This is a genomic window from Roseovarius sp. CAU 1744, from assembly GCF_039839345.1.
GTDB lineage: Bacteria > Pseudomonadota > Alphaproteobacteria > Rhodobacterales > Rhodobacteraceae > Roseovarius.
Genome location: NZ_JBDOQV010000001.1, coordinates 450,291 through 506,973, shown reverse-complemented (window position 1 = coordinate 506,973; position 56,683 = coordinate 450,291). Strand labels below are relative to the sequence as shown.

The 56,683-nt window shown below is 61.9% G+C and carries 55 protein-coding genes (2 of these 55 only partly in view); 26 read left to right on the top strand and 29 right to left on the bottom strand.

Annotated elements, in window-relative coordinates:
• Nucleotides 1-312, bottom strand: partial view of a phenylacetate--CoA ligase family protein gene (locus AAFO92_RS02465; protein ID WP_347533037.1) — the 5' portion only. Its footprint begins 909 nt before the window's first position; 312 of the gene's 1,221 nt are visible here — the first part of the coding sequence; it begins with the start codon at nt 310-312; its stop codon lies off the left edge, out of view.
• 130 nt (nt 313-442) lie between these two features.
• Between AAFO92_RS02465 and AAFO92_RS02460 the strand changes: the two genes are divergently transcribed.
• Nucleotides 443-1,291 (top strand): hypothetical protein, encoded by an 849-nt coding sequence (locus AAFO92_RS02460; protein WP_347533035.1) that lies wholly within the window; start codon nt 443-445, stop codon nt 1,289-1,291.
• A gap of 4 nt (nt 1,292-1,295) precedes the next feature.
• Here AAFO92_RS02460 and AAFO92_RS02455 read toward each other — a convergent pair whose 3' ends face one another.
• The 6 genes from AAFO92_RS02455 to AAFO92_RS02430 all read right to left on the bottom strand — a co-directional run bounded on the left by AAFO92_RS02455 (nt 1,296) and on the right by AAFO92_RS02430 (nt 8,822).
• Nucleotides 1,296-2,123, bottom strand: a complete 828-nt coding sequence (locus AAFO92_RS02455; RefSeq protein WP_347533033.1) for an ABC transporter ATP-binding protein — start codon at nt 2,121-2,123, stop codon at nt 1,296-1,298.
• Between the two features lie 125 nt (nt 2,124-2,248).
• Nucleotides 2,249-3,529, bottom strand: a complete 1,281-nt coding sequence (locus AAFO92_RS02450) for an ABC transporter substrate-binding protein (RefSeq protein ID WP_347533032.1) — start codon at nt 3,527-3,529, stop codon at nt 2,249-2,251.
• Nucleotides 3,530-3,602: 73 nt separating this feature from the next.
• Nucleotides 3,603-4,679 carry a branched-chain amino acid ABC transporter permease gene (locus AAFO92_RS02445; RefSeq protein ID WP_347533030.1) on the bottom strand — a complete coding sequence of 359 codons (1,077 nt, stop codon included), beginning with the start codon at nt 4,677-4,679 and terminating at the stop codon, nt 3,603-3,605.
• A 187-nt stretch (nt 4,680-4,866) separates the two neighbouring features.
• Nucleotides 4,867-5,853: a branched-chain amino acid ABC transporter permease gene (locus AAFO92_RS02440; protein ID WP_347533028.1), complete on the bottom strand. Its 987-nt coding sequence runs from the start codon at nt 5,851-5,853 to the stop codon at nt 4,867-4,869.
• 95 nt (nt 5,854-5,948) lie between these two features.
• Entirely contained in the window at nt 5,949-6,767 is an 819-nt protein-coding gene (locus AAFO92_RS02435; RefSeq protein WP_347533027.1) for an ABC transporter ATP-binding protein, read from the bottom strand.
• Between the two features lie 81 nt (nt 6,768-6,848).
• On the bottom strand, nt 6,849-8,822 hold the full coding sequence (locus AAFO92_RS02430) for an AMP-binding protein (RefSeq protein WP_347533025.1): 1,974 nt from the start codon (nt 8,820-8,822) through the stop codon (nt 6,849-6,851).
• 187 nt (nt 8,823-9,009) lie between these two features.
• Here AAFO92_RS02430 and AAFO92_RS02425 point away from each other — a divergent pair, with 187 nt between their 5' ends.
• From AAFO92_RS02425 to AAFO92_RS02415, 3 genes are read left to right on the top strand one after another with little or no spacing between them, the layout of a single operon-like run.
• The gene (locus AAFO92_RS02425; protein ID WP_347533023.1) at nt 9,010-9,621 is read left to right on the top strand and encodes a 2-hydroxychromene-2-carboxylate isomerase; all 612 of its coding nucleotides are present in this window, start codon (nt 9,010-9,012) and stop codon (nt 9,619-9,621) included.
• Nucleotides 9,614-11,518, top strand: coding sequence for a PAS-domain containing protein (locus tag AAFO92_RS02420; RefSeq protein WP_347533021.1), 1,905 nt, complete (start codon nt 9,614-9,616; stop codon nt 11,516-11,518). The genes AAFO92_RS02425 and AAFO92_RS02420 overlap by 8 nt, the downstream gene beginning before the upstream one ends.
• Nucleotides 11,515-12,216, top strand: a complete 702-nt coding sequence (locus AAFO92_RS02415) for a response regulator transcription factor (protein WP_347533019.1) — start codon at nt 11,515-11,517, stop codon at nt 12,214-12,216. The genes AAFO92_RS02420 and AAFO92_RS02415 overlap by 4 nt, the downstream gene beginning before the upstream one ends.
• A gap of 229 nt (nt 12,217-12,445) precedes the next feature.
• Here AAFO92_RS02415 and fdhF read toward each other — a convergent pair whose 3' ends face one another.
• Nucleotides 12,446-15,211, bottom strand: coding sequence for a formate dehydrogenase subunit alpha (fdhF, locus tag AAFO92_RS02410; RefSeq protein WP_347533017.1), 2,766 nt, complete (start codon nt 15,209-15,211; stop codon nt 12,446-12,448).
• Nucleotides 15,212-15,468: 257 nt separating this feature from the next.
• Here fdhF and AAFO92_RS02405 point away from each other — a divergent pair, with 257 nt between their 5' ends.
• The 3 genes from AAFO92_RS02405 to AAFO92_RS02395 all read left to right on the top strand — a co-directional run bounded on the left by AAFO92_RS02405 (nt 15,469) and on the right by AAFO92_RS02395 (nt 17,327).
• Nucleotides 15,469-15,882 (top strand): hypothetical protein, encoded by a 414-nt coding sequence (locus AAFO92_RS02405; RefSeq protein WP_347533015.1) that lies wholly within the window; start codon nt 15,469-15,471, stop codon nt 15,880-15,882.
• A gap of 155 nt (nt 15,883-16,037) precedes the next feature.
• The gene (locus AAFO92_RS02400; protein ID WP_347533014.1) at nt 16,038-16,688 is read left to right on the top strand and encodes a histidine phosphatase family protein; all 651 of its coding nucleotides are present in this window, start codon (nt 16,038-16,040) and stop codon (nt 16,686-16,688) included.
• A 21-nt stretch (nt 16,689-16,709) separates the two neighbouring features.
• Nucleotides 16,710-17,327 carry a glutathione S-transferase family protein gene (locus tag AAFO92_RS02395; RefSeq protein ID WP_347533012.1) on the top strand — a complete coding sequence of 206 codons (618 nt, stop codon included), beginning with the start codon at nt 16,710-16,712 and terminating at the stop codon, nt 17,325-17,327.
• A gap of 6 nt (nt 17,328-17,333) precedes the next feature.
• Here the strand turns inward: AAFO92_RS02395 and AAFO92_RS02390 are convergent, their stop codons facing one another.
• The 4 genes from AAFO92_RS02390 to AAFO92_RS02375 form a co-directional block, all read right to left on the bottom strand.
• A complete protein-coding gene (locus AAFO92_RS02390; RefSeq protein WP_347533010.1) occupies nt 17,334-17,660 on the bottom strand; it encodes a DUF3775 domain-containing protein in 327 nt (108 codons plus the stop codon).
• A gap of 89 nt (nt 17,661-17,749) precedes the next feature.
• Nucleotides 17,750-19,384, bottom strand: coding sequence for a mucoidy inhibitor MuiA family protein (locus tag AAFO92_RS02385; RefSeq protein WP_347533008.1), 1,635 nt, complete (start codon nt 19,382-19,384; stop codon nt 17,750-17,752).
• Nucleotides 19,385-19,666: 282 nt separating this feature from the next.
• Nucleotides 19,667-20,443, bottom strand: coding sequence for an anti-sigma factor (locus tag AAFO92_RS02380; protein ID WP_347533006.1), 777 nt, complete (start codon nt 20,441-20,443; stop codon nt 19,667-19,669).
• Nucleotides 20,440-21,060, bottom strand: a complete 621-nt coding sequence (locus AAFO92_RS02375; protein ID WP_347533004.1) for an RNA polymerase sigma factor — start codon at nt 21,058-21,060, stop codon at nt 20,440-20,442. The genes AAFO92_RS02380 and AAFO92_RS02375 overlap by 4 nt, the downstream gene beginning before the upstream one ends.
• A gap of 169 nt (nt 21,061-21,229) precedes the next feature.
• Between AAFO92_RS02375 and AAFO92_RS02370 the strand changes: the two genes are divergently transcribed.
• Nucleotides 21,230-21,607 (top strand): hypothetical protein, encoded by a 378-nt coding sequence (locus AAFO92_RS02370; RefSeq protein ID WP_347533002.1) that lies wholly within the window; start codon nt 21,230-21,232, stop codon nt 21,605-21,607.
• A 230-nt stretch (nt 21,608-21,837) separates the two neighbouring features.
• On the opposite strand, the gene AAFO92_RS02365 is transcribed toward AAFO92_RS02370, so the two are convergent.
• The 7 genes from AAFO92_RS02365 to AAFO92_RS02335 all read right to left on the bottom strand — a co-directional run bounded on the left by AAFO92_RS02365 (nt 21,838) and on the right by AAFO92_RS02335 (nt 31,074).
• Nucleotides 21,838-22,860 (bottom strand): aspartate-semialdehyde dehydrogenase, encoded by a 1,023-nt coding sequence (locus AAFO92_RS02365; RefSeq protein ID WP_347533000.1) that lies wholly within the window; start codon nt 22,858-22,860, stop codon nt 21,838-21,840.
• A 75-nt stretch (nt 22,861-22,935) separates the two neighbouring features.
• Nucleotides 22,936-24,108, bottom strand: a complete 1,173-nt coding sequence (locus AAFO92_RS02360) for an MFS transporter (RefSeq protein ID WP_347532999.1) — start codon at nt 24,106-24,108, stop codon at nt 22,936-22,938.
• 67 nt (nt 24,109-24,175) lie between these two features.
• Nucleotides 24,176-26,581, bottom strand: coding sequence for a DUF1989 domain-containing protein (locus AAFO92_RS02355; protein ID WP_347532997.1), 2,406 nt, complete (start codon nt 26,579-26,581; stop codon nt 24,176-24,178).
• Entirely contained in the window at nt 26,578-26,964 is a 387-nt protein-coding gene (locus AAFO92_RS02350; protein WP_347532995.1) for a cupin domain-containing protein, read from the bottom strand. Before AAFO92_RS02350 ends, AAFO92_RS02355 begins: the two co-directional genes overlap by 4 nt.
• Nucleotides 26,961-28,937: an ABC transporter permease subunit gene (locus tag AAFO92_RS02345; protein WP_347532993.1), complete on the bottom strand. Its 1,977-nt coding sequence runs from the start codon at nt 28,935-28,937 to the stop codon at nt 26,961-26,963. Before AAFO92_RS02345 ends, AAFO92_RS02350 begins: the two co-directional genes overlap by 4 nt.
• A 1-nt stretch (nt 28,938) precedes the next feature.
• Entirely contained in the window at nt 28,939-29,967 is a 1,029-nt protein-coding gene (locus AAFO92_RS02340; protein WP_347532992.1) for a betaine/proline/choline family ABC transporter ATP-binding protein, read from the bottom strand.
• 156 nt (nt 29,968-30,123) lie between these two features.
• Nucleotides 30,124-31,074, bottom strand: a complete 951-nt coding sequence (locus AAFO92_RS02335) for an ABC transporter substrate-binding protein (RefSeq protein WP_347532990.1) — start codon at nt 31,072-31,074, stop codon at nt 30,124-30,126.
• Between the two features lie 195 nt (nt 31,075-31,269).
• On the opposite strand from AAFO92_RS02335, the gene AAFO92_RS02330 reads away from it, so the two are divergent.
• On the top strand, nt 31,270-32,199 hold the full coding sequence (locus AAFO92_RS02330) for a LysR substrate-binding domain-containing protein (RefSeq protein WP_347532988.1): 930 nt from the start codon (nt 31,270-31,272) through the stop codon (nt 32,197-32,199).
• A 4-nt stretch (nt 32,200-32,203) separates the two neighbouring features.
• Here the strand turns inward: AAFO92_RS02330 and AAFO92_RS02325 are convergent, their stop codons facing one another.
• Nucleotides 32,204-33,130: a histone deacetylase family protein gene (locus AAFO92_RS02325; RefSeq protein WP_347532986.1), complete on the bottom strand. Its 927-nt coding sequence runs from the start codon at nt 33,128-33,130 to the stop codon at nt 32,204-32,206.
• 95 nt (nt 33,131-33,225) lie between these two features.
• Between AAFO92_RS02325 and AAFO92_RS02320 the strand changes: the two genes are divergently transcribed.
• From AAFO92_RS02320 to AAFO92_RS02245, 16 genes are all read left to right on the top strand, one after another.
• Nucleotides 33,226-34,593: a mechanosensitive ion channel domain-containing protein gene (locus AAFO92_RS02320; RefSeq protein ID WP_347532984.1), complete on the top strand. Its 1,368-nt coding sequence runs from the start codon at nt 33,226-33,228 to the stop codon at nt 34,591-34,593.
• A gap of 218 nt (nt 34,594-34,811) precedes the next feature.
• A complete protein-coding gene (gene rsfS / locus AAFO92_RS02315) occupies nt 34,812-35,177 on the top strand; it encodes a ribosome silencing factor (protein WP_347532982.1) in 366 nt (121 codons plus the stop codon).
• A complete protein-coding gene (rlmH, locus tag AAFO92_RS02310; RefSeq protein ID WP_347532980.1) occupies nt 35,178-35,648 on the top strand; it encodes a 23S rRNA (pseudouridine(1915)-N(3))-methyltransferase RlmH in 471 nt (156 codons plus the stop codon).
• A 134-nt stretch (nt 35,649-35,782) separates the two neighbouring features.
• Entirely contained in the window at nt 35,783-36,340 is a 558-nt protein-coding gene (locus tag AAFO92_RS02305; RefSeq protein WP_347532978.1) for a YceI family protein, read from the top strand.
• A 72-nt stretch (nt 36,341-36,412) separates the two neighbouring features.
• The gene (locus AAFO92_RS02300; protein ID WP_347532977.1) at nt 36,413-37,636 is read left to right on the top strand and encodes an MFS transporter; all 1,224 of its coding nucleotides are present in this window, start codon (nt 36,413-36,415) and stop codon (nt 37,634-37,636) included.
• 57 nt (nt 37,637-37,693) lie between these two features.
• The gene (gene metG / locus AAFO92_RS02295) at nt 37,694-39,406 is read left to right on the top strand and encodes a methionine--tRNA ligase (RefSeq protein WP_347532975.1); all 1,713 of its coding nucleotides are present in this window, start codon (nt 37,694-37,696) and stop codon (nt 39,404-39,406) included.
• 268 nt (nt 39,407-39,674) lie between these two features.
• Complete coding sequence (gpmI, locus tag AAFO92_RS02290; RefSeq protein ID WP_347532973.1) at nt 39,675-41,198, top strand: 2,3-bisphosphoglycerate-independent phosphoglycerate mutase; 1,524 nt, start codon at nt 39,675-39,677, stop codon at nt 41,196-41,198.
• Nucleotides 41,189-42,319 carry a peptidase M23 gene (locus AAFO92_RS02285; RefSeq protein ID WP_347532971.1) on the top strand — a complete coding sequence of 377 codons (1,131 nt, stop codon included), beginning with the start codon at nt 41,189-41,191 and terminating at the stop codon, nt 42,317-42,319. Before gpmI ends, AAFO92_RS02285 begins: the two co-directional genes overlap by 10 nt.
• A 7-nt stretch (nt 42,320-42,326) precedes the next feature.
• Nucleotides 42,327-43,667: a S41 family peptidase gene (locus AAFO92_RS02280; protein WP_347532970.1), complete on the top strand. Its 1,341-nt coding sequence runs from the start codon at nt 42,327-42,329 to the stop codon at nt 43,665-43,667.
• Between the two features lie 158 nt (nt 43,668-43,825).
• The gene (locus tag AAFO92_RS02275; RefSeq protein ID WP_347532968.1) at nt 43,826-44,308 is read left to right on the top strand and encodes an RNA pyrophosphohydrolase; all 483 of its coding nucleotides are present in this window, start codon (nt 43,826-43,828) and stop codon (nt 44,306-44,308) included.
• Nucleotides 44,305-44,784 (top strand): hypothetical protein, encoded by a 480-nt coding sequence (locus AAFO92_RS02270; protein ID WP_347532967.1) that lies wholly within the window; start codon nt 44,305-44,307, stop codon nt 44,782-44,784. Before AAFO92_RS02275 ends, AAFO92_RS02270 begins: the two co-directional genes overlap by 4 nt.
• A 303-nt stretch (nt 44,785-45,087) precedes the next feature.
• Entirely contained in the window at nt 45,088-45,297 is a 210-nt protein-coding gene (locus AAFO92_RS02265) for a hypothetical protein (protein WP_347532965.1), read from the top strand.
• A complete protein-coding gene (locus tag AAFO92_RS02260) occupies nt 45,236-45,961 on the top strand; it encodes a LuxR family transcriptional regulator (protein ID WP_347532964.1) in 726 nt (241 codons plus the stop codon). The genes AAFO92_RS02265 and AAFO92_RS02260 overlap by 62 nt, the downstream gene beginning before the upstream one ends.
• Before the next feature lie 154 nt (nt 45,962-46,115).
• Entirely contained in the window at nt 46,116-46,802 is a 687-nt protein-coding gene (locus tag AAFO92_RS02255) for an acyl-homoserine-lactone synthase (protein WP_347532962.1), read from the top strand.
• Nucleotides 46,803-46,853: 51 nt separating this feature from the next.
• Complete coding sequence (locus AAFO92_RS02250; RefSeq protein WP_347532960.1) at nt 46,854-48,380, top strand: AAA family ATPase; 1,527 nt, start codon at nt 46,854-46,856, stop codon at nt 48,378-48,380.
• Nucleotides 48,377-49,111 carry an SDR family oxidoreductase gene (locus AAFO92_RS02245; RefSeq protein WP_347532958.1) on the top strand — a complete coding sequence of 245 codons (735 nt, stop codon included), beginning with the start codon at nt 48,377-48,379 and terminating at the stop codon, nt 49,109-49,111. The genes AAFO92_RS02250 and AAFO92_RS02245 overlap by 4 nt, the downstream gene beginning before the upstream one ends.
• Nucleotides 49,112-49,318: 207 nt before the next feature.
• Here the strand turns inward: AAFO92_RS02245 and AAFO92_RS02240 are convergent, their stop codons facing one another.
• From AAFO92_RS02240 to AAFO92_RS02200, 9 genes are all read right to left on the bottom strand, one after another.
• A complete protein-coding gene (locus AAFO92_RS02240) occupies nt 49,319-50,074 on the bottom strand; it encodes a TIGR02186 family protein (protein WP_347532956.1) in 756 nt (251 codons plus the stop codon).
• A complete protein-coding gene (locus tag AAFO92_RS02235) occupies nt 50,074-50,988 on the bottom strand; it encodes a sulfite exporter TauE/SafE family protein (protein WP_347532955.1) in 915 nt (304 codons plus the stop codon). Before AAFO92_RS02235 ends, AAFO92_RS02240 begins: the two co-directional genes overlap by 1 nt.
• Before the next feature lie 158 nt (nt 50,989-51,146).
• Nucleotides 51,147-51,779 carry a LysE family translocator gene (locus AAFO92_RS02230; RefSeq protein WP_347532954.1) on the bottom strand — a complete coding sequence of 211 codons (633 nt, stop codon included), beginning with the start codon at nt 51,777-51,779 and terminating at the stop codon, nt 51,147-51,149.
• Between the two features lie 102 nt (nt 51,780-51,881).
• Nucleotides 51,882-52,298 (bottom strand): GNAT family N-acetyltransferase, encoded by a 417-nt coding sequence (locus tag AAFO92_RS02225; protein WP_347532953.1) that lies wholly within the window; start codon nt 52,296-52,298, stop codon nt 51,882-51,884.
• Nucleotides 52,288-52,950 carry a tRNA (adenosine(37)-N6)-threonylcarbamoyltransferase complex dimerization subunit type 1 TsaB gene (tsaB, locus tag AAFO92_RS02220; protein ID WP_347532951.1) on the bottom strand — a complete coding sequence of 221 codons (663 nt, stop codon included), beginning with the start codon at nt 52,948-52,950 and terminating at the stop codon, nt 52,288-52,290. The genes AAFO92_RS02225 and tsaB overlap by 11 nt, the downstream gene beginning before the upstream one ends.
• A 3-nt stretch (nt 52,951-52,953) precedes the next feature.
• The gene (locus AAFO92_RS02215; protein WP_347532950.1) at nt 52,954-53,517 is read right to left on the bottom strand and encodes a NifU family protein; all 564 of its coding nucleotides are present in this window, start codon (nt 53,515-53,517) and stop codon (nt 52,954-52,956) included.
• A gap of 87 nt (nt 53,518-53,604) precedes the next feature.
• On the bottom strand, nt 53,605-54,060 hold the full coding sequence (locus tag AAFO92_RS02210) for a universal stress protein (protein ID WP_347532949.1): 456 nt from the start codon (nt 54,058-54,060) through the stop codon (nt 53,605-53,607).
• A gap of 62 nt (nt 54,061-54,122) precedes the next feature.
• Entirely contained in the window at nt 54,123-54,719 is a 597-nt protein-coding gene (pncA, locus tag AAFO92_RS02205; protein WP_347532948.1) for a bifunctional nicotinamidase/pyrazinamidase, read from the bottom strand.
• Nucleotides 54,720-54,803: 84 nt separating this feature from the next.
• Complete coding sequence (locus AAFO92_RS02200; RefSeq protein WP_347532946.1) at nt 54,804-55,730, bottom strand: DMT family transporter; 927 nt, start codon at nt 55,728-55,730, stop codon at nt 54,804-54,806.
• Nucleotides 55,731-55,816: 86 nt separating this feature from the next.
• On the opposite strand from AAFO92_RS02200, the gene AAFO92_RS02195 reads away from it, so the two are divergent.
• On the top strand, nt 55,817-56,683 hold the 5' portion of the coding sequence (locus AAFO92_RS02195; RefSeq protein WP_347532945.1) for a rhodanese-related sulfurtransferase. It continues 48 nt past the right edge of the window; only the first 867 of its 915 coding nucleotides appear in the window; it begins with the start codon at nt 55,817-55,819; its stop codon lies beyond the right edge, outside the window.

Sequence of the window (56,683 nt, the reverse complement as noted above, 5' to 3'; positions counted from 1 at the left end):
GCTGTTCCCGCCGGGCTCGTAAATTGGCCCGGGCGACTGGAACACATGCGCAAACCCGCTGGCCGGGTGCGTCGTCAGCCCGCCAAACGGGGCCGCAGCGCCCTGCGCCCCGACTAGATCTGATTTGCGCAGCACCGGCAGATCCGCCAGATCCCCGATAGCGCGGATAGTGCCGGCTTCGACGCCTTTCAGGGACTGGTTGTATCCCGGCAAGCTCTGCGCGCGGGCGATTTGCTGTGGCAATTCGCGGAACAGATCCTCGTCGCGGTCCTGCGGCGAGCGGGTTTCGAGATCGTCAAAATACTTGGACATCGGCCATCCTTCGCTGGTCGCGGGGGGCGCGACAGCTTGTCAAATTGATTGGAATCACCGGGCAGGGCAATAAACGGCATACATTTGTATACTGCACGGATAAATAAGCGACTTGATTGAGGAACAGCCCATGAAGGAACCGCACGGCACGACCCGTATCAGCGAAGCAGAGCTTGACCAGCGCATCAGCTTTCACGACGAACTTCAGGCTTTGGAGGCCAATTTCTCGGACTTTCATTTTGACACGACCGAGATCGTGAACCGCATGTATGACCGGCTTGAGGCGCGCATCGCAGCCACCGGAGAGGACAAGTGGTTTTTCCTGGTCAATCTCAACGGCACCCGCATCGACCCCGTCGCCTGGACCGCCTATTCGCGGCGCGGCAAGGCGCTCAACATGGCCCATTCGATGGGCTCGGTCCGGTTCGACGCCTCCGACATCACCCGGCGCCAGATCCAGCGCGCCGCGAATACCGAGGCGTTCGACCCGAACCTGTTTGCCGACCGCGACGCCGCCATCGCCCGGATCCGCGAAATCCCGTCGACACGGCGCAAGAAACTTGTGCTGGAACGCAATTACGAATTGTCGGATTTTGTCCGCCGGGTGAAATTCGACCAGGAGCGGGTGATCATGGATGTCGATTTTTCCCACTTCACCTTTCACCATTCGCGCGACGTGAACGATTTTTACGACTACCTCGAAGAGATGATAAAGGAAAGCGACCGGCGCTGGTTTTTCCTGGTCAACATGAATGGCTGCCAGATCCTGCCCGGTGCGTGGATTCAATACGCCCATCGCGGCAAGCGCCTGAACGAGGCCGGCTCGCTTGGCTCGGTGCGCTACGCGGCCGGGTCCGAAACCGAGGCCGACATCCGCCTGCGCGCCGAAACCGCCGGTTTCCGTCCCAACATCCGCAATACCCGCGAAGAGGCGCTGGAACTGATCGAGGAAATGCGGGCTGAACTGACGCAAGACTAATCCCTCAGCTCAGCCACCGCTTGCGACGGCGATAGGAACGCACGTCGCGAAAGCTCTTGCGCCCCTCGTCGGACATGCCCAGGTAGAACTCCTTCACATCCGGGTTCTCGCGCAGGTCGGCGGCGGGCCCGTCCATCACCACGCGGCCCGATTCCAGGATGTACCCGTAATGGGCAAAGCGCAGCGCCACGTTGGTGTTCTGCTCGGCCAGAAGGAAGGTATACCCCTCTTCCTCGTTCAGCGATTTGACGATGTTGAAGATCTGCTCAACCAGCTGCGGCGCCAGCCCCATGCTGGGCTCGTCCAGCAGGATCGTCTCGGGCCGGCTCATCAGCGCGCGGCCAATGGCCACCATCTGCTGTTCCCCGCCCGAGGTATAGCCGGCCTGGCTTTTGCGCCGCTCTTTCAGGCGCGGGAAATACTCATAGACCATGTTCAGATCGGCATCGATCTCACCACGGCTTGATCCGCGCGTATAGGCCCCGGTCAGCAGGTTTTCCTCAACCGTCAGATGCTCGAAACAATGCCGCCCCTCCATCACCTGGATAACGCCCTTCTTGACCAGATCCGACGGCACCAGATCCTGAACCCGCTCATTGCGATAGGTGATCGAGCCCTTGGTCACCTCGCCGCGCTCTGATCTCAGCAGGTTCGAGATCGCCTTGAGCGTCGTGGTCTTGCCCGCGCCATTGCCGCCCAGCAACGCGGTGATCCCGCCTTTGGGAACTTTCAGGCTCACGCCCTTCAGAACCAGGATCACGTGATTGTAGATCACCTCGATATTATTGACCTCCAGCAGGGCGTCTTCCGGTTCTTCGGTGATATCCAGCATCGTTCAACTCCGTTGCAATCCGCGCGCACCCGTCACGTCAGGGCGCGCACCCTGGCTTCATCTTGGCAAAAATACTCAATGTTCCCGGCCGCGGCCCGTGCCACGGCCGGGATCGTGTCACGAGTTCAGCACCCGCCTTCGATACCGTTCTCGGCAGCAAAGGCCGCGCTGTCTTCCTCGACCAAAGGCTGGATCACATCCTGGTCTGACTGGAAATACTCGGTGATCAGCTTGAACTCGCCCGCTGCCGCATCCCATTGCGATACCGCACCGAACCCGTTGCCACCGTGATTGTCGCAGCTCACCTTGAACTCCGGGCCGAAATTCGGAAGCCCGATATCCGTCATCTTGGCTTCGGTCATTTCAAGATTCTCCATGCCGTCGCGCATCTGGGCCGAGTTGATGGCTGCGGTACCGTGCATTTCCTGCGCGGTCTTGATCGCCTCGGCGGCCAGCATCGCCGCATACATGCCACGGTTATAGAGCACCGTCCCCACCTGATCGCCGGTGCCGGCCGCCTTGCCGGCGTCGACCACATGCGTCTGGATGTCGTCATAGACCGGGTAATCGGAGCCGAGGTTGTGGAAGGTCAGCGCCTTGTAGCCATTGGCGCCGTCGCCCGCCGCTTTCACGTCGTTCTCCGAACCCGACCACCAGATGCCGATGAAGTTTTCCATCGGGAAGCGGATGTTCACGGCTTCCTGGATGGCAACCTGGTTCATCACGCCCCAGCCCCACATCAGTACGTAATCGGGCTTCTCGCGGCGGATCTGCAACCATTGCGATTTCTGCTCCTGTCCGGGGTGGTCCACCGGCAGCAGGCTGAGGTTGAACCCGTGCTTCTTCGACAATTCCTCCAGCGTCCGGATGGGTTCCTTGCCATAGGCCGAGTTGTGATAGACCAGCGCAATCGTCTTGCCACTGATATCGTTCGCGTTCTGATCGAGGATATGCGTGACCGCCAGGCTGGCCCCGTCCCAGTAGTTTGCCGGGTAGTTGAACACCCATTTGAACACCGCCCCGTTCTTGGCCGATGTCCGGCCATAGCCCATCGTATGAAGCGGGATGCCATCGGCTGTGGCCTTGGGGATCAACTGATAGGTAATCCCGGTCGACAGCGGCTGATAGACCAGCGCACCCTCGCCCTTGGTCGCCTCATAGCATTCCACCCCTTTTTCGGTGTTATAGCCGGTCTCGCACTCGACGATGTTGATCTTTTCGCCGCCGATGCCGCCATCGCGCTCATTGAGCAGGGTGAAGTAATCCTGGTACCCGTCCGAGAACGGGATGCCGTTGGCCGCATAGGGCCCGGTACGATAGCTGGTATCGACGATGGTCAGATCGGCCAGCGCCGGCCCTGCGGCCATCACTGCCGCCACCGCAGCTGTCATCAGTTTCATCTTCATCGGTTTTATTCCTCCCTTGGTTTTTCCGATGTCACGTAGGGTGGGCGCCAGCCCACCACACCTTTCCGGCCCCTCAATGCGGGAAGGGCCAAAGCCTCAGTTTCTCCTTCGCCACGCGCCACAACTGCGCCAGCCCGTGCGGCTCGGCGATCAGGAAAATGACGATCAGCGCGCCGACGATCATGAATTCCAGATGCGCCGCCAGATCGGTGGGCCATCCCAGCGTGCCCACCAGCAGGTTCTTCAGAAGCACCGGCAACAGCACCAGGAACGCCGCCCCGGCAAAGCTGCCGAATATCGAGCCCAGCCCGCCGATGATGATCATGAACAGCACCAGGAACGACTTGGTGATGCCAAAGACCTCGCCCACCTCGACCGCGCCCAGATAAACCGCAAAGAACAGCGCCCCGGCGATGCCCACAAAAAAGCCCGACACCGCAAAGGCGCTCAGCTTGGCCTTCAGCGGGTTGACCCCGATGATCTCGGCGGCAATGTCCATGTCGCGGATCGCCATCCACTTGCGGCCCGTCATCCCGCGCGTCAGATTGCGCGCGATGATCGCGCTGGCGACGGTAAAGACCAGGCAGAACAGATAGGCCGCCCAGGGCGCTGTCTCGGCCCCGGTGACAGGGATGCCGAAAACGGTGCGCTCGGGCGCGTTGATCTGGCCCGAGGCCGAGTAGTTGTAGAACCACGCCACCTTGTTGAAGAGCCAGACCAGAAAGAACTGCGCCGCCAGCGTCGCCACCGCCAGGTAGAACCCCTTGATGCGCAAGCTGGGCAGGCCGAATACCACACAGACCGCCGCGGTGATCCCGCCCGACAGGATGATGTGGAAGAAGATGTTGACCTCCGGGAACCCGGTCATCAACTTGTAACAGGCATAGGCCCCCACCGCCATGAACCCGCCGGTCCCCAGCGAGACCTGTCCGCAATACCCGGTCAGGATGTTCAGCCCGATCGCCGCGATGGCGTAGATCAGAAACGGCAGGAAGACCGCGTTGACCCAGTAGTCGTTGATGATGAACGGCACCACCGCAAAGGCCGCCAGCAGCACCGCGTAATAGCGGTATCGGTCGAACTTGATCGGAAAGGTCTGGTTGTCATCCACATAGGACGTCTTGAAGTCACCGGCTTCACGATAAAACATGTTTGCTATCCTTCATCCTCTGGAAACCCGAGCCAGTGCTTCTTCCGGCGCCAAGCCCATTCCATTCCCACTGCTATGCCAAACCCTTGAAAGATAAGCGGCAATGATAAACCGATGAGACCGATGAGACCGCACACTGCAGCCAATACCTGACCTGTCCGCCAGATCAGTGGAAAGAGACTCATCGCTAGACCCTCTCAATGATCTTCTCCCCGAATAGACCCTGCGGCCGGAACACCAGGAACAGCAGCGCCAGCACATAGGCAAACCAGTTCTCGGTCGCGCCCCCCAGCATCGGGCCGAACCCGAACTCAAAGAGCTTTTCGCCCACCCCGATGATCAAACCGCCCACAATGGCGCCTGGGATTGAGGTAAACCCGCCCAGCATCAGCACCGGCAAGGCCTTCAAAGCGATCAGTGACAGCGAAAACTGCACCCCCGATTTCGTGCCCCACATGATCCCCGCGACCAGCGCCACGAAGCCTGCCACCGACCAGACCATCACCCAGATGAAGTTAAGCGAGATGCCTACCGACAGCGCCGCCTGGTGGTCATCGGCCACCGCCCGCATTGCCCGGCCCTGCTTGGTATACTGGGCAAAGATCACCAGCGCACAGACCAACAGCGCCGCCACAACCGTTGCCACGATATCGAGATTGTCGATGAAGAATCCGTAATCGAAGATGTTGAACGTGGTCTCGTCGATCCACAGGTTGATCCCCTGCGGCAGGCCCACATCCAGCTTCTTGATATCGGCCCCCCACATGATGTCACCGAACCCTTCCAGGAAATAGGCCAGGCCGATGGTGGCCATGAACAGGATGATCGGCTCCTGATTGACCAGGTGCCGGAAGATCAGCGTGTTCACAATCCAGGCCAGCCCGACCATCACCGCCATGGTGAAGAGGATCGCCAGAATCCCCGGCATATGCCAGCCGAAATGGTGGATCTCGGTGCCGAGTATCGCGTTGATGAGATGGGCAAAAGGCACCTGCCCCTCCATGATCCCCACCAGCGTCAGGGCGGCAAAGAGCGCCATCACCCCCTGCGCATAGTTGAAGATGCCCGACGCCTTGTAGATCAGAACGAAGCCAAGGGCCACGAGCGCATATAGCACCCCGGCCATCAGCCCGTTGAGGAACACCTCCATCGCGAAAACCAGTTGTTCAGGCATGGGTCATCCCTCCGGTCAGTAAGAATTTTCCCCGGTGCAACGGGGCGGGTGGGCGGGCGTTGCGCCGGGGAAAATTCCCGCGGCTCCGCGATAAATCAATCATGCGCTACCCCCAGATAGGCATCGATCACCGCCTGGTTGGTGCGCACCTCATCAGGCGTGCCATCACCGATCTTCTTGCCGTAATCCATCACCACGACCCGGTCGCTCAGGTCCATGACCACACCCATGTCGTGCTCGATCAGCGCAATCGTCGTGCCGAATTCGTCATTCACATCCAGGACAAAGCGGCTCATGTCCTCTTTTTCCTCAACATTCATGCCCGCCATCGGCTCGTCCAGCAGCAGGATGGACGGCTCTGCCGCCAGCGCGCGGGCCAGTTCCACCCGCTTCTTCAACCCGTAGGGAAGGCGGCCCACGGGGGTCTTGCGGATGTGCTGGATCTCCAGGAAATCAATGATCCGCTCGACGAATTCCCGGTTCTCCACCTCTTCGCGCTCGGCCTTGCCCTTCCAGATCGCCTGGGCAAACAACCCCGAATTCATCTGCCGGATGCGGCCGGTCATCACATTGTCCAGCACTGACATGCCCTCGAACAGCGCGATGTTCTGAAAGGTCCGTGCAATCCCCTGCCGCGCCACCTCGTAGGGTTTCATCGCCGGGCGTTTTGCGCCCTTGTACCAGACCTCACCCTCCTGCGGATGGTAAAAGCCCGAAATCACGTTCAGCATCGAGGACTTGCCCGCGCCATTGGGACCGATGATCGCCCGGATCTCGCCCTGGCGGATGTCGAAACTGATGTCCTGAATGGCCACCACCCCGCCAAAGCGCAGCGTGATGTTCTTCATCTCCATCACCACCCCGCCGATCTTGCGGCCATCCTCGGTGGTATATCCCTCTGACGCATCAAGCATGACACACTCCTCTTGGGCTCCCCATCACGGGACGGGGGGCGGGGCGATGCCCGGTACGGGCGAGCGGCGTTCCACCGGCCCTCATTCCGCCGCCACCTTCCGGTCCTGCATGTTTGTTACCTCGGCGCTGATGACCTTGAGCGTCGCACTGATCGAGCCCTTGCGGCCATCTTCATAGGTCACCTCGGTCGTGGTGTAGATCTCGTCCGACCCGTCATAAAGCGCACCCAGAAGATCCTCGAACTTCTCCGAGATCACCCCGCGCCGCACCTTGCGGGTCCGCGTCATCTCACCGTCGTCGGCATCCAGTTCCTTGTGCAGCACGATGAAGCGATGCACCTGGCAATGGGCCAGCATCGGGTCATCGGCCAGGGAACGGTTGACCTCTTCGACATGGGTCTTGATCGTATCCAGCACCTTCGGATGCCCGGCAAGCTCCTGATAGGACGCATAGCCGATATTGTTGCGCTCGGCCCAGTTGCCCACGGCATTCAGGTCGATATTGATGAAGGCGGTGCATTCCTCGCGCTGGTTGCCGAACACGACGGCCTCCAGGATATTCGGGAAAAACTTCAGCTTGTTCTCGACATATTTCGGCGCGAACATCGCCCCGTCGGCCATCTTGCCGACATCCTTGGCCCGGTCGATGATCCGCAAATGCCCGGTTTCCTCGTCAAAGAACCCGGCATCGCCGGTTGCCACCCAGCCTTCCTTGTCCTTGGTCGAGGCCGTGCTCTCGGGGTTCTTGTAATATTCCTCGAACGTGCCGGGGCTGCGATAGAACACCTCGCCATTTTCGGCGATGCGCAGTTCGACCCCCGGTGCGGCCACGCCCACCGTATCGCTGTGCACCTCGCCATCGGGCTGCAGCGTGATGAACACCGATGCCTCGGTCTGACCATATAGCTGCTTCAGATTAATCCCGAGGGATCGGTAAAAATCGAAGATTTCCGGCCCGATCGCTTCACCCGCCGTGTACCCCACGCGCACCCGGCCAAAGCCCAGCGTATCCTTGAGCGGCCCATAGATACACAGGTTGCCAAGCCAGTATTTCAACCGGTCCCAGCCGCCCACCGGCTTGCCGTCCAGGATGCTCGGGCCAACCTTGCGCGCATGGGCCATCGACTTGTGGAACAGCCATTGCTTGAACCGCCCGGCATCCTCCATGCGGATCATCACGTTGGTCAGCTGCGTCTCGAAAACCCGCGGCGGGGCGAAATAGTAGGTCGGCCCGATCTCGCGCAGGTCGGTCTGCATCGTGTCGGCGCTTTCGGGGCAATTCACGCAAAACCCGCACCAATAGGCCTGACCGATGGAAAAGATGAAGTCACCCACCCAGGCCATCGGCAGATAGGCCAGCACCTCCTCATTCAGGTCCAGCCTGTCAAACTCGGCCGATGATTTCGACGCCTCGATGATATTGCGGTTCGACAGGACCACGCCCTTGGGCTTGCCCGTCGTGCCGCTGGTATAGAGCATTACGCAGGTGCTGTCGTAGTCCAAACTCTCGCGGCGCGCCTTCAGCTCGCCAATGAGTTCATCATGGGCCGCACGGCCCTGGTCCTGCACGTGGGAAAACTCGTGCAGCTTGCGGTGGTCATACTTCCTCAGGCCGCGCGGATCGACATAGATCATGTGTTCGAACTGTTCGAGCTGGTCTTGTATCTCGATGATCTTGTCGACCTGTTCCTGATCTTCGACCACCGCGAACCGCGCACCGCAATGGTCCATCACATAGGCCATCTCTTCGGCGGCACTGTCCTGATAGACCGGCACCGGCACCGCGCCCACCGATTGCGCCGCAACCATCGACCAATAGAAATACGGCCGGTTGCGTCCGATGATGGCAACAAAATCTCCGGGGTTCACACCCAGGTTCAGCAATCCCAGTGCCAGGGCCTCGATTTCCTTCTCGGCCTCCGCCCAGCTCCAGCTTTGCCAGATGCCGTATTCCTTCTCGCGATACGCTGCCTTGTCGCCAAACTGGCTGGCGTTACGTTGCAGAAGCGCCGGAAAGGACGAAAGCCCTCCGGCCGCCTTGGGCGACTGTGCCAATTCTGTTTCCTCCCATGCCCGGTTGCCGGACAATAAACCACCTTGGGGCGATTCTCTTAGGCCACAAGGATGTTACATTATCCATCGAGGTCAACTTTTACCTGATCTTTTCCCAAACCTTACGAATTGTAACAGCCGCCTCCAAGCCTTGACTCCGGGCCATTGCGGCCAGAAACGTGATAGATCAATGACCTTTGAAAGGGGTCCGATGCAGGTTGATTTCTGGTTCGAGTTCGCCTCGACCTACTCCTATCTCAGCGCCATGCGTCTGCCGGCGCGGGCCGCGCAGGCGGGAATAACGCTGCGCTGGCGTCCCTTCCTGCTGGGGCCGATCTTTGCCGCGCAGGGCTGGGATACGTCGCCTTTCAACCTCTATGCAGCCAAGGGCAACTACATGTGGCGCGACATGGTGCGACAATGCGATCGTCTGGGCCTGCAGCTGCACCGCCCCGACCCCTTTCCGCAAAACAGCCTGCTGGCGGCGCGTGTCGCCACCGCTGCTGCGGAGGGCCCGCAGCGGATCGCCTTCATCCACAACATCTATCTGGCGGAATTCTCTGAACAGCTCGACATTTCCGACCCGGATGTGGTCGCCGCCTGCGCAAATGCCGCCGGCCTGCCGGGCGACATAATGGACCGCGCCGGAACGGATCCGGTCAAGCACGCGCTGCGCCAGACCACTGAAGAAGCCACAAGGCTGGGCATTTTCGGCGCGCCCAGCTTCACCGTGGGCCAAGAGCTGTTCTGGGGCGATGATCGTTTGCAGCAGGCGCTGGACTGGGCGGTGGCGCATGGCTGACAACGAACGCACCCACAGAATGATGACCGCCGGGCTGAACCTGATCCAGCAGGCGCTTTCGATCTATGACAGCAACCTGAAACTTGCCGTCTGCAACGACCGCTTTCAGGAGATGTTCGATCTGCCGGATCACCTGGTCACCCCGGGCGCGGGGTTCGAGGAAACCATCCGATACCTTGCCAAGCGCGGGGACTACGGCGCGGTGGACGACATCGACGTGTTCACCCAGGCCCGCGTCGATCAGGCCCGCGCGTTCGAGCCGCATTACATGGAACGGTCGCGCGCGAATGGCCGGATGATCAGCGTCGAGGGCTCGCCGCTGCCGCAGGGGGGATGGGTCACGGTATATACCGACATCACCCGCACCAAGCGGCAGGAAGCGCTGCTGCACGCACGCTCCGAAGAGCTGTCGGATCAGTTGACCGGCTACTCCGAGGAGTTGACAGCCACCAACCGCCAGCTTGAGGCCACGATCACCGCGCTCGAGGCGGCCAAGCGTCAACTGACCGCATCCGAGGCGCGGACACGGCTGACGACCGAGATGATGCCTGCCCATATCGCCCATGTCGGGCCGGACAGGCGCTATACCTATTCCAACCGGCGGCTCAGCTCGGTCATGCCGGGCAGTCAGTCGGATATCGTCGGCCTGACGGTTGAGGAAGCGATGGGAAAAAAGTCCTATCGACCAATCCATTCCCGGCTGGAGGCCGCCTTTGCCGGGACGCCCTCGGTGTTCGAGTTCACCCATCTACCCAGCACCCGCCGCATCCGTACCGCCTTTACCCCCGACGGGATCGAGGGCGGCGTCTATATCCTGTCGATGGACATCACCGAAGAGGCTCAGACCCGCGCCGCGCTGCAGCAGACACGCCGCCGCGAACTGGCGGCGCAAATGACCAACGGTCTTGCACATGATTTCGCAAATCTGCTGACGATCATCCTGGGAATGCAGTCGAAACTGCAACGGATGGACCTGGGTGGCGCCGCGGACGCGCTGATCACCGCCACGCTTGCGGCGGCCCGGCGCGGCGGTGGCTTGCTCAACCGGATCGCCGACATGACCGGCCCGCGCGAACATCACCCCACCCCGACAGACCTGCCCGCCTTTCTGACAGATCTTGAACCGATGGCACGATCGACCTTGCCGGATGGCGTGACGTTCGAAATCGACAATCAGGCCGGGCCCGGCCCGTGGTTGCTGGATGCGGGCATGTTGCAGGATTCGCTCCTGAACCTGATCCTGAACGCCCGCGATGCCTGCGGCCCCACCGGTACCATCACGCTGCGCGTGACAACCGTTCAGAACACGTGGCTGGAGTATTCCGTCTCGGATACCGGGCCGGGATTTTCCCGGCAGGCGCTGTCGCGCGCGCTGGAGCCGTTCTTCACCACCAAGGGCGGCGAAGGGTCCGGGCTGGGCCTGGGCATGGTCTATGACATGACCAAGCTGGCAGGCGGACGGATCGGCCTGTCGAACACGGAAACAGGGGCGCATGTGGCGCTACAACTACCGCTGCGCCCGGCAGGTTCCGCCCTGCCCCCCGGCATGGTCCTGCTGGTCGAAGACAGCGCGGACCTGCGCCTGACCATCCGCGACATGCTGCGCGAGGCCGGTCATGCGGTGGTCGAAGCGACCAGCGTGACCGAAGCCCTGACGCTTTTGCCGGAACTTCCGGAGATCTCGGCGCTGTTGTCAGACATTACACTCGAAGGCGACCAGACCGGGCTTGATTTGCTGACCGCCCTGCCGTCGGATCATTGCCCCGCCTTTCTGATGACCTCGCTGCCGCCCGATCACCGGCTGCACCAGCGCGCGCTCGCATTGGCGCCGGTGCTGCGCAAACCCTTTACCGCCGCTCAACTGACGGCCTTTCTGAGCCAGAGACCCGCATCATGACTGCGCCCCTTGTGACCATCCTTGACGATGAACCGGCCATTCGCACCATGCTGGCCGATGCGCTCGAAGAGGCCGGGTTTCGCACCATGGCTTTCGCGCGCGCGACCGAGTTCGAGGCCTCGCTCAAATCCGTCACGCCCGATGTCTGCCTGGTGGACCTGTCCCTGCCCGATCGCGACGGTCTGACATTGGTGCACAGGTTGGCGCTGGAACAGGGGGCAACGGTGATCATCATCTCGGGCCGCGCCCAGGTGCAGGACAGGGTGACCGGGCTGGAACTTGGCGCGGACGACTACATCATCAAACCCTTCGACCCCGCCGAGGTCGTCGCCCGCATCCGCGCCCGCCTGCGCCGCGACACGCCGGCCCGGCACACCGGCGACACGGCACGGTTCGAGGGCTGGACGGCGCATTTCGACCGCTATGTGCTGGAAGATGAAAGCGGCGCGGAAATCCCGTTCTCCCATGCCGAAGGCGAGGTCTTGCGGCTGTTTCTCGACCGCCCCAAACGCCTGATTTCCCGTCAGGCGATGCAGGAAAGCCTTGGCGGCGCCGCCGGCGAAAGCTTTGACCGGGCGATGGATGTACGCATCTCGCGCCTACGCACGAAACTCCGAGAAGATCCCAAAAATCCACGTCTTATCAAAACGATATACGGCGCCGGCTACATCTTCCTGGGTGACGTGGAATGGCGGTGACGCAACAGTTCCCGCGATCGGGACCAGATGCCAGCACCTCGGAACAGGCTGCCCTTACCGTTCAATGCGGCCACTTCCCCTTCATCTTGCCAAAAATACTCACGAATTCACGCTTGCTACAGCATTGATCCGCGCGGGAAAAGCGAAGGTGTGGCGCCCCGACCGGAGCGCGCGCGCAGCTTGGTGATATCCCTGTTGAGGACGGGTATCGGCCTCCCGGGCCGCGCGACTATTCCGCCGCCACCGCGCCCGGTTCTGCCGCTTCGACCTTCACCGCCGAGAACTTGAACTCCGGGATCTTGCCATAGGGGTCCACCGCCGGGTTGGTCAGGATGTTGGCCGCCGCCTCGACATAGGCAAAGGGCAGGAACACCATATCCGGTGAAATTGCCCGATCGGCGCGGGCCATGATGACGATGCTGCCGCGCTTGGTGGTCAGGCGCACATGATCGCCCGGCTCCACCCCCAGCTTGCGCAGGGTCGACGGGTGCATCGAACAGTTGGCCTCGGGCTCGACCGCGTCCAGTACCGTGGCACGCCGCGTCATCGAACCGGTATGCCAATGCTCCAGCTGTCGCCCGGTGGTCAGGATCATTGGATAATCCGCGTCCGGCGTATCGTCGGGGGCAATGACGCTGGCAGGAGTGAACCGCGCGCGGCCTTCGGGCCGCGGAAAGCCATCGCCGAATACAACCGCCTGACCCGGATCCTCGGGGCTGAGGCTGGGATAGGTCACGGCGGTGTTTTCCAACCGCTCCCAGGTGATATTGTCGAGCGAACGCATGTTGATCGCCATCTCGGCAAATACCTCGGACGGATGCGCATAGGTCCAGTCCAGACCGCAGCGCCGGGCCAGTTCGACCTCGATCTGCCAATCCTCCTTCGCCTCGCCCGGCGGCGCCACGGCAGGGCGCAGCATCTGCACCTGTCGGTTGGTGTTCGAAACGGTCCCGGATTTCTCATACAGCGCCGACGCCGGCAGGATCACGTCGGCATAGTTCGCCGTTTCGGTGATGAAGATGTCCTGCACCACCAGATGATCCAGTTTGGCCAATGCGTCGCGGGCATGTTCCACATCCGGATCGGACATGGCCGGGTTTTCGCCCAGGATATACATGGCCTTGATCTGGCCGTCATGAACCGCGTCCATGATTTCGGTCACGGTCAGGCCCTTTTCACTGGAGAAATCGCCCGAGCCCCAGACCTCGGTGAAAGCGGAGCGTACGCCATCATCAGTCACGGTCTGATAGTCGGGCAGGAACATCGGAATGAGACCGGCATCGGACGCGCCCTGCACGTTGTTCTGCCCCCTCAGCGGATGCAGCCCCGTGCCCGGGCGGCCCACATGGCCGCACATCAGCGCCAGCGAGATCAGGCAGCGCGAATTGTCCGTGCCGTGGATATGCTGGGAAACGCCCATGCCCCAGAAGATCATGCCGGATTTGGCGGTGGCGAAATCACGGGCCACGGCCCGAAGGGTTTCGGCCGGAATGCCGCAGATATCTGCCATCTTCTCAGGCGCAAAATCGGCCAGATGCGCCTTCTCGGCCTCCCAGTTCTCGGTATAGGCCTCGATATATTGCTGATCGTAGAGCTCTTCCTCGACAATCGTGTGCATGATCGCGTTGAGCATGCTGACATCCGCGCCGGGGCGGAATTGCAGCATATGGGTCGCGAACCGGCGCAGGCCCACGCCGCGCGGGTCCATCACGATGAGCTTGCCGCCACGCTTGGTGAATTGCTTGAAATAGGTCGCTGCCACGGGATGGTTCTCGATCGGGTTGGCGCCGATCACGATCGCCACATCGGCATTTTCGATCTCGTTGAACGTGGCCGTCACCGCGCCCGAACCGACGTTTTCGATCAGCGCCGCGACCGAGGAGGCGTGGCAGAGCCGCGTGCAGTGATCGACATTGTTGTGGCCGAATCCCTGGCGGATGAATTTCTGGAACAGGTACGCTTCTTCGTTGGTGCATTTGGCGCTGCCAAAGCCCGCCACTTCGCGTCCCCGGCCCTTGAGTCCGCCGGCGGCAAGATCCAACGCCTCGTCCCAGCTGGCCTCGCGGAAGTATTCCTGCCAGTTCGACGGATCGACGTTCAGCCCCTTCTCCGGCGCATCCTCGCGGCGAATGAGCGGCTTGGTCAGGCGGTGCTGGTGGTGGATATAGTCATAGCCAAACCGGCCCTTGACGCACAGCCGGCCTTCGTTCGCCGGACCGTTGATGCCCTCGACATATTTTACGCGGCCATCCTTGACCTTGATGCTGATCTGGCAGCCGACGCCACAGAAGGCACAGACGCTTTCGACCTCGCTGTCGTAATCCTTGCTGTCGCCCACCTGGGCATCGTCGACCACGCTTGACGGCATCAGCGCCCCGGTCGGGCAAGCCTGCACGCATTCACCGCAGGCGACGCAGGTACTGGCCCCCATCGGATCGGCGAAATCGAAGGTCGGATAGGCGTCATGGCCGCGGCCCGCCATTCCGATCACGTCGTTGACCTGGACCTCGCGGCAGGCGCGAACGCAAAGCCCGCATTGAATGCACGCATCCAGATTGACGCTCATTGCCACATGGCTGTCGTCCAGCAGCGGAATGCGCCCCTCTTCCAGCTTGGGAAAGCGGCTTTCGGAAACGCCATTGGCCTCGGCCATGTCCCACAGATGCGCCGATTTGTCATGCGCCGAGTCGCGCGAAGGCTGATCTGCCAACAGCATTTCGACAACCATCCTGCGGGCGTTTTCCGCGCGGTTGGAGTTGGTCGTCACCACCATGCCTTCGGCTGCTTCGCGGATGCACGAGGCGACCAATGTCCGCTCACCCTCGACTTCGACCATGCAGGCGCGGCAATTGCCGTCTGGCCGATACCCCGGCGCGGGCTTGTGGCAGAGATGCGGGATGACCAGACCCCGCCCATGTGCCACTTCCCAGATCGTCTGGCCCTTTTCAGCCTCGACTTCCTTGCCATCCAGGGTGATTTTGATCGTCTCGGACATGGGTTTAACTCCTAGTTCGAGCCACCTTAGAGCATGTGGCGGGAAATGGGAGTCTGCCAATCCCGACACCTCCCAAGTATTTTGCGCCACAACGGGTTGAGGGCCGAAAAAACCAACATCGTTCCCGCGCTTAGCGGGCCATCAGCGCAATCCAGCCAAAAATCGCCCGCGCTCCACCGCAGGCTGGATTTCATTGACAGATTCAACGCAGTCTGATGATTCAAAGAGATCACCTTAAAGTTGTATTCGGAACCCTTATGCGCAACAAAGCTGACGACGGCTGTCTGGGATCAGGCGATATGCACATTGAATGCCACAACGCGCAGATTCTGTATCAATGGAGCGCCAACGAGGACCGCCTGCTCAGCGGCGCAGTGCTGGTCGAATTTACCCTTCACGATGACACCGGACCCCGGCAACGCCTGCGCAGTAAACTGGTAGAATATGTGTGTTTTCAGACCGAGCCGGGCGATAGCGAAACGCACAAGATCCGGCGGCTTGAACGCCGCGCTTACGAACAGGTGATGCGCTATTTCGAGGGCGAAGGCGAACGTGAAAACCTGTTTGCCGACGGGCCCGACCCCGCCCAACACGTAGGCCTCTCGCCCGAGGATGAGGCGGATCTGGTGGCGGAGCTGCGCAAGATCGAACTGGAATTCGACTACGCGTAGCAATGCAGGCTCTGATCCCGCGCCAATCCAAGCGCCGCGGTCCAAAGGCAGGCCGGCACTTGCCGATGGCGGCCATTATTTGCCCCACACCTGCTTCCCCCTTCCTCTGTGCGACGTTAGGTTGCCGGTGATACAACGCAAGCAGGACCACCAACGTGACCGAAATCATCCTTGTCCGCCACGGTCAGGCCAATTCGCACGCCCGGGACGAGACCAGCTATGACCGCCTTTCTGAGCTGGGCCGTCAGCAGGCGACCTGGCTGGGCAACCATCTGCGCGCGACCAATCCGAATTTCGACCATGTCGTCACCGGCACACTGAACCGCCAGGCCGACACCGCCCGCGCCATGGGCTTTGACATCACCCGACAGGATGAACGCCTGAACGAGTTGCAATATTTTTCTATGGCCCAGGCCCTGGAACAGCAGCACGGCACGCCCTATCCGCAGAATGTCCGCGATTACGTGCATCACCTGCCCGTGCTGATGGATCACTGGCAGCGCGACCTGCTTGACGGCGTTCCCGAGCGGTTCGAGAATTTCGCCGCCCGCATCACCCAGCTGGTGGATGAGCTTTGCGGGGCGCATGGCCGGGTTCTGCTGGTCACCTCAGGCGGCGTGATCGGCATGGTCATGCGCCACATACTTGCGCTGGACAACACCGCCACATCCCGTGTCATGCTGCAGATCATGAACAGCTCGCTGCATCGACTGCACTATGTGCATGACCAGCTGATGCTGGGCACGTTCAACGCCACGCCGCATCTGGACGCGCCCGGCCGCGCCCATGCCCGCACCTATGTCTGACAGCCGCAAAGGATTGCGCCAATGAAACTTTATTACGCGCCCAACACGATTTCGATCGCCTCGGCGATAACCCTCGACGAGGCCGGCATCGAGTTCGAGCCGGTCCGCGTTGATTTCAGAACCGGTGAACAGACCAAGCCCGCCTATCACGCGATCAACCCCAAGGGCCGCGTGCCCGCCCTGGTCACGGATCACGGGATCCTGACGGAAACCGGCGCGATCCTCGATTACATCGCCGCGCTCCGCCCGGAGGCCGGGCTGGTGCCATCCGATCCGTGGGATGCCGCCCGGATGCGCGCCGCGATGTATTACCTGGCCTCGACCATGCATGTGAACCACGCCCACAAGATGCGCGGCCAGCGTTGGGCCGACAACCCGGCCTCGCACGCGGACATGACGGCCAAGGTACCCCAAACCATGACCGACAGCTGTACATTCATAGAGGAGAACATGCTGACCGGCCCGCTGGTACTTGGCGACACCCTCACGATTGCCGATCCATACCTCTATGCCGTCTGTTCCTGGCTGGAAGGGGACGGGGTCCGGGTTGAGGATTTCCCCAAGATCATGGCCTTTCGTACCGCCATGCGGGCGCGCGCCTCGGTCAGGCGGGCGCATGAAACCGGAATGCTGAAATAGGGGGTATCAGCCACCGCGCACCAGGTCGTCCTCATCGTCGACGACGGAAATTCCCAGTGCGTCCAGGCCGTTTTCCAGATGGTCCGACAGATGCGGCGTGCCCAGCAGGTAATCCGCGGTGGGTGTCGTCGCCTCCGCGCGCGCGGTTGCAATCGCCTCTTCCAGATCCTCGGCGGCAAAACTGTCGCGTCCGACCCACATAACCGCGACGAGTTCGGCCTGCTCATCCTCGCTCAACCGGTCGATAAAGGCTCTCAACTCACCCTCGGCGCGGTTCAGCTCGCGCGCCATCAGGATGACCTGAGCAATTTTATGTGTACTGATTTCAAGCATTAAGCTCCTCCAAACGACAAGATCACAAGGTCCGTATGCCAGTCATCCAATCACCGGACCTTGATCTTGCTCAACAGGAAACACGCCCGTCAGCGCAGCACTTTGTCCTCGGGCCATTCCAGCGTGTGATCCAGTTCGATCAGTCGGCTTTGACCCGCACCCAGGTCGAATTCCCAAGCCATGATACCACGTTTTCCGTCGACATTCTCTTCATTTGGGCGCGGTTTCGCCGTCCAGGTGATTTCAAGGTTTTCCTGCTCGGAAAATGGTATGCGATCCAGCAGACGAATGGGCCAGGCCTCACCGGTCAGATTTTCCACCTTGATTTCAACAGCTTCCGACAATTCATTGGATTTCGAGATGAGACCGCGGTCGCCCTCGTTCCGGTCCAGCACCGTGCGCGTCAGCCGCAAGCCGTCAATCGGGCCAAAAGCCAGGTCTGCTTCGCCACCCGCGGGGATCAACTCCAATCCCTGGCGGCCGACAAAGCGACCGTCCAGATAGAACATCGCCGTGCCGGGCAGGATGAGCTCGCCCATGTCATTGGTGATGCTGGCCATCAGGAAGGCGTTGGTGTCCGTCAGCGGCACCGCCTGGGCGACAGTTTCTGCGCTTGTGGTCAGATCACCCAGCGACAGCCGGATGTTATCGGCGCGCGAGGCGACGGATACCGGGCTGGGATAGCTATAGGTTACGGCCAGCCCGTCAAATACGGCGTCGGCTTCTTCGATCGCGGGTTCAGCGGCCAGTTCGGCATCGGCGGCCCCGACCAGCGCCCCCAGCACCGCGCCGGATTGCGTCCGTTCCAGCTGCTTCTGGCGAGGTTGCGCCGGATCTTCGATCCATCGCTGCCAGGGCCAGATCTGCCCCGGGGCCGTCTGCCCCGACGGTCGGGCCGTGGACAGGGTAACGGCGACATCACGCCAGTTCTCGCCGGTTTGCTGGGCCACCAGCGCCCCGCGTTCGATGTCAAGCCGTCCCTCCTTGCGGTCCAGTTTGACGTCATAGACCGGACGCCAGGATGCCTCTCTTATGTTGTAGGAAACGGCCAATTTGCCCTGCATCTGATCCTGCCCGGAAATCGATACCGCCAGCATTGCGCGCGCTTCGTCTTCGGGCACCAGCGCCTGAAGCGCCTGACGGGCCTTTTCCAGATCTTCACGCAATTCCTTGAGGTCGCGTTTCGCGGCATCGGCCCGCAGGCGCGCATCCAGCGCGATCTGCTTTGCCGCCAGTGTTTCCTCTCCGATCATACTGGCAAGGTCACGCAGCGACGCGACCTCCATTTCGGCCACGCCCTCGCTTTCGCCCAGTCGGGCAAGGAATGCAATCCGCGCTTCTGCTGCGGTAGCTTCCAGCGTGATGCGTTCGACCGCCGCCAGCCCCTGGCGCAATTCCTCTTCCAGGCGTTCGACCTCGGCTTCGGCCAGTTTGAATGCAGCATCGTCGTCGGCGCTGCGGGGTGGGACAAAATCGTTGCGGACTGTCAGGCTGCCTAATGTCGCACCATCAACCGATACCCGCACGGAATCGAGCGGTGTGCCCTGCGGCAGGTCTGTCAAGATCAGATCATGTCGGCCTGCGGGGGCTTCGAAAGGTATTTCGCGGGTCACGGTTGCACCGCGCGGATAGAGTACCGCCGCGGTAACGTCGCTGGTCAGGGGAATATCATCGGCCAGAACAAATGTCGGAAAAAACGCCAGAACGATCGGCAGGGCACGCATGAGAGAACTCCTTAGGGTCACTGAGATGCTTGTAAAGTGGGGGTCTGGCACGTCGGAATACAAGGGCTTATCCGGAACATCAGGCCAGATGCGCGCATTTCAGCCCCTGTTCTGCGGTCGTTCCATTCGGGATCGCGTTGCTGAACGCCGGCGCGCAGCGCAACGTCGCCGAAACACGACGCCGAGAGCCTCGTACCGGTTGCGGCAAAAGGTACGAAGAACGTTTGATGCGCGCAGGAACCGCTGGCTGCGCAGCACCATCCCGGGGGTACGATGCTCTGCCTACGCCTGATCGGCGGCGGAGCGGGCAATCAGGGTCAGATCATCTCGGTCTTTGTCGCCAACGATGACAAGGTTCGCGTTCCGCGCGCCCCAGGTCACCATGTCAAACGCGCCGGCATTCTGTTCCTGAAACCCGTCGCGCGGTGTGTCCGACCGGATCAGGCACAGGGCAACGACGCGGTTCTCGGAATCAGTGTACATGAGCTGCGAAACCGGCTTGCCGGCGGCGACCAGCAACCGCGCGCCCTGAAAGGTCAGGCCATGCGCGGTCAGGTCAGGGATGCGAACCTCGGCCCCGACCGATTTTGTCAGCCAGGTCCGGATATGGTCTGCCTCGGCTGCGGGCACTTCGACTAGATGCCGGCCCTGGCTTGCATAGACGCGGTGATAATCGGCGATATCTTCCAGCCAGCCGGGAGCCGCTGCAACCTGCTGACCCTGCGAAAGACCGGCCAGGTACCCCGCACCACCGCCAATCGCCAATGCAATCACCGCGGCAATGGCGCCCAGCCTGCTAAACATGGACGGTGCGCCGGCCTCGTTCGCGGCAGGCTGCCCGGACGGGGCGTTTCGAATGGCATCCGCCAGCTCCAGCGGCACCGGTTCGTCGAGAACAGAGGCAAATTCTTTCTGGGCCGCGGTATCGACCGCCATCAGCGTCTCAAGCTCTGCCCGAAGCGCCGGATCATCGGCAAGCGCTTTTTCGATTTCTTGTGCTTCGGCCTCCGGCAGTTCGCCGTCCAGGAATGCACTCAGTTTTTCTGTGTGGTCGGTCACGTGCCCGCTCCTGTGGGTTCGGCAATCTGCGCGGCCAGCGTTTTCCGCGCTCGGTGTATGCGACTCATGACAGTGCCGATCGGAATATCCAGCAACTCGGCGGCCTCGGCATAGCTGTAGCCTTCAACCGATACGATGAGCAGAACGGTGGACAGCTCTTCCGGCAGACTGTCGATCTTCTTGTGAAGCTCGGTTACGGCCGTCGCCGTCTCACCGGTCTCATGCGTGACCAGCTCGTGGCTTTCGTCCGCCGCGACGTGCCCCTGGCCCAGGCGAACCGTTCGCTTGCGCATTTCGCTGATCCAAAGGTTTCGGGTGATCCGGAACATCCACCGGTCGAGCGGTTGCGTCGGATCCCATTGGTGCGCACGGCTAAGCGCTCGCAGACAGGCCTCCTGAACAAGATCATCGGCCTCGGGCACCAAGCGGGTCAAAGACCGCGCAAACCGTCTGAGCCTTGGCAGAAGAACGATCAGTTCGCGCTTGAGATCGGTCAATACGTGGCCCTCTGTCAAATCTGCGCCTCTCGCGCGTGCCGCATCGTCGCTCAGCATGATGGCAGGCGCAAGATGGCAACGTGATTGCCAGTTCAAAGCGCCTGACAAAACCGCAGTCATTGCGCGCTCCTTTACCCTTGTTGCAAAGAGCATACGCACGGGCAGGCGAAAAAATTCCACTTTTTTTCCGAAACCCGTGAATAAGCAGCGCGGCCGATGCGTAGAGATCAGCAGTGAGAGCGTTGAACTCCACTTTATTGACTGAAACTTGAAAAGGACAGTTGACCAGATGAATTGCAAACTTATCGCGACAAGCGCCCTTATCGCCGTGCTCGGAACAGCCGTTTCAGCGCAGCCGCTGGAATCGGTGAACTCCGAAATCGGCAAAGTACTGGCTTCGGCAAAAACCGGGATGACGCTGTATACCTTCCGCAAGGACGCGCGGAACAAATCGAACTGCTACGACGATTGCGCACAGGCCTGGCCGCCCTTCGCCGCCCCGGCGTCAGCGAGCGCCAACGGCGCTCTCGGGATCATCGAGCGCAAGGACGGGGTCCGTCAATGGACGCTGAATGGCCAGCCGCTCTACTTCTGGGCTGGCGACTCGGCAAAAGGTGACATCACCGGCCACGGCGTCGGTGGCGTCTGGGATGCCGCACGCGGTTAAATCGGGAGGAACAGCCATGACACGTATCTTCGCACTCTTGTTCGGCCTGCTGGCGCTGACCGCCTGCAAATATGACGGGCAGTACCAAAGCACGTCTTCCAATTCCTACGGTTCTGCATCCTACTGAACCAAAAACAGATCAGACCCTTAGTGTTGTAACCAGTGTCGTGCGGCCCGAAATATTTCGCGGCCGCACAGTCTTTTGTTGCAGTCACCCGGGTCTCGGCAAGTCAGCCTTTCTTGAGCACCCGCGCGCCCAGCGTTTCAGCGATCTGCACCGCGTTCAGGGCGGCACCCTTGCGCAGGTTGTCACTGACACACCACAGGTTCAGACCGTTTTCGATCGTGGCGTCCTGACGGATGCGGCTGATAAAGGTGGCGTAATCGCCGACGCATTCGACCGGCGTCACGTAGCCGCCGTTCTCGCGCTTGTCGATCACCATCACGCCGGGCGCCTCGCGCAGGATATCGCGGGCCTCGTCTTCGTCCAGGAATTCCTCGAACTCGATGTTCACCGCCTCGGAATGGCCGACGAAGACCGGCACCCGTACGCAGGTGGCCGTAACCTTGATCGACGGGTCGACGATCTTCTTGGTTTCGGCGACCATCTTCCATTCTTCCTTGGTCTGACCGTCTTCCAGAAACACGTCGATATGCGGGATCACGTTGAACGCGATCTGTTTCGGATAGACCTTGGGTTCGACCTCCTGACCGGGGACGTAAACGCCCTTGGTCTGGTTCCACAGCTCGTCAATCGCGTCCTTGCCGCTGCCAGAGACCGACTGGTAGGTGCTGACCACGACCCGTTTGATTTTCGCACGATCATGCAGCGGCTTGAGCGCCACGACCATCTGCGCGGTCGAGCAGTTGGGGTTGGCGATGATGTTCTTTTTCGCGTAACCCTCGACCGCGTCGGGGTTCACCTCGGGCACGACCAGCGGCACATCCGGGTCGTACCGGTAAAGCGACGAGTTGTCGATCACCACGCATCCCGCGGCGGCGGCCTTGGGCGCATAAATCTTGGTTGCCTCGGACCCCACGGCAAACAGCGCAACGTCCCAGCCGGCAAAATCGAATACGTCCAGATCCTTGGTCGTGAGTGTCTTGTCGCCAAAGCTGACCTCGGTGCCCAGCGATTTTCGGCTGGCCAGCGCGGTGATCTCATCCACCGGGAACTGGCGCTCGGCCAGAATGTTCAGCATTTCGCGGCCCACATTGCCCGTGGCGCCCACGACGACGACCTTGTACCCCATTTTGATATTCTCCAGAGTTAGAGGGTTGGCTGCGGCCTCTTAAACCCTAAGCGTGCCGGGGGAAAGGGGGGTAAGTCAGTTGGCGCGATCACGGCTGAAGAGGTAAATCAGCGTACCCGCCAGCAGCGACAGGCCGAAGAGCAGGAACAGCGCCACATATCCGGCCTGGCCGCCATCGGCCGAGGCGGCCCTGTGCAGCGACCCGGAAGCGAACTGCATCAGCCCGACCCCGCCGATGCCAAACAGATTCATCAGCGTCACACCGCGCCCCGCCAGATGCGGCGGCGTGAAGCTGCGGGCATGTGCGATGATGACCGGGAATGAACCGCCGAAGAAACCGAGCGCCGCACAAAGCGCAATGGACAGGTAGACATTTGCGCCCAACAGCAGGGCCAGCAGTAACGTGGTGACGGCACAAAGCATGTTACCGGTGAAGATCACCCATTTGTGGGTGCCGAAAATCCGGTCCAGTGGCCCATAGCACAGCGTGCCGCAGATCATCGCGATGCCCATCACCAGCGTTGCCTGTCCGACCTGTCCGGTACTCAGCCCGAAAACGTCCGAGAGATAGGGGCCGATCCACAACCCGCGCACCGCCGCGGCGGGCGCGTAATTGACGAACATCAGCGGGAACATCGCCCAGAGCGCTGGCATTTTCAGCAGGTCAAGGACCGAGCCGCGCACATCGCCCTCAACCGATTCGGGATCCCGGACCAGCATTCCGATACCAAGGGCCACCGCCGCCGACAGGATGGCCAGCGCCCAGAGCGACGCGCGCCAGCCCAGGGTTTCCGCAGCCCATGCCATCGGGTAGGACGCAACCAGATTGCCAACCGACCCGACCCCCAGCATCAGCGCGGCCAGCGTGGCGAACTGCGCCGCCGGAAACTGTCGCGCGAAGATATAGTAGGACGCCATCAGCACCGGCGAACATCCCACGCCGATCAACAGCATCGCGATGTTGATTTGCAAGGCACTTCCGGCAAGTGCGAAAACTGCTGCACCACCGGCGCCACCAAGCAACAGCAACACCGATGCGGTGCGCCTTGGGCCGATCCGGTCCAGCGCCCAGCCAACCGGCAACTGCATCACCGCAAAGGACAGAAACCAAAGCCCCGAGGCAAAGGCCAGATCATCCGGCGTCGTCCCGATATCCTGCGCCAGAACGCCGCTAAGCACCGCCAGGAAGGCGCGAAAAAACTGGCTGAGCACATAGGCCAGGCAAAGAACGGTCAGGCCTGCGCGCATCGGTAGGTTCCTTCAGGGGGCCGGTTTCGCCATGGGTGGCACGGCTACCCCGGATTGACAACCGGCCTTATTCCGCGGGAACCAGCGGCTTGTCGTAATTGCCTTTGACGCGCTCCTTGGTCGGATCGAAATGGGGGTAACGCACGACGCGCGCTTTCAGCCGCTTCTGCAACCCGTCCAGTTGACCGACCTCAAGCTCGGTCCCCAGCTCTGCATGGCCGACCGACACGCGCGCCAGGGCGATGTTCCTGCCCAGGATCGGCGATTTCATCGCGCTCGTCACCTCACCGACCTGCGCTTTGCCGATGCGCACGCAATCGCCGGGAGAGGCAACAACGCCGCCGTCCAGCTCAAGCCCGACCAGCTTGCGTTGCGGATGCGTCTTGCGCTCTTCCAGCGCGGCGCGGCCGATGAAATCATCATTCTTGGACTTGAGCGGAACGGTGAACCCGATGCCGGCCTCCCACGGGTCGGTCTGATCATCGAACTCGGACCCGGCAAAGATCAGCCCGGCCTCGATGCGAACCATGTCGAGCGCCGCCAGACCAAACGGCGTCAGCCCCATCGGCTCGCCCACTTTCCAGATCGCGTCGAATACCTCGACCGCATCTTTCGGATGGCAGAACACCTCATAGCCCAGTTCGCCGGAATATCCCGCGCGGCCCAGCACCACGGCGGTGCCGCTTACATCACCCAGACGGGCCACGGTGAAGCGGAACATGCCAAGTTCTTCGACCGTGGGGTTGGTCGGCGCGGTCCAGAAGACCTGTTTCAGTATGTCGCGCGACAGCGGGCCCTGCACGGCGATGTTGTGCAACTGGTCGGTGGATGACCGCACCCAGACGTTCAGGCCCAGTTTCTGCGCCTGTTCTTTCAGCCACAGGCCGGAATCGTCATTGCCGCCGATCCAGCGGAAATTCGTTTCCCCCAGCCGAAAGACAGTGCCATCGTCGATCATGCCGCCATGCTCGTAACACATGGCGGTATAGACCAGCTGCCCGACGGCGAGCTTCTTCATGTTCCGGGTCACGCAATGCTGCATCAGTTTCTCGGCATCCGGTCCGGTCACCTCGTATTTGCGCAGGGGAGACAGATCCATGATCGCCGCTTTCTCGCGGCAGGCCCAGTATTCGGCAATCGCACCGTGATTTGACATCTGGTTGGGCAGCCAATAGCCCGCGTATTCCACGAAATCCCGGGTGTGCCGCGCAAAGCACTCGTGAAAGCCCGTCTGCTTAGTCTGTTCCAAATCCGCCTCCGCTGATTTCCTGTAGCCGACCGACCGGCTGAATTCCTCTGTCGCGCCATAGGTGCGCACCTGAATATCCGTGGGCTGCCATCCATTTGCCGGGTCGACATCGCACGGGCAGGCCGATGAAACACAAACCAGGTCGGTCAGCGCACGCACCAGCACGTAATCGCCCGGCCGCGACCACGGCTCGTCCATGCCCAGCGCGTTGGTGTCGTCCAGCATCGTGTTGAAGAAAAAGTTGATCGCGGGCCAGCCCCCGCGCGGACGGATGCCGTATTGCGCCAGATCCTTGTTCATGTTGTCGGAACAGTTCACGTGACCCGGATAACCCAGATCCTCGTAATACCGCGCCGTGCAGGCCAGGCCGAACATGTCATGCCGTCCGCAGGTATCCTGCACGATCTCGACCAGCGGTTCGTGATCCACGCTCCAGTATTTCGAGAAGATGCCCGGCGTTGGATACATGTTGCCCATCAGCGCGCGGGTGGTGGTGGGGTCGATCTCGCGTTCCAGCCCCTTGTCCAGCGCTCGCCGCGAAAACGCCTGAAAATCCGAGCATTCGCGGCCCTGAATATCCAGTATCTGGATGTATTCGCCTTTCTTGACCTCATAGCTCCTGGCCTGTCCCGGCTGGATGTTGAGATCGATCAGCGGATCGGCCAGCGGATCTGGCAGGGCATATGCGCCCTTGGGCAGGCCCGGATTTGCCCGCCGGATATAGAGGATCAGATCGCTGGGCGGGTTCTGTTCGCCCGGGTGCATGGGCCCGCCCGGGGCAGCCACGATCAGCAACCCGTCGCACCCGGCGAAATAGGTGACCCTGTCGCCCGGGTTCGAACCCTCATCGAAGATCCTGATGGCCTCCGCGCGGCCCAGGTCGAAACCCGCCTCTTTCAGCGCCCGCGCCACCCGCGCACCGGAATCCGATCCGTTGGCCAGCACAGAGATGACGCCATCGGGCCGCCCCGTCGGCGACGCCCCCAGCATTCCCGCATCGGAGCTGCCGTCTGGCGTGAAAAATACCAGCTCTCCGGGCTGCAGCCCGTCGCGGTCCACCACCGAAATCTCGTCACCCTTGTAGACCGGCACGGCACGAGAACCGCCCCCAGGGACAGGGTGCCGTTCCGTGCCGTGCGGCAGGATCGGCAAACCGGGCGTCAGGACACCGGCGCGTTCGTAAGGCGTTTCGATAACAGGGTTGATCTTGGTGCTGACGTTCATGCCTTCGCCTCCAGTTCGGAATTGGAGATATTGTCGACCACGCCGCGATGGGTGACGACGATCTTGCAGCCCGAGGGTGAATGGCTCTCGTGCGCCGACCCGCCGGCAAGCGATATGAAATCGCCCGCGCGGTAGGTTGTCCCGTCGCAATCCACCAGGTCGCCCTCGACGATATAGAACTCTTCCGGGCCATTGTGCCGGTGCGGGTTCGATTTGGCGCCCGGACCCATTATCATCAGGTAGCTGCCCTGCCCCGTGGCCTCGTCATACGAGATATTGTGCCACCAGGATTTGGCCAGCGGTTTGCCGTCCAGCATCATCGGTTCGAACTCGTCCCTGTCGAACGCTGCAATCGTTCGGTGTTCAACCAAGCCTGTCATCATCCCAGCCCCAGGGCCTCCTTGCGTTTCTGTGCCCAGCTCATGATCGTCAGGTCGAAGGTCAGCGCCATCAGCGACACATTCATGCCCAGCACGAAGTTCTTGCCCAGATCGGTGCCCGCCAGCGTCCGCTGCAGTTCCTGACCCAGATCCTGCGTCCCGATGAAGGCCGCGATGATGACCATGAAGAAGGCGAACATGATCGCCTGATTGAAGCCCACCGCCATGGTGGGCAGGGCCAGGGGCAGTTGCACGCTCAGCAATTTCTGCCGGCGTGTGGCGCCCGACATGTCGGCCGCCTCGGTCATTTCAGGCGGCACGGTGCGCAGCCCTTCGATCGTGTACCGCGTGAGCGGCACGGTCGTGAAGATCACGATCGACAGCACCACCGTCACATCGGACACGCCAAACAGCATGATCGCCGGCAGCAGGTAGATGAAGCTTGGGAAGGTCTGCGCCGTGTCGCAGAGCAACAGGATGCGGGTGGCCCATTTCTGGCTGCGCGAGGCAAAGATACCCAGCGGGATGCCGATGAACATCGACAGGATCACCGCGGCAATCACCGAATAGAGCGTGATAACCGACCGGTCCCACCAACCGCTGAAGGCAACGATGGTGAAGAATATCGCGGCAAAGATGGCCGGTCGCTTGCCGCCCAGCCAATAGGCAAAGGCCACGACGATCAGGATGAAGGCGGATGTCGGGATATACAGCAGCGCATTGCGGAACGGGATCAGCACCCAGACATTGAGATAATAGCGCAGCCATTCCGTGACCGCCTGAACCGCGTCGATATTCAGGAACCCCTTGATCACGGCGTCGATTTCCTTGCCCATCGACAGGGACTGGCGGCGTCCGACCTCGTTGAGGATGCCGATGACCTGCGAAACCAGCAGAAAGGCGACGAAACCGGCAACGGCGGCGACCACGAATTTGTGTCGGATGTACCAGGGTGTGCCCCGCTCGAAATGCTCGGGCAGCTTGACCACCCAGGCCTTGGAAAACCGGTCCAGCATGACCGCGACCAGCACGATGGTCACGCCGATTTCGAAGGACCGGCCCAGCTTGAAGCTGTTCATCATCGCCAACAGCTTGCCGCCCAGCCCCGGCATCCCGATGAAGGCGGTCAGAACCACCATCGCCAGGCACAGCATGATGACCTGGTTCACACCTACCAGTATCTCGGTACGGGCCGAGGGAATGTAGACCTTGGTCAGCATCTGCCAGCGGGTCGAGCCCGACATCTTGCCCGCCTCGACGATCTCGGGCGAAACCTTCTTGAGGCCCAGCGCCGTCATCAGCACCATCGGCGGAATGGCATAGATGGTGGTGGCGATGGCGCCCGCTGTCGGGCCGACCTTGAAGAAGATCACGGCCGGCAGCAGGTAGGTGAAGAAGGGGATGGTCTGCAATATGGCAAGAAACGGTTTGACCGCCCGGTCGAACCAGTTCCATTTCCACGCGGCGATCCCCATCAGCAAGCCGATGACAAATGCCATCGGCGCCGCCACGGCCAGAACCGACAGCGTCTGCATGGCGATTTTCCACTGGCCCACCATCGCCGTCCAGACAAAGGTGCCGCCGCCCAGCAGGGCAAATTTCCAGCCGCCCAGATAATATCCGATCACGGCAGCAACGATGGCGATACAGGACCACGGCAACGGGCCGACAAACGGCCAGCGGTGCTTGCCCTCCAGCAGGTTTGCCGTGATCCCCAGCATGAAATCCAGCGGTCCCTCGGCAAACCAGCGGGTCAGCTTGTTGATCCCCAGGGTTTCGATCACGATGACGTTGAAGAAATAATCCAGCCAATCGGCCAGCGGTGGTATCCACGCCTCGGGCAGGCGCACCAGGAAATCGGGCAGGACCGGGCGGGCCAGGATCAGCAGGACCGCCACGCCAATCATCAGCTGTACGATGCGGGTCTTGCTCAGGCCGCTCGTTTCCGGATCCATTCTTGCGGCGATATCGGCCATGTCACGCCTTCCCCAGGAGAACGTCCAGCGCCTCCTGCCGGTTCATCACCCCGATCAGCTCGCCATTCCTGTTGGCCACGGGCAGTTCCTCGCGCGGGTCGTTCACCAGTTGGCGCGCCAGCTGCAGGATCGTGTGACCGGCGCGCACCGGCTCACCCTCGGGGGCCTTGCCGTTGACGGGGTTGGCCAGCACCCGCGCATGCACCACACGAGATTTCTCGATCTCTTCGGTGAATTTTTCCACATAGGGTGTCTGCGGGTTCAGCACGATCTGGTCGGGTGTGTCGCATTGTTCCACCGCGCCGTCCTTCATGATGGCAATCCGGTCGGCCAGGCGCAGCGCCTCGTCGAAATCATGGGTGATGAACACGATGGTCTTGCCCAGCATCTCCTGCAGGCGCAGAAACTCGTCCTGCATCTCGCGGCGGATCAGCGGATCAAGCGCGGAAAAGGGCTCGTCCAGGAACCAGATATCCGGCTCGATCGCCAGTGACCGGGCGATGCCGACGCGTTGCTGCTGTCCGCCGGAAAGCTCCCGCGGGAAATATTCCTCGCGGCCTTCAAGACCGACCAGCTTGATCACCTCCAGCGCGCGTTCGCGCCGGTCGTGCTTGTCCTGTCCGCGCATCTCCAGCGGAAAGGCCACGTTATCCAGTACTGTCCGGTGCGGCAGCAGGCCGAAGGACTGGAACACCATGCCCATCTTGTTGCGCCGCATGTCGATCAGGCCGCTTTCGTCCAGCTCGCCAATGTCCTGGCCATCGACCTCGATCGTGCCGCCGGTTATGTCATGCAGGCGCGAAAAGCACCTTACCAGCGTGGATTTGCCCGAACCCGAGAGCCCCATGATAACCAGCATCTCGCCGCGGCCCACCTCGACCGAGACATCCTTGACGCCGGCGATGTAGCCATCGGCGCGAATCTCGTCGAAACTCCGGCCAGCCGGCATGTTGGCCAGGTATTGTTTTGGATCAGGCCCGAATAGTTTCCAGACATTCCTGCAGGAAATGACGGGGGTGGCATCGTTCATCAGGGCTTCCTTCCCGGAGTTCGCAGGCTGACGCTATCGGGCGAAAGCCTGGGCTAGAAAACCCGCCCGAAACAGCTAGGCCGGACGGGTCATCAAGTGCGAGTTGCATCCTGCCCGGACCACTGTCCGCCGGGCAGGAAATTGGCGCGGTCTGCCTCAGCTGCCGGAGCTCAGCCAGTCTTGCCAGACGTCCGGGTTTTCCTCCAACCATACTTCGGCAGCCTCATCCGGTTCCATCTCGTCGACGTCGACCAGCTTGGCCATTTCAGCGATCTGCGGGTTGGTGAATGAAATCTTCTCCAGGATCGCGTAGGCGCTTGGCCATTTCTCTTCCATGCCTTCCCAGGCGGCTTTCTTCAGGTATCCGGTCGCCGGGTTGCCGCAATCATAAAGCGCGTCCGGGTTCGGACCGACGGCCGGATCCTTGTCACAGCCATCTTCCCAGGCCGGAAATTCGACGAATTCACCCGGCCAGACGGCCTCGGCAAAATTCGGCGTCCAGTTGAACACGACAACCGGCTTCTTGTCGGCCTCGGCCGCACCGATTTCCGCCCAGAGCGCCGCTGCCGATCCGGCGTTGATAACGACGAAATCCATGTCCAGCGCCTCGACCCGCTCCTTGCCGTGCTTCAGCCAGTCCACCGGACCATCCAGGTAGCGGCCTTTGTCACCGGTTTCGGCGGTGGCGAACACGCTGGCGCAATCGTTCAGTGCCTTCCAGTCCGGCAGGCCCGGGCAGGCTTCCTTGGTCCACATCGGATACCACCAGTCCTCGCGGGTCACCGCATCGTGATCACCGACATCGACGATACCGCCTTTTTCAAGCGCAGCCCGGAACGACGCACCAAACGCCCCTTCCCAGACCTCCAGTTCCAGGGTCACGTCACCCAGCCGGATCGATTCATAGACCGCCTGGCTGTCCGTGGTCACATACTCGACATTGTTGCCGTTCTGCTCAAGGATCTGGCCCACGACGTTGCTCATCACGATCTGGCTGGACCAGTTGTGGATCGGGATCACGATCGGATCCGAGCTGTCAGCTGCGTAGGATACGGTTGCCGTGGCCAGCGCCAGGGCAGATGCCGTCATCAGAATTGTGGTTTTCATACTAACTCCCCATTAGCGTTATGAGGCGTTCGTTCATTGCGAACGCCCGGTTTTAGAGCGCTTATTATGGCGCGATTCCTCAGAAGGTGTGATTCTAAAAAGGTTTTGCGTTGCCCAACAAAAAGTTTGGCAAACGTGTAAATCAGCACTAGATTTCATTGGCCGTTACCCGTTCAACCCACCCTGGACCGAACGATGCTAAAGAACCGATCCGCGCTGCCACGTCTGGATTACCTGGTTGCCTTCCAGGTCGCCGCAGAACTGGAAAGTTTTGCTGCCACGGCAAAGGAATTGAACGTCAGCGAAACCGCCATAAGCCGAAAGATGAAACTGCTGGAGCAGCATTTCGACTGCGCGCTTTTCGTGCGCGGGCACCGGTCGGTTCGGCTGACGGAACAGGGGCGCAAACTGCTGAACGGAATCACGCCGGGGCTCAACAGTATCTCGCTCATCTCGCAGGAGATGATGGCCGATAACACCCCGGCCACGGTGCGCATGTCGGCGACCAATTCGGTCTCGTCTTTGTGGCTGATGCCACGCCTTCACAAGTTCCGCCAGGCCAACCGCAATATCACGATCTCGCTTGTTTCAAGCGATCGGGACTCGGAATGCCTGTCCGAGGATTTCGATCTGTCGATCCTGCGCGGCGATGGCAACTGGCCCGGGTTCGACGCGCGCCTTCTGTTTGGTGAAACGGTGTTTCCGGTCTGTGCACCGCGATACCTGGAGAACCACGTGACCATTCCGAACACGGGCGATTTGCTGGATCAGGCATTGATCGAAGTCAGCAACAACCACACCGAATGGCTGAACTGGAAGACCTGGCTGGCACATAAGGGGCATGACCCTGACCGGGTGCGGCATTCGACTTTCGTGAACACCTATCCGCTGGCCATTCAGGCGGCGGTTGACGGGCTGGGGATTGCGCTGGGCTGGGGGCATCTGGTGGATCAGCATCTCAGGTCCGGCAGCCTGATCCGCCCCTTAAACGAAGAATACGTGCGCACCAACAGCGGTTATTACCTGCTGACCCGTCAGGGTAGCCAGCCACCCGGTGAAAGCGAGATCGTGGCCAAATGGCTGCTGCAGGAAAGCGCCGCGCGCAAGCGCTTCGACGACGCGTAACGGGCTAGGCCCCGCGCGCGATCAATACATCCACATGCGCCGCCACGCTCGCGGCCAGCGCCTCCAGATCGTACCCGCCCTCAAGGCTGGCAACGACGCGGCCCTGACAATGGCTATCGGCCAGATCGCATATTCTTTCCGTCACCCAGGCGAAATCGCTTTCGGTCAGGCGCATTCCTGCCAATGGATCGGCGGCGTGGGCATCAAAACCTGCCGAGACAAGGATCAGCTCGGGCTTGAACTGATCGACCGCGCGCAACACCACGTTGTCGATCACATCGCAGAAGGTCGCGCTGCCCGTGCCGTCGGGCAACGGGACATTCACCACGTTATTCGCCGCGCCGGTCTCATGGGCGTGGCCGGTACCGGGGAACAGCGGGGATTGATGGGTAGAACAGAACAGGATCCGCGCATCGCTTTCGACCAGGTCCTGCGTGCCGTTGCCGTGATGCACGTCGAAATCCACGATCGCCACACGTGCCAGCCCGTGATGTTCCAGCGCATGTTTGGCCGCGATCGCCACGGTGCCGAACAGGCAAAAGCCCATCGCCGTCGCGGTTTCGGCGTGGTGTCCGGGCGGGCGGCAGGCGACAAAGGCGTTGGCCGCTTCTCCGGTCAGCACCGCATCGACCGCACGCACGGCCCCGCCCGCCGCGCGATGTGCCGCCTCGAGCGAACCCGGTGACATGAAGGTATCGCCATCCAGCTGTACCCACCCTTCGGCCGGCAACGCGCGGCGGATCGTTTCGATATAGTCGCGCGGATGCACCAGCAGCAGATCGTCCTCGGCCGCCAGCGGCGCCTTGATACGGGTCAGCGCCTTGCCGTCCAGCGCCGCCAGAATGCGCTCCAACCTGGCAACCTGTTCGGGATGACCGTGCGGATTTACATGTTCCAGACATGCGGGATGTGTGACCAGCGCCGTTGTCATTTCATTCCTCCGTTTCAGACCCCCAAGAAAGGCCAAGTTTGCCGCGCTGTCCAGCCGGGCTTGTTGAAGAAACGTCCCCGTGCGAAGATGAGGTAATGGAACAGGAAACTGTCGAGATCGCACAGGACGCTCAGCAAATCGCCCAGTCACTCTGGGGACATACGCAGGTTTTTCTGAATGATCTCATGCGACCGTGGAATGCCTATCAGATCGCCATTGCGATCGGCACTTTTGCGGCAGCCTACGCCATTGCCGTCCTGATCGGCCCCCGCGTCCGCGAATGGCTGAGATCACGCGAAGGCTGGCCGAAATGGCGGATGCGCCTTGGCGTGCTGCTGCAGCGCCGGACACGCCTGATCCTTTTCGTGCTGATGATCTGGCCCATCGTCTGGCTGATGCGCGAATTCACCTGGCCCAGCCGATCTTATATCCTGGGGATCATCGCCAGCCTCGCCACCGCGTGGCTGGTCATTGCGCTGCTGACACGGCTGATCGCCAACGGGTTGCTGCGTACCGTGGTGCGATATGGCGGTTGGATCTGGGTCACGCTCATCATTCTGAACCTGACCGAACCGGCGAAGAACCTGATGGAAAGCGCCGCCGTCACGGTTGGTGAATCGCGGTTTTCCGTCTGGCTCGTGCTTCAGGCGATCGTGGTCATTACCTCGCTGTTCATCCTTGCGAGGTTCGTGTCGCGCACCAGCACGGCACAGATCAGGGCCAACAAGGACATCTCGCCATCCATGCAGGTGTTGGCGGTCAAGTTCCTTCAGGTTCTGCTATACGGTGCCGCCTTCTTCATAGGCTTGCGCACCGTGGGCGTGGACCTGACCGGTCTGGCGGTTCTCTCTGGTGCCATCGGTGTCGGCCTCGGCTTCGGCCTGCAAAAAGTGGTGTCCAACCTGGTGTCAGGCGTCATCATCCTGATGGACAAATCGATCAAGCCCGGCGACGTCATTTCCCTGGGCGAAACCTTCGGCTGGATCAATTCGCTTGGCGCGCGCTATGTCTCGGTGGTGACGCGGGACGGGCGCGAATACCTGATCCCGAACGAGGATCTGATCACCGGCCAGGTTGTGAACTGGTCCCATTCCAACGATTTCGTGCGGCTGGACATCTATTTCGGCACCTCCTACGGCTGCGACCCGCATCAGGTGCGCAAACTGGCGATCGACGCCGCCAAGAGCGTGGACCGGGTACTGAGCTTCAAGGCACCGGTTTGTCACATCGTGGGGTTTGGCGACAGCAGCGTCGACTATATCCTGCGATTCTGGATCTCGGACCCGACCGGCGGACTGACCAATATCCGTGGCAATGTCTACCTGGCGCTCTGGGACACGTTCAGGGACAACGATATCTCGATTCCATTCCCGCAGCGCGAAGTGCGCCTGCTGGACGACGATGACCCCGCCACAAGCGACGACCAGGCAGAAGCGAAAGCCGCCACGGCAGAGAGCACCTGAGCAACAAATTCGTCACGAATTATTGCAACATGATGTTTTTGGCGCACATTTGCGCGGCCAAAAGCCGCCGCGCGCGCCCATTCATTGAAACTTCATAAATGGATTGTTAACTTGAATACATGCCCGGCACCGGGGCTTTGCGGTGCGCCAGAGAGGAGGACAATGTCCTGTCTTTTACTGCTGACGCGGCTCCAGCCGCTGCGAGAGGGGCGCCGGTAATGGCCCCTGCAAAAGGCGCAAACAGCGAAACGCAACTTGCGCGCATTCTTTCCTCACTGACCGAAGACAAGGCCGAAGACGTCGTGGAAATTGATCTGCGCGGCAAATCGGCAATCGGCGATTACATGGTCATCTGTTCGGGCCGTTCGACCCGGCAGGTGGCAGCAATTGCCGAGAAACTGGTCGATCGGCTCAAGCATGATCTTGGCGTGCTGTCCAAGGTCGAAGGCAAGGATGCGGGTGATTGGGTGCTGATCGACACGGGCGATGTGATCGTCCACGTGTTCCGCCCCGAGGTTCGCGAGTTCTACCAGCTTGAGAAAATGTGGCTGCCCGCCGGGGAAGCCGCCGTCACTCAGGCCTGAATGCGCCTTCATATCTGCGCTGTAGGCCGGCTGCGCGCCGGGCCAGAGCGCGAATTGCTTGACGATTATCTTACCCGTTTCGATCGGACGGGACGCGCACTTGGCCTGGGCCCTGCCGCCGTGCATGAGGTCGATGACCGCAAGGGTGGTGGCATGGCGGCCGAGGCGCGTTTGCTGGAGCGCGCGATTCCCAACGGGGCGCTCATCGTCGCGTTGGATGAGCGGGGCCGGCTTCTGTCTTCGCCGGAATTCGCGACCAGGCTGGCAGGCTGGCGAGACCAGGGCCAAGGCCACGTGGCCTTTGTCATCGGTGGCGCGGATGGCATCGACCCGGCAATGCGGGCACGTGCCGATTTCAAGCTGTCTTTCGGTCAGATGGTCTGGCCCCACATGCTGGCGCGCGTCATGCTCTCGGAGCAACTTTACCGCGCAGCGACAATCCTTTCCGGCAGCCCTTACCACCGGAACTGACTGTGCCAGACGCCGCCGATCCTCTGGACAATCCAACCCGTGATCCCGCGCGACGGCGACACCGGCCTTGGCTAGTGACGCAAACGTGAAGCGGATATCGCAGAAGCAGCACATCTGCGCCCTATCTTAGCGTCATGTTCCGCCGCCTCCTCCTGCTCATTTGCCTCGTATCTTCCACCGCGAACGCCAGTCCGGAAAGCTATCGGCTGGTTGCGGAGCGTTCGACAGTAGAGTTCTTCTACACTTTCGACGGCGTCCGGAAGGCTGGGCATATGCCGGTAGTTTCCGCCGATCTGCTGATCGACCTCGACGCGGTGGCATCCAGCCGAATTCTGGTCACCTTGAATGCCCGGGCCGCCCGGGCCGGTTTCATATTTGCGACCGAAGCGATGAAGAGCCGCAGGGTTCTGGACACCGCCCGGCATCCCGAGATTCACTTCCGCTCGACCCGTATCAACGGCGATCTGCGCGGAGCAGCCATCGCCGGCGAACTGACGATCCGGGGCGTCACCCGGCCAGTGACCCTCAATGCCCGGCTTTATCGTCAGCGAGGGACTGCCGTGGATGATCGCAACAACCTGCTGGTCGAGCTGACCGGCAGTATCAGGCGGTCCGAATTCGGGGCCAGCGGTTATCCGGATCTGGTCGGGGACGAGATCAGCCTGAGGGTCATCGCGCGCATCACGCGCTAGGGGTGCAAAACGACACGGATATGTCGATTACGTGTGGGCATTGCCGCGCGGCAATGAGATGTTGGGCCCATTATGCGGATGATGATTTCCTTTGCCGCCCTGTTTCTGTCAGTGGTCTTGTTGCAGCTATCGACCGGCGGCGTCGGCCCGCTGGATGCGATCTCGGGGCTGGCGCTCAACTTCAGCACTGCGGAAATCGGCCTGCTGGGTTCGGCACATTTTTTCGGTTTCTTCATTGGCTGCTGGTGGGCGCCACGGCTGATGGGCAGCGTTGGCCACTCGCGCGCATTCGCTGCCTTCACCTCGGCCGGGGCGATCGGGCTACTGGCGCACATGATGTGGATCGACGCCTATGCCTGGGCGGTGATGCGGGTGGCGTCGGGGATGTGCGTTGCGGGCTGCTACACGGTAATCGAGGCCTGGCTGCATGCCAAGGTCACCAACAAGACACGCGGGCGGGCGATGGGGGCGTACCGGGTGGCGGATATGGGCGCATCGCTGGCGGCGCAGCTGCTGATCTCGGTGCTGGAACCCGCCTCTTACATTTCGTACAACCTGCTGGCCATTGTCTGCTGCGCCTCGCTGCTGCCGCTGACATTGACCACGGCGTCCCAACCCGAGACACCCGACGCCCCCCGGCTGCGTCCCATGCTGCTGATCGAATGCTCGCCGCTTGCCGCGGCCGGTGTCCTGGTGGCGGCGCTTTCCAGCGCGTCCTTCCGCATGATCGGCCCGGTCTATGGCCAGCAGGTGGGGCTCGAAGTCGATCAGATCGCCTGGTTTCTGGCAGTATTCGTGCTGGGAGGCGCCCTGGCGCAATATCCTGTGGGCTGGCTTGCGGACCGGTTCGACCGTCGGCAGGTGCTGATCGGCTTGTCTCTGGCCGCGGTAGTCAGCTGCGCCTTCGGTGCGTCCTCGCATATGTTTGGCGCGGTAGGGATCCTGGCCGCCGCCTTCTTTTTCGGACTGACCAGCTTTCCGATCTTTTCGATCTCGGCCGCTCACGCCAACGATTTCGCCGATAATTCCCAGCGGGTCGAGCTTTCTGCCGCGCTGATGTTCTTCTACGCGCTTGGCGCCATCGCGGCGCCCTTGCTGGCGTCGAAATTGATCGACGGTTTCGGCCCCTCCGCGCTGTTTGTCATGATCGCGGCCGGCCACCTGCTGCTGGTCCTGTTCAGCGTCGTGCGAATGACGGTCCGCAAGACTCGCGACAGGCGCACGCCCTATATCTGGAGCCCGCGCACCAGCTTTACCCTTGGCCGGCTTACCGAGCGGCTCCGAGACAGGCGCTAGCACTACCCGCCAAGCTGCGCTAAACGGTCGCCAACGCGACTTCAAGGCAGGCGATTCATGGCACGGCATCTCATCACTTCCGCCATTCCCTACATCAACGGGATCAAGCATCTGGGCAATCTGGTGGGCTCGCAATTGCCCGCCGATCTCTATGCGCGCTACCTGCGTGGACGCGGCCACGAGGTCTTGTTCCTCTGTGCCACTGACGAGCACGGCACGCCGGCCGAGCTGGCTGCCGCCAAGGCCGGCAAACCCGTCGCGGAATACTGCGCCGAGATGTGGGAAGTACAGGACAAGCTGGGCCGGGGCTTTCGCCTGTCTTTCGATCATTTCGGGCGCTCATCCAGCGCGCAGAACCACACGCTGACCCAGCATTTCGCGGGCCGCCTGCATGATGCGGGCCTCATTCGCGAAGTCAGTGAGAAACAGGTCTATTCCAATGCCGATGGCCGGTTCCTGCCGGATCGCTACATCGAAGGCACCTGCCCGAATTGCGGCTATGAGCGCGCGCGCGGCGATCAGTGCGAGAACTGCACCAAGCAGCTTGATCCGACCGACCTGATCGAGCCGCGCAGCGCCATTTCCGGCTCGACCGATCTGGAAGTGCGCGAGACCAAACACCTCTACCTGCGCCAAAGCGCGATGCGCGACAAGCTCAACCAGTGGATCGACAGCAAGGCCGGTTGGCCGATCCTGACCACCTCCATCGCCAGGAAATGGCTGAATGACGGGGACGGATTGCAGGATCGCGGCATCACCCGCGATCTGGACTGGGGTGTGCCCGTCAAACGCGGTGACGACGACTGGCCGGGTATGGAGGGCAAGGTATTTTACGTCTGGTTCGACGCGCCCATCGAATATATCGCCTGCGCGCAGGAATGGCAGGATGCGGGCAAGGGGTCCGACTGGGAACGCTGGTGGCGCACCGACAAGGGCGCGGATGACGTGACCTACACCCAGTTCATGGGCAAGGATAACGTGCCTTTCCATACGCTCAGCTTCCCGGCCACCATCCTGGGTTCCGGGGAGCCGTGGAAGCTGGTCGATTACATCAAGTCGTTCAACTACCTGAACTATGACGGCGGCCAGTTCAGCACCTCGCAGGGCCGCGGCGTCTTCATGGATCAGGCGCTGGATATCCTGCCCTCGGATTACTGGCGCTGGTGGCTTCTGTCCCACGCCCCCGAAAGCAGCGACAGCGAATTCACCTGGGAGAACTTCCAGGCATCCGTCAACAAGGATCTGGCCGATGTGCTGGGCAATTTCGTCAGCCGCGTCACCAAGTTCTGCCGCTCCAAATTCGGCGAGGAAGTGCCCGCAGGGGGGTCACCAGGCGCGCAGGAAGAGGCGCTGATTGCCGAGTTGACGGCGCGTATCCGCGCCTATGAGGGCCACATGGAAGCGATGGAGGTGCGCAAATCGGCCACCGAACTGCGCGCGATCTGGGTGGCAGGCAACGAATACCTGCAATCCGCCGCCCCCTGGGCCACCTTCAAGGAAGACCCCGGGAAGGCCGCGATGCAGATCCGGCTGGCCCTGAACCTGATCCGCCTCTACGCTTCGCTTTCAGCCCCATTTATCCCCGATGCGGCGGCTGCGATGCTGGCGGCCCTGCAGACCGAGGATTACAGCTGGCCCGATGACGTGCCCGCCGCGCTGGAGATACTCGCGCCGGCTCATGCCTTCACGGTGCCGGATGTGCTTTTTGCCAAGATCAGCGATGACGAACGCGAAGAATGGCAGTCGCGCTTTTCCGGCGTGCGGACATAGCAGGCATTCTGACGTTCGGGTGTTGTCACAGGGCGCCAAGACATTTTCTTCAAAGAAAATGGCTCGGAAAATAGATATTTTCCGGTACGGAATTTTCGAAAATTCCGTATCGCTAGGCGCGACGCATCGCGCCGATAATCTTACCCCAACATGCCCGAAACATCCGCCCTTGGTTGAAATCCGCCTTCAATGAGGGATTTGTTAACGCAAACCCTGTTCACCCTGCCCGCCATTAACGCTAGAAGGCGCACACACGGCAGGAGCAGTCATGACCAAACCCAAACCCGTCGTCCTGTGCATTCTCGATGGCTGGGGCCTCTCGGACACATCCGAGGGCAACGCACCGGTATTGGCGGACACGCCGACCTTTGATCGGCTGATGGCCAGCTGCCCCAACAGCACGCTTGTCACGCACGGGCCGGATGTGGGGTTGCCCGACGGGCAAATGGGTAATTCCGAGGTGGGTCACATGAATATCGGCGCCGGTCGCGTCGTCGAGATGGATTTGCGGCGCATCGACCGGGCGATTCGCACCGGCAGTTTTGCAACCCTGCCCGGCGTTCAGCGGTTCGCGGGCAGGCTCAAGGCCACTGGCGGCACAGCGCATCTTCTGGGGGTGCTGTCGGATGGCGGTGTGCATAGTCATATCGAACACATGATTGCCGCCGCCCGGGCGCTCACCGACCACGGGTTGCGGGTCGCGATCCACGCTTTTACCGACGGGCGCGACGTGGCGCAGGTTTCGGCCAAGAGCTACCTGGAAGAGCTTCGCGAGGCGCTGCCGCAGAACGCCTTTATCGCCACGGTTTCAGGGCGCTACTATGCGATGGACCGCGACAACCGCTGGGACAGGGTGGAACTGGCGTTTCAGGCGCTGGCCAATGCCCGGGGCTACACCGCCGAAACGGCCTCGGATGCGATTGACAACGCCTATGGCAAAGGCCGCACGGATGAGTTCATAAAACCCCGGGTTCTGGGCGACTATGCCGGCATGGCGGACGGTGACGGTATCCTCTGCCTCAATTTCCGGGCCGATCGCGCCCGCGAGATCCTGGCAGCCTTCGCCGACCCCGATTTCAATGCCTTCGATACCGGCCCGCGTCCCGACTTCGCGATTGTCAGCGGCTTTACCGAATACTCCCGCCGCCACGCGCGGTACATGGACTGTATCTTTCCCGACGAACGCCCGGAAAACACGCTGGCCGAATGGGTCGGCAAGCAGGGACTTACGCAATATCACTCGGCCGAGACCGAGAAATACCCGCATGTCACCTTCTTTCTGAATGGCGGCAAGGAATCTCCCGAACCGGGCGAGGATCGTTACCTGGCGAATTCGCCGGACGTGGCCACCTATGATCTGCAACCCGAGATGTCCGCGCCCGAGGTGACCGAACATTTCGTCGGCGCCATCGAAAAGGGCTATGACCTGATCGTGGTCAACTATGCCAACCCCGACATGGTCGGGCATACCGGCGATCTGCGCGCGGCGATGGCCGCCTGTACGGCGGTCGACAAGGGTCTGGCGCAGGTTGTCGCGGCGCTGGAGAAGGCGGGCGGCGCGATGATCGTGACTGCGGATCACGGCAATTGCGAAGTGATGATCGACCCGGAGACCGGCGAGCCCCACACCGCTCATACGCTCAACCCGGTGCCGCTGATCCTGGTCGGTGGTCCGGAGGGCGCCACGCTGTCCTCGGGCCGGCTGGCCGACCTGGCGCCAACGCTGCTGGACCTCATGGGGCTGCCCACCCCGCCCGAGATGACCGGAAAGAGCCTGATCTCATGCGGATGATCGCGGCGTGCCTTGCTCTGGTGCTGGCCGGGCCCGGCATGGCACAGGAAAACCGTGCCGCCGATGCTGCCCGGGCGGCGGCAGACAGGCTTGCCCGGGCCGGAATTCAACTGGACGAAGCCGAAGGCGCACGCGATCGCGTCAAGGCGCTGACCGAGACCGTTCACGCCTTTGAAAGCGGGCTTGAGGCCATGCGAGACGGATTGCGCCGTGCCGCCATCCGCGAACAGGTCCTGAGCCGAGAGTTGCAATCGCGCGAGGACGAGATTTCCAGGTTGCTGGGTGTCCTGCAATCCATGGGCAGCGCCCCCGCGCCCGTGCTGCTGTTGCACCCTTCCGGACCGGTGGGCACTGCCCGGTCGGGGATGATCCTGGCCGAGGTCACGCCCGCGCTGAACCAACGCGTGACCGAGCTGCGCGAAAAGCTGCAGGAGATCAGCGTGCTGCGCGCCCTGCAGCAAAGCGCCGCCGACAGGCTGCAACAGGGGCTCGACGGCGCGCAGAGGGCGCGGACCGAACTGAGCACGGCCATCGCCGATCGAACCGACCTGCCGCAGCGGTTCACCGAGGATCCCGTCAAGACCGCGTTGCTTATCGCATCGAGCGAAACGCTCGAAGGATTTGCCAGCGGGCTGAGCCAGATCGCACCCGAGGACACGACAAGCACCCTGCCTGACCTACTGGACCGCAAGGGCGCGCTGCCGCTGCCCGTCAAGGGGCGCATCCTGCGCCGGGCGGGCGAGGCCGATGCCGCCGGGATCGCGCGGCCCGGGATCGTCATGGTCACCCGTCCGCGGGCATTGGTTTCGACCCCTGCGGCGGCCACCCTGCGCTATGCAGGCCCCCTGCTGGATTACGGAAATGTGATCATTCTGGAGCCACAGGCGGGGATTCTGCTGGTGCTTGCCGGGCTCGACGTGGTCTATGGTCAGGCCGGTCAGGTGCTTCCTGCCGGCAGCCCGGTCGGGCTGATGGGTGGCGATGACCCCGATCCGGGCGCTTTATTGCCGCGCGATGGGCAGGAAACGGCTACCGGTCAGACGGAAACCCTCTATATAGAGGTGAGACAAGACAATAGTACTGTGGACCCTGCCCAGTGGTTCAAGACTGACGAAGGATGACGAAGCGATGAAAAAATTCCTGATGGCCGCTGCTGCCGGCACCCTGACCGGCGTCGTCGTCACGACCCAGGTCGCGGCCCCATTGCTGGCTCAGGAAGCCACTAAGGCGACGAATGTCTATGAGCAGCTTGACCTGTTCGGCGATATTTTCGAACGCATACGCTCGCAATATGTCGAGGAGGTGGACGAGGCGGACCTGATCGAGGCCGCGATCAACGGAATGCTCACCTCGCTTGATCCGCATTCCAGCTATCTTTCGCCGGATGACGCCGATGCCATGCGGGTGCAGACCCGTGGCGAATTTGGCGGGCTGGGGATCGAGGTCACCCAGGAAGACGGATTTGTCAAAGTCGTCTCGCCGATTGACGGCACACCCGCCGACGAGGCCGGGATCGAAGCTGGCGACTTCATCACCCATGTGGATGCCGAAAGCGTCTTGGGCCTGACACTGGACGAGGCGGTCGACCTCATGCGTGGCCCCGTGGGCAGCGAGATCGTGATCACCATCGTACGCGAAGGCGAGGCCGAACCGTTTGACGTCTCGATCATCCGCGACACGATCAAGCTGACCGCCGTGCGCACCAGGACCGAACAGAACACCGTGGTGCTGCGTGTCACCACCTTCAACGATCAGACCTACAAGAATCTCGAAAGCGGGCTCGCCGAACAGGTCGAAGAGGCCGGCGGAATCGAGAATATCCGCGGCATCGTTCTGGACCTTCGCAACAACCCCGGCGGGCTGCTGACGCAGGCCATCCGGGTGTCCGACGCATTCCTTGAAAAAGGTGAGATCGTCAGCACGCGCGGCCGCAACCCTGAAGACGGCGACCGGTTCAACGCCACCCCCGGCGACCTGGCCGAGGGCAAACCGATCGTGGTGCTGATCAACGGCGGTTCGGCCAGCGCGTCCGAGATCGTTGCCGGCGCCCTCAAGGATCATCGCCGCGCCATCGTTGTCGGCACCAAGAGCTTTGGCAAGGGATCGGTCCAGACCGTCATGCCGCTCAGGGGTGACGGGGCGATGCGCCTGACCACCGCGCGCTACTACACGCCGTCGGGCAGGTCGATCCAGGCCCTGGGCGTGTCGCCTGACATCGTGGTCGAACAGCCCCGCCGTGCGCCGGACGCGGAGAACGAGGACGAACAGGCGACAGGCGCCTTCCGTTCCGAGGCTGATCTGCGTGGTCGTTTGAACAATGACAGCCTTTCCGAGGATGAGATTCGCCAGATCGAAGAGGACAACGCCCGCGCCGAAGAGGCGGCAAAGCTGCGCGAGGAAGATTACCAGCTTGCCTATGCGATCGACATCCTCAAAGGCCTGACCGCCCTGAACGACAGCGAAGACTGACGGCGCTGCCGGCTCTTGGTTTACAGCACCGCGGCCCCCAGGTTGCGGTGCTGATTGCATAGGGCCGTTCGGTCAATGCGCGCAATCCCGCCATCGAACTGGAACGGCGGCGTCCAAGCGTCTATCTCTTGCACATGTTGAACGAACCGGACAGCAGAATGACCCCCGAAGAGATCGCCCGACTTCCGTATAGGCCCTGCGTGGGCGTGATGCTTGCCAACCAGGCGGGTCACGTCTTTGTCGGACAACGCATCGACCGGGACGCCGCCGCATGGCAAATGCCGCAGGGCGGTTTGGACCCGGGCGAAACGCCGCAAGAGGCCGCGCTGCGCGAGCTTTGGGAGGAAACCGGTGTTCCGGCAGAGCTGGTCCGCATCGAGGCGGAAACCGGCGATTGGATCACCTATGACCTGCCGCACGACCTGGTGCCCAGAATCTGGAAAGGCCGCTTTCGCGGTCAGCGGCAGAAATGGGTGCTGATGCGTTTTCAGGGGAACGACGATGACGTGAATATCGCCACCGAGCACCCAGAATTTTCCGAGTGGCGCTGGCTGCCGCCGGACAAGCTGGTGGCCAATATCGTACCGTTCAAACGCGCCGTCTACGCCCGTGTCCTGGACCAGTTTGGAGAGCTTCTATGAAACGCATTCTGCTTTCTTTCGCCCTGTCGGTGGCCGCCGGCCCGGCCCTGTCGCTGTCTTGTATGCCGGTGGATGTCGCGTCTTCCTACCAAGAGGCCGATGCGTCCGGGAAAAGCTATGTCATCGTGCACGGCAAGCTGGAATTCGACGAGGGCAAGCTGCCCAAGGTCGATATCGCCCGGCAGGACCAGACACCCCCCGAAACGGACATCCCCGCCCGTCTGAGCGGCAAGTCCCTGACGAAATCCGGGTTCAGCGCCGCGTTTGACCAGCCCATTACCCTGCGCGTGAGCTGTCTGGGCCCGTGGTGCGGCGGCGCGGCCACTGATACCGACTATCTGTCCTTTCTGGAAAGGACCGAGACCGGCTTCGTGCTACAAGTGACGCCCTGCGGCGGGTTTGATTTTTCCGAACCGACCAGGGCTATGGTGGACACGGTCACCCGCTGCCACCAGGGCAAATCCTGCCGAAACTGACAGTGTAGTACTGGGCATTCAAGATACCCGGCGGTCCTGCCGTGTAGGTCTGCACTTGGCTGCGCGCCATATTTCGACCGCGGGGTGATACGCGCTTAGATTGCACAACGCAGCCGAATCGCATCAATAGCCTTGCCGGAATTCACCGGAATCTGACAAAAAACCATTGTTCCGGCGCGTAAAAAGGCCCCCAAATCGCGCCCTCGCTATTTCTGGGGAGTAAAAATCCGCGAATACGAAACAAAATCTTAACATGCTATAGTTGTGTTAACTTTTCATTAACCGCAGTTAACGAGGCTAGTCATGCAAAACGAATGGATACTCGACGTTCTTGCCGATCTTAAGACATTTGCCCAACAAAACGGGTTGGATGTTCTGGCCGAACAGCTGGATGATACACGGCTGGTGGCTGCGAGCGAGCTGGCGTTGACTGGGGAAGGAACAACTGCCGATGAACGCGGCCCCGCCTATGCGGCTGGATATAATATTGGAGGCCTTGGAAGACGCCTCTGAACTAAGCGGTCTGCAAAAGGCCATCGAAGATTTACGCGACCATTTCAAAGTAGACCACATGGTGTACCACTGGGTCAGTGGTGCCGGCGATCAATATGGCTGTGGCACCTATTCGCAGGAATGGGTGCAACGCTATCTTGAAAAGGAATATGTCCGAATCGATCCGGTAATTCAGGGTTGCTACCAAAGATTCCATCCCGTCGACTGGAAAAGACTGGACTGGTCCAGCAAGGCCGCCCGCGCCTTTCAGCAGGAAGCTGTCGATTACGGCGTTGGGAATCAAGGATATTCCGTACCTGTTCGCGGCCCCAACGGGCAGTTCGCCCTCTTTACGGTCAGCCATAGCTGCGATGATGACACCTGGACCGAATTTACCGAGGAACACCGGCGGGATCTGATTTTGATCGCGCATTACTTCAATCAGAAGGCGCTTGATTTCGAACCGGACCGCAAGCCGGAACCGGCCCAACCGCTATCGCCGCGCGAGATCGACGCGATCACCCTGCTGGCAATGGGATACAGCCGCGCGCAGGTGGCCGAGACACTGACAATCTCGGAGCACACGCTCAGGGTCTACATCGAATCGGCGCGGTTCAAGCTGGGTGCGCTGAACACCGTGCACGCGGTCGCCCGCGCCCTGACCCGCGGTCTGATCGTCATCTGATCACCCCATGCGACGCCTCGGCGCCCCGGCTTCTCTGTCGCGGGGGCCGCCGGGGTTAATGCCTGATTCTCTATACGCACCGTACGCTGCCAGTGCAGCCCGTTAACCGAATCTCCCCCAACTTTGGTTTCGAAAACCAGAAAAGGGGACTGACATGCTTCGCTATATCTACGGAAATGACCTGTTCAAGCATCCGGCACTCTCGGCCACGATGTTTCGGGACCGCGCCGACCAGTTCAAGAATCGCCTGGACTGGGAGGTCGATGTCGATCACCAGGGATATGAACGCGACAGCTACGACGACCTGAACCCGCTCTACGTGATCTGGGAAAACGAGGACGGGACACATGGCGGGTCCATGCGCCTGTTGCCGACAACCGGCGCGACCATGGTCAACGACCATTTTCCACATCTCAATAACGGGGTCCACATCACCAGCCCGCTGATCTGGGAATGCACCCGTTTCTGCCTGTCGCCCGAGGCGGGGTCGCGGGTTGCCGCCGCGCTGATGCTGGCGGGGGGCGAGATCATGCGCAACTTTGCCATCAAGCATTATGTCGGCGTCTTCGACGCCCGCATGGTCCGGATCTACCGCGCGATCGGCGCTTCGCCCGACATTCTCGGTTCCGAAGGCGAGGGCCGCGACCGGATCAGCGTCGGGCTTTGGGAATTCACCGATGAAGCCCGCGCCAGGGTGGCAAAACGCGCCGGTATCACTCCGCAACAGTCCGAGCAGTGGTTCAATGCCAGTTTTGGCCCCAACAATCCGGGCCACCCCTACCGCCAGATGGCCCATGCCCCAAGCGGTCCCTCCCTTGGTGAGAGCCGCGTCAGCGCCTGAACGCACGCACAGGTACTGGCCTCCGGGATGGCGCGGCTGTAGGGTCGCGCCATGTCTTTATCCGCTCTTACCTTCTCGCAGGATCAGGCCGAAGCCTATGACCGCATTACCGAAGCGCTGCGCGGCGCCGGGATCGACCTGGATGACAGCCTGCTGACCCCGCCGCGCGACGGCAAAGACAGCGTGATGGCCGTGGTCGGCAAGGCTGGATCGGGCAAGACGCTGCTGCTGGCCGCGCTCTACCGGGCGCTGCAGGATGCCGGGGTGGATGTGGTCTCGGGCGATTACGAGGGACGCCGCCGGCGCGACCGCCGCACGCTGGCCATCCTTGCGCCGACCAACAAGGCAGCATCGGTTCTGCGAATGCGCGGGGTGCCCGCCACCACCATTCACCGCATCCTCTACACGCCCGTCTATGACCCCGAATACGAGAAAATCGCCGAATGGCTCGCCGGGCACGGCGAGCGCCCCGAGATCGAGGGGTTGACCGATCTGGCGCTGGACCGGGCGCACAGCTTCTACCAGTCAAACAAGTCCATCCCCGGGGCGCTGGCCGCTGCGGGTCTGCGCGGTTCGGATTTCATCACCGGCTGGAAACGCCGCGAAGAGCCGCTGGACGTGGGCTTTGTCGACGAGGCGTCGATGCTGGATGACAGGCAATTCGAGGACCTCAGAGAGATTTTTCCCACGCTACTGCTGTTCGGCGACCCTGCGCAGCTGGCCCCGGTAAACCAATCCGGCTCGATGGTGTTCGATGCCTTGCCCGCCCCCGCCAAGCTGGAGCTGCACCGCGTACATCGGCAGGATGCCGACAATCCCATTCTCGATCTGGCCCATGCGCTGGCCGATCCGGCCGTCGATTTCCACGCCTTCGAACGGATGGTCGAACAGGCCGCGCACCGCGACGATCGCGTGGTGATGGCCCAGCGGGTCGAGGTGAACCTGATGGCGCGCAGCCCGGTGCTGGTCTGGCGCAACGCCACCCGCATCCGCCTGATAAATGCCTTCCGCAGTGTCTATGGCGCGCCCGAGACCGAACTGCTCGAGGGGGAGCCACTGATTTGCGATGGCATCGAACTGCCGATGAAACATCGCAAGAAGCGGCTCGACCTCGAGGCGCGCGGCCTCATCAAGGGCGCGCAGGTCATCTATCTTGGCCCCGGCCGCAAACCCGGCTTTTCCCGTCTGCATGTGATCGGTGCCGAAGACCCGCAGGTCAGCGCCGCCAGCATCGTCAAGATCGAGAAACCCGACGAAGAAGAACCGTTCATCCCCTTTGCCGCGCGGATGGGGGCGACCTTTCTGCACGGCGCGGCGGTCACGATCCACAAGGCGCAGGGCAGCCAGTGGAACGATGTTCAGGTCTTTGCCCCCGACCTCTACGCCGCCTCACGCATGGGCCGGACCGAGGCCGGGCAGCCTCTGTGGAAACGCCTGGCCTACGTGGCCATCACCCGCGCCGAGGAACGCCTGCACTGGGTGGTGCGCAACCGATTGTCGAAACCCACGGGGCAGTTGCGTATCGACGATCTGCGCGTGGCACCCGTCCCGCTTGAACTGGAGGTCGAAGAGACATGAGCACAATCCTCATCACCGGTGCCAGCTCGGGCATCGGCGCGGCCACCGCAAAAGTGTTTATCGCGGCGGGCTGGACTGTCGGCCTGCTGGCCCGCCGCGCGGACAAGCTGCGCGCACTGGCCGAGGGGCAGGACAAGGCGATCCCGCTGGTCGCCGATGTCACCGACGCTGCGGCAATGGAAGCCGCCTTTGCGGATTTCGCCGCACAAGCCGGCCGGCTGGACGTGCTGTTCAACAATGCCGGGATGTTCGGCCCCTCGGGCCCGATCGACGAGGTGCCGGTCGACGCGTTCGAAGAGGTCATGAACGTGAACATCCGCGGCATGTTCATCGCCGCGCGGCTGGCCTTTGGACAGATGCGCCGGCAATCGCCCAAGGGCGGCCGGATCATCAATAACGGATCGCTTTCGGCGCATAACCCGCGTCCTGGGTCGGTTTGTTACACGACCTCGAAACACGCGATCACCGGGCTCACGCGCACCCTGTCGCTCGATGGCCGGGCCTTTGACATCGCCTGCGGCCAGATCGACATCGGCAACGCCAAATCCGAACTGGTGGAAGACCTGAACGAACGCGCCCGGGCGGCGAACCCGGATCAGCCGCTGATGCCGATGATGGAGGTCGAAGACGCCGCCCGTTCGGTCCTGCACATGGCACAGATGCCGGCCAGCGCCAACGTCCAGTTCCTGACCGTCATGGCAACCAAGATGCCCTATATCGGCCGCGGGTGATCCGGCGAGAGGTTCCCTGAAGGCGTTCGCTGACGCTCACAAGAGAAACATTTGCGCTCGGGCCGCGCAGGCCTTGGGGCGACGCCCCAAACCCCGCCCGGTTGTCTCATGCCACGCTCAGCACGGGCGGCCCGAGGAAGCAGCGCGAAGCGCGAATGACGAAAGATAGAGCGTGCGCGCCAGCGCACTCCATTCAGGAACCGTTGCCTAGCCGCGGCGCAGGAACTGGAATGCCGCCGCAGCGCCCCATCCCGCCATGATGGCGATCGCCAGCGACATCAAACCGTAGAGCATCGGCTGTTCACGGGACAGGTTGTAGAGCCAGCGCTCGAGCCCGACCTTGCGCACGTCGATCACGGTCTCGTATTCCGACACCACATACCCGTTCCGGGTCAGGAAGATGCGCGTCTTGTAATCCCCCTCGGTCAGGTTCGATGGCAGCGTGATCGAGGTGCGAAACAACGTCTGCTGGTCCAGCACCACGGCCCCTTCGAGCAGTTGATAGGTGTTGTTCCTCTTGCGGATGCGGATCACCGCCTGGGAAAAGCTCTGCGGGTTCGAAACATGCGGCGAGGCGCCGACAAGGCGGATCGCCTTGGGGATGGTGATCCGGTGGCGCAAATCCTCGATCTGGGCCAGCACTTCCTTCAACGGTCCGGTTGTGGCCACCGCGTAGAAACTCGGGGCGGCCCTGACCTCGACCGCGGCGGCATTGACCCAGATGCCCAGCTTGCGTTCCTTGCGGCGCACGGTCAGCGGCACCGACGGCCCGGCGATTGCCACGATGACTTCCAGCGGCTCGTCTGGGATCGGTGCCTCGCGCTTGACCGCGCCAAAAACCAGCAGTTCCGAGCCGTCGAACGTGGCGGTGATCGCCACCTCGTCGGCGCTGAGGCCCAGCACAACCTCTTCCGCCTTCAGCGGCAGCGCCACCAGACAGAGGAGAAAGACCAGGCGCAGCATCAATGACCCCCGCCGTTGCCGATGGAGTAAAGCTCGGACGGCATGATCAGCAGATCAAGCGCCAGTTTGAAACAGACCGCCAGCACCATCAGCGCCAGCAGGATGCGCAGCTGTTCAGCCTTCATCCTGGTGCCGATCGTCGTGCCCACCTGGGCTCCGATCACACCGCCGACCAGCAACAGCACCGCCAGCGCCACATCCACCGTGTAATTCGTCGTGGCGTGCAGCATCGTCGTGAACGCGGTCACGAATATGATCTGAAAAAGCGACGTGCCGACAACCACCTTGGTCGGCATCCCCAACAGGTAGATCATCGCGGGCACCATGATGAATCCGCCGCCCACCCCCATGATCGCCGCCAGAATGCCGACGCAGACCCCCACGATCAGCGGTGGGATCACACTGATATACAGCCCCGAGGTGCGAAACCGCATCTTCAGCGGCAGCCCGTGCACCCAGTTGTGCTTTTTGCGTTTGGGCGCCTTGCCGCTGCGCGTGTTGCGGATGGCCTTCAGGCTTTCAACAAACATCATGCCGCCGATGATGCCCAGGAAAACCACGTAGCAGAGCTTGACCAGCAGGTCGACCTGGCCCAGGGATTTCAGGTAGTTGAAGACGATAACGCCCAGGGCCGCCCCGATCAGGCCGCCGATCAGCAGCACCGTGCCCATCCTCAGGTCAACGGTCTTGCGTCGCAGATGCGCCAGCACCCCGGAAAACGAGGACGCCACGATCTGGTTTGCCTCGGTCGCCACCGCCACTGCCGGCGGAATGCCGATGAAGAACAGCAAAGGCGTCATCAGAAACCCGCCGCCCACCCCGAACATGCCCGACAGAACCCCGACAAGCCCGCCCAGCCCAAGCAGGAGAAACGCGTTGACGGAGACCTCGGCGATGGGAAGGTAGATCTGCATGGGATGTCCTAGCGCCAGATTCGTTTGGAATGCAAGGCACCGGCGCGTCAGATTCACGTCAGGCCTGCTCATTTTATGAAAACTGGCCCTATCAGATCGTCGAAGTGTAAAATTTTGTCTCGTTTGGCGAGGCTCGCCAGATTTATTTTCGAGACATGTTACCTATCCACCGCGAGCTTGATGGCGGCGAAGGTGAAAAATGCGCCCAGCCCGGTCTCGATCCACCGCCGCCCGGCGGCATATGCTTGCCGCACGGCCTGCGCTGACAAGGCCAGCGCCCACAGCCCGTGACAGATGAATGAAATCAGGAATGCCCCGGCAACGAAAAGCGCGATGACACCTGGACCGGCCCCCTTGACCGCGCCGATCGAGGCGATGGCCAGCCAGAAGGCGATTGCCTTGGGATTGGTCACCTGAAGCAGATAGCCGGTCGCGAACTGGTGCAGGCCGGAACGCTGCCTTGCGGTCGCCGGCTGCAAGACCGGCGGGTTCAGCGCTTTGCGAAAGGCGCCGTAAGCGAGGTAAAGCAGATAGGCCGCACCGACCAACCGCAGCGCGCTCATCGCCCAGGCGGCCTGTGACAGGATCAACCCGACACCCAGCATGGTCAGAAGGTTGATCGTCAGGCTGCCGGTCGCGATACCCAGGGTCGCCATCATCGCCGGGGCGCGGCCCTGCGACGTGGCGACCCCGATCAGCATGGCGACCGATGGCCCGGGCGAAGACGCCCCCACAAGCAGGATCGCGTAGGCGGCAACAAAGCCGGGCAGGAAAGGCGCCAGATCGACCATCTCAACCTCCGAAACAATTATGTCCAAACAACACTGATCGCCATTCTAGCGGACGATACTGACAAAATGCTTCGGTATTGGTCGAACTATGCACGATTTGCGTCAAAGCGCAGGTTTCCGCAAGATCAGCGCATCCACCTGTTCGCCACCCGGTCGACGGTAATAGCCCGTCCGGCAGGCCATCTGTGCATACCCCTCCGCCCGATAGAGCGCCAGCGCGACGCCGTTGTCCCGCGCAACTTCCAGGAAGGAAGACATGGCACCCCGGCGCCGCGCCTCGGACTCATAGGCGCGCAGATTCGCCCGCGCCAACCCCTGCCGGCGCTGCCCCGGATCGGTGACGATCGTCAGCAACTCCGCCTCGTCCACCACCACGCGCCCCAATGCAAAACCCTGCTGATCGCCAACGACGAATACATGCGGGCCTTGCATCAGTTCCGCAAATTCCTGCACCGACCAGGCCCGCCCCTGCCCGGCAAAGGCGTAGGCGTGCAGGGCGGCCATATCTTCAGATGTCATCGAGGATCACCGGCGGCGCGTCCCGCGAAGGTGCGGCATCAGCCGGTTTCAGGTAAAGCGGGGCGGGTGACGGGGGCGACCCTTGCCATCTCTGCGACGCCAGCCGCGCCACGGCCGACCCGGGTGCATAGGCCGCGGGCGCCGTGGTCGTCCCCAATCGCGCCGCAACCTGATCGGCGGCAGATCCGATGCAGGTCAGTCCCGATTCCGCCCAGCCAGGCGGCACATCGTTGATTGCCAGAAACTGTGCCGGAATGTCGGTCATGGTGTTGTAACCCTGCAGATAGGCCTGATCGCGCGGGGCCGAAAGGCAGCTCAGCACCGGGCCCTGTGCCTCCAGGGCCACGGCCTCCAACAGGCTGACACCAACCGCCGGTATGTTCAGGGACAGGGCCAGCCCGCGTGCCGCCGAGACGGAAATGCGGATACCGGTGAAATTGCCGGGGCCCGTGCCGACGCCGATCACGTCCAGATCATGCCAGCCGCTTCCGCCGCGCTCCAACAGGTCTTCGAGCAGCGGAAACAGCGCCTCTCCCTGGCCCCGCGTCATATCCTCGTAGAGATCGGATAACACCCGGGTGCCGTGCAACAAAACCGCGCTGACATATGGGCCCGATGTATCGAACCCCAGCACCAACGGGCTATCCGTCATGGGTCAGATGCCAACCGGGCGTACCTCGGTGACTTCGGGGATATAGTGCCGCAGCAGGTTCTCGATGCCCATCTTCAGCGTGATGGTGGACGAGGGGCAGCCCGCGCAGGCGCCCTGCATATGCAGGTACACCACGCCGCGTTCAAAACCGTGAAAGGTGATGTCGCCGCCATCCTGGGCCACGGCGGGGCGCACGCGGGTGTCCAGCAATTCCTTGATCTGGCCCACGATCTCGGCATCCTCGCCGGAATGTTCGGCATGGCCCGAAGGGGCCGCAGCAGCCCCCAACATGACCGGCTTGCCGGACTGAAAATGTTCCATGATCGCGCCCAGAATGGCCGGTTTCACATGATCCCATTCGGTCTCATCCGATTTGGTCACGGTCACGAAATCATTGCCGAAAAACACGCCCTTGACCCCCTGCACCTTGAAGATGCGCGACGCCAGCGGCGATTGCTCGGCCCCTTCGGCGCTTGGGAAATCCGCCGTGCCGGTTTCCAGAACGGTCTGGCCGGGCAGGAATTTCAGCGTCGCCGGGTTGGGGGTGGATTCGGTCTGAATAAACATGGGGCAGCACCTTTCGCGTTGCCTTGGATATGCGCCTGCGCGCGCTCTAAGTCAAGGTTTGGAACGATTCTAAACTGACAGCGGCCGTCAGGTGATCGCCTCCAGCCGTTCCTTGCTCAGATCGCCGGGCACGATGGTGATCGGGATCTCAAGCGAACCGGAATTCCTGGAAAGCTGCGTCACCAATGGTCCGGGGCCTTTCTTGTCGGTCCCTGCGCCCAGCACCAGAACGCCGATCTCGGGGTCGTCCTGCACCTGCGCCATGATCTCGGTCACCGGCTCACCCTCGCGGATCACCAGTTCGGGGTCGACGCCCTGCTTGTCACGCATCCACTTGGCGAAGACCTCGAAATGGGCGTGAATGCTTTCGCGGGCCTCCTCGCGCATGATGTCGCCGACGCCGATCCAGTGGTTGAATTCCTCGGGCGGGATCACCGCCAGCACCTCGACACCGCCGCCGGTATGGGCGGCGCGCATCGCGGCAAAGCGCATGGCGTTCAGGCATTCACGGCTGTCATCCAGAACAACCAGAAACTTGCGCATGGCTCAATCCCTCCTCATCGACGCGCCATCATGGCTGGAATCCGGAACAGGGGCAAGGCGCGTCAGGCGACCTTGGCACCCGCCGCCGCCATGCCGTCCATCGCCGCTGCCAGCGATCCGTCCAGATCAATCGCACGGCAGAGATCAGCGCGCACGGTCACGTCATAGCCCAGGTTGGCCGCATCCACCGCCGAGAAGTTGACGCAGAAATCCGTGGCCAGCCCGACCATCACCAGCGTGTCGATCCCGCGCGTCTGCAGATACCCGTGCAGGCCGGTCGGCGTTTCATGGTCATTCTCGAAAAAGGCCGAGTAGCTGTCGATCGCAGGGTTGTATCCCTTGCGCACGATCATGTCGGCGGCGTCGGTATTCAGCTTGGGGTGAAACGCGGCGCCACTGCTGCCCTGCACGCAATGATCCGGCCACAGAACCTGCGGGCCATAGGGCATCTCGACAGTGCCGAACGGCTCAAGACCGTCATGCGACGAGGCAAAGGAGGAATGCCCAGCCGGGTGCCAGTCCTGGGTCAGCACCACCGCATCGAAATCGCCCGTCAGCGCATTGATGCCCGCCACGATCTCGTCGCCGCCGGTGACGGCCAGTGCGCCGCCGGGACAGAAGTCATTTTGCACGTCGATCACGATCAGGGCCTTCGTCATGGGCGGGTCTCCTCCGGGCTTTGGTCTTGCGCCAGTAATATCCGGTATGCCGGTTTTGGCAAACGGCCCGTGGGGGCCGATACCTCACGCATGGCTTCCGGGGCCTTCGCGCACTGCAAGGTAGAGCGCACCAGCCAGCACCAGGACAGCCAACCAGATCATCGCCGCGTGGCTTTCCCCGAACAGGACGATCCCCCAGCCGATCCCCGCAAACAACGAGACGAAAGTGGCGAAGTTCACGAAGACCGCGCCCGTCACCCGGATAAGGTGGAAATAGATCAGGCTCTCGATCACGCCCGCCAGTGCAAAAACGGCAATCGCAATCACGGCATCACCTGTCGCAGCCCCCGCTGGCAGCGCGGTGCCCTGCCACAGGAATACCGGCGCCACCAGCAGCGCGGCCATGACCGTCTCGCCCGTCACCACCTGCAAAGGCGACAGTCCCGCGGGCCAGAACCGGGCGATATAGACAGACTCGGCCCCGTAGCACAGCGGCACGACCAGCGCCGCCAGCATCCAGATCAACATGCCGTATCCCGGCAGATCTGCCTCGGGCAACAGGATGATCGCAATCGAAACCACCCCCAGCACAACGGCAGCCAACCGCCGGGGCGACACGCGCTCGACCCTGAAGAACAGCGCGACGGTCACTGCCACCACCGGCGCCATCGACCCGATGATCGCCAGCAATCCGGCGCTCAGTTCGGACGCGGCATAGAGTGCTGCCAGCAGCGGTATGACATACCCGATAACGGCGGTGACCAGCAGGAACCAGATCACCCCTGCGCGTGGGCGATAAAGCTCACCCCGCAGCGCCGAGATGGCCAGAAAAGCGACCGACAACAGCAGCAGCGCGTAGATCAGCACGGTCAGATCGCCAAGGCCGCTGCGGGCCGCCAGTTTCAGCATCGCCGCCTGAAGCCCCCACATCAGCCCCATCAGCAGCAACAAGACCAGCGCCGCCATCCCGGCCCGGCCGCCGCCCGAATTGTGTTCCCCTCTCGCTGCCATACCGCCGGACCCTAGCCACTCCGGCCCGGCGAAGCCAGCCTGCTGCCCCTTGCCCCGCGCCGCCACTGGGCTTAAATCGCTGGTTCATGTACACCATCGCCGCGCTTTACCACTTTACCCGGTTCGACAACCCGGATGCCCTCAGGGAGCCGTTGCTGGCGCTCTGCCGGGCCGAGGATATTCGCGGCATCCTCTTGCTGGCGCAAGAAGGCGTCAACGGCACGATCGCCGGACCGCGCGCGGGCATCGACCGGGTGCTGGCGTATTTGCGCACCCTGCCCGGGTGCGCGGATCTCGAGCACAAGGAAAGCACCGCCGATGCACAGCCCTTCGGCCGGTTGCGCGTGCGTCTGAAAAAAGAGATCGTGACGATGGGCCAGCCGGACGTGGACCCGCTGGCAGGCACCGGGCATTACGTCGACCCCGCCGACTGGAACGCCTTGATCGCCAGCCCCGACGTGGCCGTGATCGACACGCGCAACGATTACGAGGTCGCGATTGGCACGTTTCAGGGCGCCATCGACCCTGAAACTGCCAGTTTCCGCGATTTCCCCGACTGGTGGGAGGCGAACAAGGAACGGTTCCACAACAAGCGCATCGCCATGTTCTGCACCGGTGGCATCCGCTGCGAGAAATCCACCAATTTCCTGCTCGGTCAGGGTGTCGAAGATGTCTATCACCTCAAGGGCGGCATCCTGAAATACCTCGAGGAAGTGCCCCAGACCGAGAGCACCTGGGAGGGGGAGTGTTTCGTCTTCGACGGGCGGGTTTCGGTCGGGCATGGCCTGCGCGAAGGCCCGCACCAGCTCTGCTATGCCTGTCGCCGCCCGATTCTGCCCGCCGACATGGCGCGTCCGGAATACGAACATGGCGTGTCCTGCCATCACTGTGCCGGTGAAACCTCGGAAGATGACAAGAACCGCTTTCGCGAGCGCCAGAAACAGATCGCCCTT

Coding starts and splice junctions, on each gene's coding strand:
- rsfS (WP_347532982.1), top strand. CDS start 34,812: ATGGCCCCTGCAAAAGGCGCAAACAGCGAAACGCAACTTGCGCGCATT.
- AAFO92_RS02275 (WP_347532968.1), top strand. CDS start 43,826: ATGACCCCCGAAGAGATCGCCCGACTTCCGTATAGGCCCTGCGTGGGC.
- AAFO92_RS02390 (WP_347533010.1), bottom strand. CDS start 17,660: ATGCTTGAAATCAGTACACATAAAATTGCTCAGGTCATCCTGATGGCG.
- AAFO92_RS02245 (WP_347532958.1), top strand. CDS start 48,377: ATGAGCACAATCCTCATCACCGGTGCCAGCTCGGGCATCGGCGCGGCC.
- AAFO92_RS02370 (WP_347533002.1), top strand. CDS start 21,230: ATGAATTGCAAACTTATCGCGACAAGCGCCCTTATCGCCGTGCTCGGA.
- AAFO92_RS02450 (WP_347533032.1), bottom strand. CDS start 3,529: ATGAAGATGAAACTGATGACAGCTGCGGTGGCGGCAGTGATGGCCGCA.
- AAFO92_RS02440 (WP_347533028.1), bottom strand. CDS start 5,853: ATGCCTGAACAACTGGTTTTCGCGATGGAGGTGTTCCTCAACGGGCTG.
- AAFO92_RS02345 (WP_347532993.1), bottom strand. CDS start 28,937: ATGGCCGATATCGCCGCAAGAATGGATCCGGAAACGAGCGGCCTGAGC.
- AAFO92_RS02215 (WP_347532950.1), bottom strand. CDS start 53,517: ATGTTTATTCAGACCGAATCCACCCCCAACCCGGCGACGCTGAAATTC.
- AAFO92_RS02360 (WP_347532999.1), bottom strand. CDS start 24,108: ATGCGCGCAGGCCTGACCGTTCTTTGCCTGGCCTATGTGCTCAGCCAG.
- pncA (WP_347532948.1), bottom strand. CDS start 54,719: ATGACGAAGGCCCTGATCGTGATCGACGTGCAAAATGACTTCTGTCCC.
- gpmI (WP_347532973.1), top strand. CDS start 39,675: ATGACCAAACCCAAACCCGTCGTCCTGTGCATTCTCGATGGCTGGGGC.
- AAFO92_RS02305 (WP_347532978.1), top strand. CDS start 35,783: ATGTTCCGCCGCCTCCTCCTGCTCATTTGCCTCGTATCTTCCACCGCG.
- rlmH (WP_347532980.1), top strand. CDS start 35,178: ATGCGCCTTCATATCTGCGCTGTAGGCCGGCTGCGCGCCGGGCCAGAG.
- AAFO92_RS02200 (WP_347532946.1), bottom strand. CDS start 55,730: ATGGCAGCGAGAGGGGAACACAATTCGGGCGGCGGCCGGGCCGGGATG.
- AAFO92_RS02235 (WP_347532955.1), bottom strand. CDS start 50,988: ATGCAGATCTACCTTCCCATCGCCGAGGTCTCCGTCAACGCGTTTCTC.
- AAFO92_RS02270 (WP_347532967.1), top strand. CDS start 44,305: ATGAAACGCATTCTGCTTTCTTTCGCCCTGTCGGTGGCCGCCGGCCCG.
- AAFO92_RS02405 (WP_347533015.1), top strand. CDS start 15,469: ATGCGCAACAAAGCTGACGACGGCTGTCTGGGATCAGGCGATATGCAC.
- AAFO92_RS02255 (WP_347532962.1), top strand. CDS start 46,116: ATGCTTCGCTATATCTACGGAAATGACCTGTTCAAGCATCCGGCACTC.
- AAFO92_RS02265 (WP_347532965.1), top strand. CDS start 45,088: ATGCAAAACGAATGGATACTCGACGTTCTTGCCGATCTTAAGACATTT.
- AAFO92_RS02285 (WP_347532971.1), top strand. CDS start 41,189: ATGCGGATGATCGCGGCGTGCCTTGCTCTGGTGCTGGCCGGGCCCGGC.
- AAFO92_RS02435 (WP_347533027.1), bottom strand. CDS start 6,767: ATGCTTGATGCGTCAGAGGGATATACCACCGAGGATGGCCGCAAGATC.
- AAFO92_RS02425 (WP_347533023.1), top strand. CDS start 9,010: ATGACCTTTGAAAGGGGTCCGATGCAGGTTGATTTCTGGTTCGAGTTC.
- AAFO92_RS02385 (WP_347533008.1), bottom strand. CDS start 19,384: ATGCGTGCCCTGCCGATCGTTCTGGCGTTTTTTCCGACATTTGTTCTG.
- AAFO92_RS02365 (WP_347533000.1), bottom strand. CDS start 22,860: ATGGGGTACAAGGTCGTCGTCGTGGGCGCCACGGGCAATGTGGGCCGC.
- AAFO92_RS02395 (WP_347533012.1), top strand. CDS start 16,710: ATGAAACTTTATTACGCGCCCAACACGATTTCGATCGCCTCGGCGATA.
- AAFO92_RS02460 (WP_347533035.1), top strand. CDS start 443: ATGAAGGAACCGCACGGCACGACCCGTATCAGCGAAGCAGAGCTTGAC.
- AAFO92_RS02445 (WP_347533030.1), bottom strand. CDS start 4,679: ATGTTTTATCGTGAAGCCGGTGACTTCAAGACGTCCTATGTGGATGAC.
- AAFO92_RS02330 (WP_347532988.1), top strand. CDS start 31,270: ATGCTAAAGAACCGATCCGCGCTGCCACGTCTGGATTACCTGGTTGCC.
- AAFO92_RS02300 (WP_347532977.1), top strand. CDS start 36,413: ATGCGGATGATGATTTCCTTTGCCGCCCTGTTTCTGTCAGTGGTCTTG.
- AAFO92_RS02350 (WP_347532995.1), bottom strand. CDS start 26,964: ATGATGACAGGCTTGGTTGAACACCGAACGATTGCAGCGTTCGACAGG.
- AAFO92_RS02375 (WP_347533004.1), bottom strand. CDS start 21,060: ATGACTGCGGTTTTGTCAGGCGCTTTGAACTGGCAATCACGTTGCCAT.
- AAFO92_RS02210 (WP_347532949.1), bottom strand. CDS start 54,060: ATGCGCAAGTTTCTGGTTGTTCTGGATGACAGCCGTGAATGCCTGAAC.
- AAFO92_RS02250 (WP_347532960.1), top strand. CDS start 46,854: ATGTCTTTATCCGCTCTTACCTTCTCGCAGGATCAGGCCGAAGCCTAT.
- AAFO92_RS02335 (WP_347532990.1), bottom strand. CDS start 31,074: ATGAAAACCACAATTCTGATGACGGCATCTGCCCTGGCGCTGGCCACG.
- AAFO92_RS02415 (WP_347533019.1), top strand. CDS start 11,515: ATGACTGCGCCCCTTGTGACCATCCTTGACGATGAACCGGCCATTCGC.
- AAFO92_RS02230 (WP_347532954.1), bottom strand. CDS start 51,779: ATGGTCGATCTGGCGCCTTTCCTGCCCGGCTTTGTTGCCGCCTACGCG.
- metG (WP_347532975.1), top strand. CDS start 37,694: ATGGCACGGCATCTCATCACTTCCGCCATTCCCTACATCAACGGGATC.
- AAFO92_RS02455 (WP_347533033.1), bottom strand. CDS start 2,123: ATGCTGGATATCACCGAAGAACCGGAAGACGCCCTGCTGGAGGTCAAT.
- AAFO92_RS02420 (WP_347533021.1), top strand. CDS start 9,614: ATGGCTGACAACGAACGCACCCACAGAATGATGACCGCCGGGCTGAAC.
- fdhF (WP_347533017.1), bottom strand. CDS start 15,211: ATGTCCGAGACGATCAAAATCACCCTGGATGGCAAGGAAGTCGAGGCT.
- AAFO92_RS02325 (WP_347532986.1), bottom strand. CDS start 33,130: ATGACAACGGCGCTGGTCACACATCCCGCATGTCTGGAACATGTAAAT.
- AAFO92_RS02340 (WP_347532992.1), bottom strand. CDS start 29,967: ATGAACGATGCCACCCCCGTCATTTCCTGCAGGAATGTCTGGAAACTA.
- tsaB (WP_347532951.1), bottom strand. CDS start 52,950: ATGACGGATAGCCCGTTGGTGCTGGGGTTCGATACATCGGGCCCATAT.
- AAFO92_RS02280 (WP_347532970.1), top strand. CDS start 42,327: ATGAAAAAATTCCTGATGGCCGCTGCTGCCGGCACCCTGACCGGCGTC.
- AAFO92_RS02320 (WP_347532984.1), top strand. CDS start 33,226: ATGGAACAGGAAACTGTCGAGATCGCACAGGACGCTCAGCAAATCGCC.
- AAFO92_RS02240 (WP_347532956.1), bottom strand. CDS start 50,074: ATGCTGCGCCTGGTCTTTCTCCTCTGTCTGGTGGCGCTGCCGCTGAAG.
- AAFO92_RS02260 (WP_347532964.1), top strand. CDS start 45,236: ATGAACGCGGCCCCGCCTATGCGGCTGGATATAATATTGGAGGCCTTG.
- AAFO92_RS02355 (WP_347532997.1), bottom strand. CDS start 26,581: ATGAACGTCAGCACCAAGATCAACCCTGTTATCGAAACGCCTTACGAA.
- AAFO92_RS02225 (WP_347532953.1), bottom strand. CDS start 52,298: ATGACATCTGAAGATATGGCCGCCCTGCACGCCTACGCCTTTGCCGGG.